Here is a 57,671-nt window from a genome sequence, read left to right on the forward strand (position 1 = left end):
CCAGTCGCCCGGATAAATAATTGTATTCAACTTACAGTAAGAAAACGCACAGTCATCTACTCGTGTCAACGTTTCCGGCAAAGTGATTTCTTTCAGGCCGCTATGTTCAAATGCGCCTTCTTCAATTTGTATCACGCCCTCGCCAAGCTGCACACTTTGCAGAGCTTTACACCGGGCAAATATGCGCTGACCTGTCATTGGTGTATTTTCAATTGTTGCAGTCGTAAGTGAATAACAGTCCGCAAATATATCATTTTTCAATTCCTTAACACTGGCTGGTATGTAAATCTGTTTTAGTCCGGATTCTTGAAATGCAGACTGCTGAATTTCAATCACATCTCCTGGAATTGTTATCCCAGTTAGTTTCCAATTTTGCATAAAGCAATTCGCACCGATACTGTACGGCTTTCCCGTCGGAAGGATCACATTTGTCCCATTCGTAAACTCATAGTTGACCAATACCAGCTTGCCTTGCTCTATTTTCCACTCTGCCTTACAGCCTTCCGGGACGACCATGCCATCCCACGGTTTGGGCGGTTCCGGTTTCGGAAGCGGCTCCGGTTCACTGGAAGAAGCCGATTCCGAGGGGGCGGGCACTTCCTCCGGCTGAGAGGGAGCCGATACCTCACTGGAAGCGGGCGGTTCCGCAGGCGCGGGCATTTCTCCCCCGCCGCAGGCAGAAAGCAGCACGGTACCGCACAAAAACAGTGCTGTGCACAGAACGGTCCTCCATTTCATAGCGAGCCTCCTATTCTGTCCCGCAGGGGCCATCTTCTTTTTTCAGAACACCTTGCGGCACTCCACCACAAGGCCGACCACCCGTACCTGCACCCGTTTCAGATCATAGATCTGGGGCTGGTGCACAGGGTTGAAGCTTTTGGGGGTCAGGACCACAAGGCTACCCTCCTGACGGAAATATTTCACGGTGGCTTCATCGCCGTTGACCATCACCACAGCAAGCTGGCCGTTTTCCACCTCCGGCTGCTCCCGCACCAGGATCTCATCGTTTTCCGAAATGCCCACGGCGTTCATGCTGTCGCCCCGGACACGGAGCCAGAAGTACCGTGCCCCGTCCTTCCGGGTGATGGGGATGTAGCCCTCAATGTTTTCTTCCGCATACATGGGCAGGCCTGCACGCACCGTGCCCAGCAGCGGAGCCGTGAGGGCGGGATCGAACGGGACAGCCCCTTCGGGCAGCTTCCGCTCCTCCTGCACCGACGGGAAGGCTTCGCCCAGCAGTTCCCCCACCGGCACGCCAAAATAGGCGGACACCCTGGCCAGCGTCTCGCCCGAGGGGGTCGCCCCGGTGTTTTTCCATTTGGTCACTGTGGAGTTGCTCAAGCCCATCTCCTGCGCTGCCCGGCTGCGGCTGATTCCTCTGGCCTGACACAGGGCCGTGTAGCAGTCATAAAACACAAATTTTGCACTCCTTCTTGTGCAGAACGCCGGTTTTCTAACCGGATTCAGATTTTTCCTTGACTTTCTGAATTTAATCAGATATTATAGCCTCACAAGCTGATTTTGGTTAGATTTTATCCACCAAACCATCTACGGTCTTTTCACAATCTTACCGGAAACTCTAACCAAAGTCAAGCTTTTTGAACGCAAAAAACACGACAAAAGGAGTGAAACTGTATGATCGAACGTCAGATCCATTTATCCTCAGGCGGCGGGGCTGCTTTGCAGGGGTACGATGGCCTGCTCCGCTTCGGCTACACCAAAAACCGGGGCATCTACGCCCTGCGGGTGGAAGCCGACGGCGAGTGGCAGGGCATGACCCTGCGGGCCTTCTGGCACCTGCCGGATGGGAACGCTGCCCCCTCCACACTGGTGGCAGACGGCCTTGTGGAGGTGCCCGCCCTCATCACGGCTGTGCCCGGGGAGGGGCGCATCACCTTTGAGGGCACCGATGGCACCCGTACCCTGACCAGCGCGGACGTGTACTACTGCGTGGCCGAAAACTCCGGCACTGAGGACAGCACCCTGCCCCAGCCCGGCACGCCCGCCTGGCAGGCCCTGCTCGACCGGCTGAAAGCAGCTGTGGAAAGCGGTGCATTCCGGGGCGAAAAGGGTGAACCCGGACCGCAGGGAGAACCCGGTGCCGCAGGACCCACCGGCCCCAAAGGAGAGCCCGGCCCGCAAGGCCCGCAGGGAGAACCCGGCCCCCAGGGCCCAAAGGGTGACCCCAGCGATCCCGGCCAGTGGGAACTGCTGGAAAAGGTGTCCCTGAACGCCGCCGCTGCCAGCTTTGAGCGCACCTTTCCCACCGAACTGCAGGCGCTGAAGGTGCTGTTTCAGGCAGGCAGCAGCCAATCCAAGGGCACGCTGCACTGGGTGTGCAGCACCAGCGATGGTGCCCAGCTGCTCAGTGCTTCTGCCCCCTGTGCTGCCAGCAGCTCGATGTCCAGCCCGCCCACCCGCACCTTTGCCAGCTTTCAGGCACTTCCCTGCTTCGGGCAGTATCTCTGTTTTGCCGCATCCGGTACCACGGGTGCACCGCCCGCGGTCGTTCTGCCTGCCGGAAGCAGCGGCCAGAATGTGGATGCCAGCCAGAAGCTCGGCAGGCTGACCCTGACCGTGGACACCAACGTCCGGCTTGCCGCCGGTGCCACGCTCGAGCTGTGGGGCGTTCCGGCCTGAGCGGGAGCACCGAAACCGTTTCCGACAGAGCTTTCGGTAAAATTTCTTTCGCTTTCCATGAAATTTTTGTGTTTTGCCTTGATGCATCTTCCATATTTTGTTATACTGGTTAAAAAGCGGAAAGTGGGGAATCGGCCATGGATGTCCCTGTTCAGTTTATCGATTCGATCATCAACAATCCCCTGCTGATGCAGTTTCTTGTGCATCGGTGGTTTTTCCTGCTGGAATATGACCCCCGTCTGGATCAGCTGCGGGCCTACGATACCCAGAGCCGCACGCTGGAGACACTGGATGCCTACCTTGGCTCCGAGAAGCCGGAGCACGCCACGATCTTCGCGGAGGATCGCTGGAAGATGCGTGCTCTGCTTACCGGTGAGCTGTACGGCCCGCTGGAGATGCGCTTTGTCTCGCCGGAGGGGGTGTATTATTCCCGGGAGGTGGATGCCCGCCCGGTCGAGGACCCCGCCCGCGGCACGCTCTATGTGGGCTACGCTAAGGACATCACCGACCAGAAGAATCAGACCCAGGAGCTGCTGGAGCAGGCCCGCCACGATTCCCTGACCCAGCTGTATAACAACCGCACCGGCAAGGAGCTCATTGACCGCTATCTGCAGGCCAAAGATCCCTATGCCTCCTGCGGAATGCTGGTCATCGACCTGGATTTTTTCAAGAACGTCAACGACTGCTACGGCCATCTGTTCGGCGACAAGGTCCTGCAGGAGTTTGCCCGGCTGCTGCGCACCCTGTTCCGCTCCAGCGACATTCTGGTGCGGTTCGGCGGTGATGAGTTCGTGGTGTTTTTGAAGGATATCCCCAACACCACCCTGCTCCAGAAGACCCGCCAGCTTTCGGAATCCGTGCAACAGGTGAAGTTCTGGGAAAATGATTACCGGATGACCTGCAGCATTGGTGCCTGCTTCCTGCCTGAAAACACAGCGGGCTATTCCTTTGACCAGCTGTTCGAAAACGCGGACTGGGCCCTGTATCAGGCCAAGCAGAACGGCCGCAACCAGTATGTGTTCTGCGATAATCTGCGACGCTATGCCCAGGCGGTTCCTGCCGCCCCGGAAACGGCCGATATCGATGCACGCTACCTGCACAACGACCTGATCTCCACCGCCTTTGAACTGTTTGAGAAGAACAACAGCTTTGAGACCGCCATTCCCCTCTTCCTGAAGATCGTCGGCATCCGGCTGCAGCTGGACCGCATCACCATTGTGGACACCCACATCCGGGAACGCAGCATCTCCCGGCAGTTCCAGTGGACCTCTCCCCGCGCGGAGCCGGTGCCTCTGAACGGTGAATCCTATACCAAGGAGGACTTCCTGACCCTGTTCCACAGCTACGATGAATACGGCACCACCGTGCTGCAGGCCGACAACATGGGGATGTACTCGCCGCAGGGGCGTGCGCTGCTGATGCAGGGCGGAGCCCAGACAGTGGTCTACGCTGCCATGTACGGCGAGGGCGAGTATCAGGGTGCCATTGCCTATGTGGTGTGCGGCAGCAAGCGGTACTGGACACCCCAGAACCGCCGGGAGCTGGGCGAGATCACCAAGATCATCAACGCCTACCTGAGCAAGCATCTGGCCGTGAACGCCGTGAGCCGCGGCATGACCTCTGCCCCCGAGTTCGACCGACTGACCGGCCTGCTGGCCTTTTCCCGTTTCAAGGAGGAGGTCTTCCACAAGATCATCGGCGGCTACGCCGAGGGCTTTCAGATCTTCTACTGTGACTTCGAGAACTTCAAATACTTCAACGAAAAATACAGCTACGCCACCGGTGATCAGCTGCTGAAGGAATTCAGCGATTTCCTCATCGAGGCGGCCCGCCACTGGGGCGAGTGCTTCCTGTGCCGGGTGGTGGGCGACCAGTTCGTACTCTACCTCTCCTGCCGCGACGAGAAAGGCCCGCTCCACTATGCAGACACGCTCTGCCACCAGTTTGAGCAGTATCAGGCCCAGCATTACCCGGAGGTACGCCTGCGGGTGCGGATGGGTGTGTATGCCATTGAGCCCGGCTGCCTGAGTGCATCGGCCGCCATCGACAAGGCAAACTTTGCCCGCAAGCAGGTGCACAGCAATACCCGCGTGTCTGCTGTCCAATTTGACAAAAAGCTGGAGGTCAAGCAGACCCTGACCGGTGAGCTACTGAGCGGCCTGCCGCAGGCGCTTGAGAACGGCGAATTCAAACTGTACCTCCAGCCCAAGTTCTCGCCCAAGGATCTCTCGGTCATCGGAGCTGAGGCGCTGACCCGCTGGATCAAGCCGGACGGCACCGTGGTCTACCCCGACCAGTTCATTCCCATTCTGGAATCCACAGGCCGCATCGTTGAGCTGGATCTGTACATCTTCGAGCAGGTGGCCCAGTTCCTGCAGCGCAATGCACAGGCCGGGCACCGGCTGCTGCCCATTGCGGTGAATGCCTCGGCGGTGCTGGCCCGGGAGGATGCCCCCACCCAGGAGTACAGCGAAATTCTGGAAAAGCACAGCATCAACGCCCGGATGCTGGAGATCGAACTGACCGAGACAGCGGTGGTCTCGGAGTACGACCGGGTGAAGCGCCTGCTTTCCTCCTTCCAGAGCGATGGAATGCAGACCTCACTGGACGATTTCGGCGCGGGCGGTTCCCTGCTGAACAACATGGTGGATATCCCCGTGAACACCATCAAGCTGGACAAGCTCTTTCTGACCCGGTGCAGCTCCAACGCGCGGGGCACCGATTTTCTGCGTGAGATCGTGCATCTGGTCAAACGGCTGGGCTACAACGTCATCTGCGAGGGCATCGAGACCGAGGAGCAGGTGCAGCTCCTCCGCTCGCTGGACTGCGACGGCGCGCAGGGCTTCTGGTTTTCCAAGGCCATCCCGGCTGAGGAGTTCGAGCGGCGGTATCTCTGCGACTGAGACAAAAAACACTCCCCTTCGGGTGGAGCCGTGTGCCGCACGGTCCTGCCCGAAGGGGAGTGTTGCTGTTTAGAAAGAATTATACCGTGGTCTCGACCCGGGGAGCCCCACCGGCGATTTCTTCTGCCGTCAAGGGGGCGGCCTGCGCCGGGGCGTTCAGGCGCTCCTTAGCGACTGCCAGCATCAGCTTGATGCGGTTTTCCTGGTTGACCCGGGTGGCGCTGGGGTCATAATCAATGGGGGTGATATTGGCGCTGGGATACAGGGCACGGATCTTGTTCACCATGCCCTTGCCCACGATATGGTTGGGCAGGCAGCCGAAGGGCTGGGCACAGACGATGTTGCCGTAGCCGCCCTGCACCAGCTCGATCATCTCGGCGGTCAGCAGCCAGCCCTCGCCCATCTTGGCCCCCAGCGAAATGATGCCGTGGGGCTTTTCCACCAGCTCCTTGAAGGGCCCGGGGGCATAGAACCCGGCATCGGCTGTGGCCTTGAGCATGGCACGCTCCACGCTGTCCAGCCAGTTGAGCAATTGATCCGTGCCCATCTTGACGGCCAGCTTGCCGCCGTAGAGGACATGATCCTCGCCCATATTGAAGATGCAGTACTGCACAAAGCCCATCAGGCCCGGGAAGTTCACCTCACAGTCCTGGCTCTCCAGGAACTTCTGCAGGTCGTTGTTGCCCAGGGGGCTGTATTTGACGTAGATCTCGCCGACTACGCCCACCTTGACCTTGGGCACCCGGGTCACGGGGATGGCCGCAAAATCTTTTGCAATGAGCGGGAAGGTGTGCTTCATTTCCCGGGCAGTAAAGCCCTTGCCGGCCAGCAGAACGCGGCCCAGACGCTCGACCCACAGATCGACCATCCGGTCAGCGGCACCCTTTTCGTTCTCGTAGGGGGCCACCTGATTGCGCAGGGCACAGAGCATATCGCCGTAGAAAATGCAGGCCAGCGCGCGGCGGGCCAGCGGCAGGGTCATCTGGAAGCCGCTGTCTTTTTCCAGACCGGAGAAGTTCAGGCTGGCAACGGGGATCTGGGGATAGCCCGCCTTGACCAGAGCCTTGCGGAGCAGGTGGATGTAGTTAGAAGCACGGCAGCCGCCGCCGGTCTGGGTGATGAGCAGGGCCGTATGATCCAGGTCATACTTGCCGCTGTTCAGGGCATCCAGAAACTGGCCGATGACCAGCAGGGCCGGATAGCAGGTGTCGTTGTGGACGTATTTCAGGCCCAGCTGTGCCACGGCGCTGCCGCAGTTGCCCAGGATCTCGCACTTGTAGCCGTCGTAGCGCAGGGCGTATTCCAGCAGCCGGAACTGGGTAATGGCCATGTTGGGGATGAGGATGGTGTGGGTCTGCTTCATCTCCGGGGTAAATTTAGGATAATTGTATTCCATAGGTTCCTCCTATGTATCAGGCTTCTGCCTTGGGGGCGGCCTTTTCCTCTGCCGCCTCGTCGCGCTCCTCCAGAGCGGCGAACAGGCTGCGCAGACGGATGTTGACCGCACCCAGATTGGTGATCTCATCGATCTTGAGCTGAGTGTAGAGCTTGCTGCCTGCCTGCAGGATCTCGCGGGTCTCATCGGTGGTAATGGCATCCACGCCGCAGCCAAAGGAGACCAGCTGCACCAGATCCATATCCTTCTGGGTGGTGCAGTACTTGGCCGCCGCATACAGGCGGCTGTGATAGGTCCACTGGTTCAGCACACTGGTGGGGAACTTTTCCACCCGGTTGGAGATGCTGTCCTCGGTGACAACAGCCGCGCCGTGGCGGGTGATGAGGTGGTCGATGCCATGGTTGATCTCAGGGTCAACGTGGTAGGGGCGGCCAGCCAGCACGATGATGCGCTTGCCCTGACGGCGTGCCTCATCAATGATCTCGCTGCCCTTGACCCGGATCTGGGCCATGTGGGCCTCGTGCTCGGCGTAGGCAGCATCGGCAGCGGCCTGCACTTCCTTTTCGGAAATGCCGCCGAAGTATTTGGGCAGTACTTCCTTTGCCATCTTGCGGACAAAGTCCTTGGGGCGGTGGATGCCCACATAGTCATAGATAAACTTCTGGCCCTCCAGCTCGGGGCAGTTGCCTGCCAGAACTTCAGGGTAATAGGCCACCACAGGGCAGTTATAGTGGTTGTCGCCCAGTCCTTCGTCAAAGTTGTAGGTCAGGCAGGGGTAGAAGATGGCATCCAGGTGCATCTGGCTCAGGGCCTTGATGTGGCCGTGGCTCAGCTTGGCCGGGAAGCAGGCGGTATCGCTGGGGATGGTGGCCTGACCGGCCAGATACAGTCCCCGGCTGGACACCGGGCTGGTGTGCACGGTAAAGCCCAGCCTGGTCCAGAAGGTGTACCAGAAGGGCAGCAGCTCGTACATATTCAGGCAGAGCGGAATGCCAATGGAACCGCGCTTGCCGGGCACAGGCTTGTAACCGGCCAGCAGCTGCTGCTTGTAGGCGTACAGATTCAGGCTGTCGTCCTCGCTCTTACCGGTCACGGGCTTATCGCAGCGGTTGCCGGAGATGAACTTGCGGCCATCGGCAAAGGTGTTGATGGTGAGCTGGCAGTGGTTGCCACAGCCGCCGCACTTGACACTGACCACCTTCTGGTCGAAGGCTTCCAGCTCGGCCAGATTCATCATCCTGGAAGTTTTCTGATGGTTCTTATGGCTCTGGCGCAGGCCGAACAGGGCCGCACCGTAGGCACCCATCAGGCCCGCGATGTCGGGGCGGATGACCTCCACGCCCATCTCTTTTTCAAAGGCGCGGAGAACAGCTTCATTGTAGAAAGTACCGCCCTGCACCACGATCCTGCGGCCCAGCTCCTCAGGGCTGGATGCGCGGATAACCTTATACAGCGCGTTCTTGACCACACTGATGGACAGACCGGCGGAAATGTTCTCGATGGAAGCGCCGTCCTTCTGGGCCTGCTTGACCGAGCTGTTCATAAACACGGTGCAGCGGCTGCCCAGATCCACGGGGCGGTCTGCGAACAGGCCGAGAGCGGCGAACTTCTTGACATCATAGCCCAATGCCTGAGCAAAGGTCTGCAAAAAGCTGCCGCAGCCGGAGGAGCAGGCCTCGTTCAGGAAGATGTTGCTGATGGCACCATCCTCGATCTTGAAGCACTTCATGTCCTGACCGCCGATATCGATGATGAAATCTACATCGGGCATAAAGTATTTGGCGGCGGTAAAATGAGCCACCGTTTCCACCAGACCATAATCACAGCGGAAGGCGTTCTTGACCAGCTCCTCACCGTAGCCGGTGGTGGTCACGCTGGCCACATGCAGGCCGGGGTGTTCCCGGTAGATCTTGATCAGCTGTTCCCGGATCAGGGGCAGCGGATTGCCAAGGTTGGGCTGGTAATTGGTGTACAGGATCTGGCTCTTCTCGTCCACCACCACCAGCTTGACGGTGGTGGAGCCGGAGTCGATGCCGATATGCACCGGGCCACACTGGGCGCTGAAAGGCACATGAGGCACGCTGTGGGACATGTGCCGGGCATGGAATTCCTCGTACTCCTGCTTGTTGGCAAAGAGCGGAGGCTCACTGGCATAAGTAGCGGTGGCGGCGTACTGGTCCAGCGCGTCGGCCACTGCGGAGAGTTCGAACTCCTTATCCGCATAGAGGGCGGCACCCAGCGCCACATAGAGCAGGCTGTTCTCGGGGCAGGTGCCGGTGACCCCCAGCGCCTCATCAAAGCTCTTGCGCAGCACGCTGCTGAAGGTCAGCGGCCCGCCCAGATACAGGATATTGCCCTTGATGGGGCGGCCCTGTGCCAGACCGGCAATGGTCTGGTTGACCACCGCCTTGTAGATGCTGGCGGCGATATCCTCCGTGCGCGCGCCTTGATTGATGAGGGGCTGCACGTCACTTTTGGCAAACACGCCGCAGCGGGACGCGATGGTATAGGTGCGCTCGGCCTTTTCCGCGGCCTTGTTCATCTCGTCGGCACTCATCTTCAGCAGGGTGGCCATCTGGTCAATAAAGGCACCGGTGCCGCCGGCACAGCTGCCGTTCATGCGGACCTCGGTGCCGTTGGTCAGGAACAGGATCTTTGCGTCCTCGCCGCCCAGCTCGATCACACAGTCGGTGGCGGGCACAAACCGCTTGACTGCCACACGGGTGGAGAACACCTCCTGCACAAAGGGCACACCGCAGCTGTCGGCCAGACCCATACCAGCAGAACCGGAGATGCTCAGCAGAGCCTTGTTTCCGTGCAGGTGCTCTGCATCAATGCGGCGCAGCAACTCCTGCGCCTTTTCCAGAATATGGCTGTAATGACGCTCGTATGTTGAATAAATCAGCGCATCATGTTCGTCCAGCACCGCGCACTTGATGGTGGTGCTTCCGATGTCAAGACCTACTCTCACTTGCTTTTCCTCCTGAGGAACAATATAAAAATACAGTTGTATTATACTCAAAAACCGGGATACAATCAATCCAGTCACCATATTTTACACGCAAAAAATAGTATTTTCCGCTCAAAAAGTTAAACATTTTGTTAAATTCACGAATACAGCCCCCCTGTTTTTCTACATTCCGGTTAAGATTCTTTACTCAGAGTGATTTTTACACAAAAACGCCCTGCCCCGGAAAAGCCCGGAGCAGGGCGCTGAATATCATATCATTCCATTTTATCGGACAGCAGGGCAAGCTCCCGCAGGATCTGCCAGCGCAGGCCGTCGGCAGTGGTGAGCGCCGGATGGATGGTGTGCAGTTCCACGCTGCCCTCAATGGGAAACATCGTTCCGGCCAGCGGGATGCGCACCTCCGCCCGGGTGCCGCTTCCGGCACCGCGCGGCGTGAGGGAAAGCACCCACCCCATGTGGGCGCAGTAGCGGCGGCAGAGCAGCAGCCCTGCCTGCACACCGCCCAGGAAGCGGCGGCGGTTCTCCATCCAGTTTTCACCGGTGGGCAGGCCGCAGCCATCGTCCTCCACGATCAAGTACAGATCCTCGTCGTCCCGGGTGAGCCGGATCTTGATCTGCCCGCCGGGGCTTACGGCCCGCAGGGCGTTGGAAAGCAGATGAAACAGCAGCTGCTCGGCCTCCTGAGCATCCGCCTTGACATAGCAGCGCCGGAACGGGCTGTGATCCACGATCAGTCGGATGCCCAGCTGCTTCTCGATCTCCGGGGCTATCTGGGCGGCCTCCATCAGGATCCAGCACAGGTCTACCGGCTTCATGGGCGGCTTGTCGTTCATCTCCACTTCCAGCAGGCCCATCATCTCCCGCAGGGTGCGCTCCAGGCGGATGCTCTCCTGCCCCATATCCTCCAGCGCCTGCCGGGTCCTTTCGTCTCCGGTCCGGGCCAGATGCATCTGCAGGTATTCCCGGTTCTGGTCCATGATGCGCAGGGAGTGCAGCAGCACGCTCTCAAATTGTTTGCGGGGGAAATCCCCCATCCCGCTCTCTTTTGCCATTCCGTTCTCTCTCTTTTTTCTCATCGTCCGGCCTTCCGTCCCTGCGTTCCGCTGTCGATCAATTTCTGGCGGCCCGCATAGATCAGCTTGCCCAGGGTAACGCTATGCCCCATCAGGCCGTAATCCTGCTTGAATTTCTGCCAGGCTTCGGTGTTGTATTTTTCCACCCCGTCGATCAGGCGGCGCATCCCGCAGTCCACAGCGGCCACCGTGGTGTGGTGTTCCTCGGCCACAGTCTGCAGGATCTCCTTGCGCACGGCCAGCTTCCGCTCCGTGCCGCATACGACCTGCAGCGCGGTGGTCAGATATTCACAGTTCACATCCGGCTGCTGGATGCCCCACTCCGCATAAAGCTGCTTGCAGAACGGCAGCACCCAGAAGATGCCGATGTCCGTGGAGCTGCGCAGATCCAGCAGCAGATCCAGCAGGCTGCTGCGCTCCGGCAGGTACTGCCTGCCGTCCGGCCGCAGGAACGATGCCGTGGCATCGCTGTACCAGTCATCCCCCTGCAACAGCAGCAGCGGGCGGTTATGCAGGCTGTTGAGCCGCTTGAGGAACTCATACCCATCCATATCCTCCAGCTGGCTCGAAAGCACCACGATATCCACACTGCGCTGCTGGCGCAGCTCCCGCAGCAGCTCCTCGCCGCTGTGGAAACAGACACAGCAGATCGCAGGATTCTGCTCCTCCAGATAATTCTTCCGGACGCGGATCTCCCGCTCGTCGTAGCTCAAAAGCGCGACATGCAGCTTTGAAACGAGTCGTTCCGTCAATCCAACCTTCCCCTTTGCCTTAAATTTGCCGCACTTTTCTTCCGTGCGTACTGTACGATACTATTTTATAAGGCCCTGCGGAAAGATTCAATCCCCGAAAAAACGTCACTATGCGTCGAACCGTGCAGGAATAGATGTTTTTTGCGTCTTGATTTCTGGCAATTTACGTCATAAAGTGTCGATTTTTGTTTCTTTCACCTTCTTCAGCATAACACCATCTTTCCAGAAAAGCAACGGTTTGTTCACATTCATCTGATACCATATCTACGTTATTTTGTTTTTTGTCCGGCATTTCCCACACGCCGCCGGGCACGCATAAGAAAGGCCTGCCTATGCTACAACTGAAAAAGATCCGCAAGGAATACAAAACCGGTGACCTTGTACAGACCGCACTGAATGATGTCAGCCTGAACCTGCGCGACAGCGAATTCGTCGCCATCCTGGGCCCCTCCGGCTCCGGTAAGACCACCCTGCTGAACATCATCGGCGGCCTGGATCGGTACGACAGCGGTGACCTTGTCATCAACGGGATCTCCACCAAAAAGTACACCGACCGCGATTGGGACTCCTACCGCAACCACACCATCGGCTTTGTGTTCCAGAGCTACAACCTGATCCCCCATCAGACTGTTCTGGCCAACGTGGAGCTGGCCCTGACCATTTCCGGCATCTCGGGCGCAGAGCGCAAGCGCCGCGCCACCGAGGCGCTGCAGAAGGTGGGGCTGGGCAATCAGCTGCACAAGCACCCCAGCGAGATGTCCGGCGGCCAGATGCAGCGCGTTGCCATTGCCCGTGCGCTGGTCAACAACCCGGACATCCTGCTGGCGGACGAACCCACCGGCGCGCTGGACAGCGAGACCAGCATCCAGGTCATGGAGCTGCTCAAGGAGGTGGCAAAGGACCGGCTGGTGGTCATGGTCACCCACAACCCGGAGCTGGCCCAACAGTACGCCACCCGCATCGTGAACCTGAAGGATGGTGTCATCCGCTCCGACACCGCCCCCTACAAACCTGACACCGCTCAGCTTGCCCCTGCCGTTCACAAGAACATGGGCCACTCCTCCATGTCGTGGTGGACCTCGCTGACCCTGAGCTTCAACAACCTCTGGACCAAAAAGACCCGCACCCTGCTCACGGCCTTTGCCGGCTCTATCGGCATCATCGGCATTGCGCTGATCATCTCCCTGTCCACCGGTGTCAACCAGTATATCGCTGATATGGAGCGGGACACCCTTTCCGAGTACCCGGTGCAGATCCTGCGCAGCGGCATGGATCTGACCAGCCTGCTGTCCGCCGACCTGCCCGGCCAGCCCGCCGCCCCCGACCTCGGCGAAGGGATGGTGCCGGTGCGCCAGCTCGTGACCCAGATGGTTTCCGGCATCACCTCCAACGACCTGAAGAGCCTGAAAGCCTACCTCGAGAGCGATGCCTGCAGCATCGGGGAGAGCGTTTCCTCGGTGGAGTATTCCTATAATGTCCAGCCTCAGATCTACCGCCAGGACCCGGACGGCAGCATCCGGCAGGTGAACCCAGATTCCTCCCTTTCCGCTCTGGGCATCAGCTCCACCAGCTCGACCAACAACATGATGGCCAGCATGATGAACACCAGCGTGTTCTACCAGCTGCCCGCCAGCGATGCCCTGTATCATTCCCAGTACGAGGTCAAGGCAGGCCGCTGGCCCGAAAACTACAATGAGTGCGTTGCCGTGCTGGGTGCGGATGGTTCCATCACCGATTATGCCCTCTACGCGCTGGGCCTGCGGGACAACGCCGAGCTGGACAAGATGATCCAGCAGTTCGCCCAGAACCAGAATGTGGATGTGCCCGAAGATTTCAAGACCTACCGGTACAGCGATTTTCTGGGCCGCACCTTCAAGCTGGTCAACGCGGCCGACCGCTACCAGTACGATGATGCCCACAGCACCTGGGTGGATAAATCGGACGACAAGGCCTTCCTGCAGGAGCTTGTGGCCAACAGCGAGACCATGACCATCGTGGGCGTGGTGCAGCCCAGGGAGAACGCCTCCGCCGCCATGCTGTCCTCCGGCATCGCCTATCCCGCCTCCCTGACCCGGCACGTCATGGACACCGCCGCCCAGAGCAGGCTGGTGCAGGACCAGCTCGCCGACCCGCAGACCAATGTGCTGAACGGTGAGCCCTTTGGAGCCGAGCAGACCACTGCCGTGGACATGGCTTCCCTCTTCTCCATTGACACCGACCAGCTCGAGAGCGCCTTCCAGTTCGACCCCGGAAAGCTGGATCTTGACCTGAGCGGCGCGTTCGACCTGAGTGACGGTTCCGTAGATTTTTCCTCCCTCATTGACCCGGACAGCTTCCAATTTGATCTGGCCGAAACGCCCGGCATCGACATGAGCGCCCTGACGGACGTGTTCGCCAACATGGACATTTCCATCCCCGCCGACAAAATGCAGCAGCTGGCCCAGAAGGTGATGACCGGCTACAAGGATTACATCATCGGCAACGGCATTCTGGGGCTGGACAAGATCGGTTTTGACCAGTATCTTGCCAGTGACCAGTTCCAGCAGCTGATGAAGGATTCCATGGGCAGCCTCATCGATACCGCTGCCCTGCAGGAGCAGTTTACTGCCGCCATGCAGCAGGTCATGGGCAGCGTGATGTCAAACTTCTCAGAACAGATCGCCGCCGAATTACAGACCCAGCTGGGCACTGCCATGGAGCAGGCCATGGGCCAGATCAGCACGAACCTGCAGAGCCAGATGACCGAGCGCTTCTCCTCTCTGGGCAGCCAGATGGAAAGTGCGCTGAAGATCGACGCAGATGCGTTCCGGAATGCCATCCGGTTCAACATGACCGAGGACGATCTGGCGGAGCTGATGAAGTCGAAAATGATGTCCACCAGCGCCACCTATGAAAGCAACCTGCAGACCTTTGGTTATGCCAGCGAGGACGACCCCAGCCAGATCAACATCTATCCGCTGGACTTCGAGCAAAAGGCGAAGGTCCTCAATGTGCTGGACAGCTACAATGCCGCCATGCGTGAGCAGGGCGCGGAAGACAAGGTGATCCAGTACACCGATGTAGTGGGCACCCTGATGACCTCCGTGACCAGGATCATCAACATGATCTCCAACATGCTGGTGGCCTTTGTCTCCATCTCGCTGGTGGTCTCCTCCATTATGATCGGCATCATCACCTATATCAGCGTGCTGGAGCGCCGCAAGGAGATCGGCATCCTGCGTGCCATCGGTGCTTCCAAGCGGAACATCTCCGAGGTGTTCAACGCCGAGACCTTCATCATCGGCCTGTGCTCGGGCCTCATGGGCATCGGCCTCAGCAGACTGCTGCTCATTCCGGGCAACATGCTCATCCAGAAGATCGCCGTCGGCACCAGCGTAGTGGCCGTTCTGCCCTGGAAGGCCGCTGTGGTGCTGGTTGCATTGGCAACTGTGCTGACCATTCTGGGCGGCTTCATCCCCGCCAAAACCGCTTCCCGCTCTGACCCTGTCAAGGCTCTGAGAGCAGAATAAGATCACTTTTTCAAAGAGGCTGTTGCACAAGCCCCAGCAAAAAAGACCAGAGTTGTTTCGCCAAAAGGCGTTACAACTCTGGTCTTTTGCGTTCTTTCATGTGAACAGTGCGGCGGCTTCTTTACCACTCTTCTTCGTCAGCGCCCACCCTTGTGCGGCGGAACATGCTCTCCACAATGGCGCAGTATTTATCCGCCAGACAGACGATGACCGCCTCCCGGCAGGTCGGGATATGGCGGAAGGTCAGGGGCCACATGTGGCTGGCAATGATGTTCTGCTCCTTTTTGGTAATGCCGAACACCCGCTGTGCGTTCACACAGGCAGACCCCGGGTGGGAAAAGCCGTGCATCTCAAACAGATGCCGCAGGCCGTGGAAAGAGCCCTGCTTGTGCCAGTCATAGAGATAGAAATCGTGGAGGAAAGCCCCCACGGCCAGCGTGGTCTCATCGGCTCCCAGATGGAAGCGGTGGTTGATCCAGCAGCTGACCACGACCACATTCTTGCAGTGCTGGTAGGTGGTCACATCACCGTGCTGGATAAACTCACGCATTTCCTGCACCTTGGGGTGATGGTCGTACTGTTCCAGAATAGCGGACAGGCGCTCCCGTTCCGTTTGTGAAAGCTGCATGGAAAATTCCCTTTCTTTTTGTCAGAAACGCTCAGCTCAGCTCCGCAGCTGAACCGGGTTGGAGCTGCCAAAGTTCTCAGCGGCCGAAGGAGTTTCGCGGGTCAGGCTCAGGTCCACCAGATACTGCTTGCCGTCGCCCAGTGCTTCCAGCTCGGCCAGCTTGGCCTCGGCAGAAGCCTTGTCCGGGTACCACTGGATGAGGAAGAAGTTTTCCTCCTCCACGCCGTAATACAGCCACTGGCCGTCCGCCCGCAGCAGGTCGTCCAGATGGTCCACCTCGTCGCCGTCGGTCAGGCCCAGGCCTTCCTCGGCGTAGACATTTTCAGGTTCCACCTGCAGCACCTCGATGACCTGAATGGCGCTCTGTAAGTATTCATCCTGCGAAATGCTCTTGTCCGAGCGTTCCCAGCCCGTCAGGAATGCCTGCATCAGCAGGTTCTTCACGGAGATCTCCGGCTTCATTGCCATAACATATTCCTCTTTCCTCGTTTGTTTCCGCTGACCAGTATACGCTAAAAATTGTGAAAGGTCAACTATTTCTTTATGAATTTTTTGTAGCAACGCACAAAAGGCATTTTGTTCCAGTTCATTTCTGAACTTTTTATGAAACCCCTTGATTTTTGACCCGCATCGGTGTATATTAGCACTCGAAAGATATGAGTGCTAAGAAGATGCAGCATCGGCTGCTTCTTTTGCATTGCCGCTCCTTTTGCAAGGGGCCGGATCTGAATACTGTACAAAAGAGGTTTTGTATTATGGCGAAGAAAGAATTTCAGGCTGAAAGCAAAAAGCTGATGGACATGATGATCAACTCCATCTACACCAACAAGGAGATCTTCCTCCGTGAGCTGATCTCCAACGCTTCGGATGCCATCGACAAACTTTATTATAAGAGCCTGACCGATCCCTCCGTGGGCATGAACAAGGGCGATTTCCGCATCCTGCTCACCCGCGATAAGGACAATCGCCTGCTGACTGTCTCCGATAACGGCATCGGCATGACCAAAGAAGAGCTGGAGCAGAACCTGGGCACCATCGCCCACTCCGGTTCTCTGGACTTCAAGAAGGACAATAAGGACGAGAACATCGACATCATCGGTCAGTTCGGCGTGGGCTTCTACTCCGCCTTCATGGTCGCCGACAAGGTCACCGTCATCTCCAAGGCATACGGTGCGGATGAGGCTTGGCAGTGGGAGTCCAGCGGTGCTGACGGCTACGAGCTGACCCCCGCTGAGAAGGAAACCGCCGGTACCGACATCATCCTGCACATCAAGGACAGCACCGATACCGACAATTACGAGAACTTCCTCGATGAATACGGCATCGTGGCCATCGTCAAAAAGTACAGCGACTATGTGCGCTATCCCATCCAGATGGAGCGGGAGAAGAGCCGCCAGAAACCCGAACCCGATCCCAAGCCCGAGGACTACAAGCCGGAGTGGGAGACCTACACCGAACTTGAAACCCTGAACAGCATGGTGCCCATCTGGAAGAAGCAGAAGAGCGAGGTCACCGATGAGGAATACGCCAGCTTCTACAAGGATAAATTCAACGATTATTCTGACCCCGCCCGCGTCATCGTGAGCCGCACCGAGGGCACCGCCAACTACAACGCCCTGCTGTTCGTGCCCAGCCACCGCCCCTATGATTTCTACACCAAGGAGTATGAGAAGGGTCTGGCTCTGTACGCATCCGGCGTGCTCATTATGGAAAAGTGCGCAGACCTGCTGCCCGATTACTTCAGCTTCGTCAAGGGCATTGTGGACAGCCAGGATCTGAGCCTGAACATCAGCCGCGAGATGCTGCAGAAGGACAACCAGCTCAAGCTGATCCACAATGCACTGGAAAAGAAGATCAAGAACGAGCTGCACTCCATGCTGGTCAACGACCGCGAAAAGTACGAGGCATTCTGGAAGGAGTTCGGCCGCCAGATCAAGTTCGGCGCTTACTCTGATTACGGGATGCACGCTGAGCTGCTGCGCGACCTGCTGCTGTTCTGGTCTGCCAAGGAGCAGAAGATGGTCACCCTGCAGGAGTATGTGGACAAGATGCCTGCCGAGCAGAAGTTCATCTACTTTGCCGCCGGTGACTCCACTGACCGTCTGGCCAAGCTCCCCGCCGCCGAGCTGGTTCTGGACAAGGGCTATGATGTCCTGCTGCTGACCGAGGACGTGGATGAGTTCTGCCTGCAGATCATGCGCAGCTACCCCCGCAAGGATGCCGAGGGCAAGGACGGCACCGTGGAGTTCAAGAACGTCAACAGCGGCGATCTGGGCCTTGAGACCGAGGACGAGAAAAAGGCCGCTGAAGATGCCACCGCCGAGAACAAGCCCCTGTTCGATGCCATGAAGGACGCTCTGGACGGCAAGGTCAAGGAGGTCAAGGTCTCCACCCGCCTGAAGGATCACCCTGTCTGCCTGAGCGCCGACGGCCCCCTGTCCATCGAGATGGAGAAGGTGCTCTCCAAGCAGCCCGGCAGCGAGGGCGTGAAGAGCGACAAGGTGCTGGAACTGAACATCAGCCACCCCGTGTTCGCCGTGCTGAAGGCCGCACAGGAGGCCGGTGATACCGACAAGGTCAAGAAATACAGCAGCCTGCTCTATGCACAGGCACAGCTGATCGAGGGCCTGCCCGTGGATGATCCCGCCGCTTACGCCGAGGCCGTTTGCAGCCTGATGAAGTAATTTCCTTTCCCACAAATAAATTACCCCCTTAACAAAAGGGCCGTGCTCCGCTATAATAAAGTGGAACACGGCTTTTTTGTTTTAGGAGGATTCTGCCCCATGGAGCCCAGACGCAGCAAACATTTTCTTGCCCACATCCCAACCATCGCGTTACTGGTGTTGTTCGCCATGTCGCCGTGGCTGGGCATCCTGTTCTTCATCCTGCGTGCCATTGACCGGGATGCCGAAAAAAAGGAGCAGGAGAACGCGGAATATTCCAGCGATTTCCGCCCCCAGGACACCGGTGCCGGTCAGCCGGCCCGGGACACTGAGCCGGTCTACGGCCACGATGTGCCCACTGCCGAGCAGCAGAACGCCAAAAAGTGGCACAAGACCCTGACCAGCCTCTGCACAGTGTTCGGCGGCATCTTTCTGGGGGTGGGCCTTGCAGGCCTTGCCGATATCATTGACATGTGGGGCTACTGGTTCGACTGGGGCGAGTTTCTGACCGCGCTGGCCCAGACCATTGGCGGCGGCGCTGCGCTGGCTATGGTCCTGCGGATGAAACAGGCCCGCCATCTGGAGCGCCAGCTGGACAAGATCGTTGGGACCCGGGATAATATCCCGCTGGACGAACTCTTTGCAGCCGCGGGCATTGATGCCGACAGGGGCCGCGCCGCCGTGGAGCGCGCCATCGACCACGGCTATTTCGGGGCCGATGCCTATATCGACAACCGCACCGGCACGCTGGTGGTGCGGGGCGCTGCGCCCCAGCCGCCCAGACCCGCCGAGCCCGCACCCGCACCGGCTCCCGAGGATCAGTATGCCGCCCTGCAGCGCCAGCTCCGGCAGGCCAACGATGCCATCCCCGACCTGGTGATGACGGCCAAGATCTCCCGGCTGGAGGATGTCAGCGCCCGCATCTTCGCACTGGCAAAAAAGGACCCGGACAAAAAAGCCCAGCTGCAGAAATTTATGGATTACTACCTGCCCACCGCGCTGAAGCTGCTGAACACCTACGCCCAGCTTTCGGCACAGGATGTGCAGGGCACCAACATCACTGAGGCAAAGCAGAGCATTGAGCGGAGCATGGATCTGCTCATCACCGCCTTTGAAAACCAGCTGGACAAGCTGTTTGCCTCCGATGCGCTGGATGTTTCCACCGACATTGCCGCGCTGGAAGGGATGCTGAACCTCGACGGGCTCACCGGCGGCGATTTCGCGCCCCGGAGCTGACTGCCGGAACTGCGTTGACCTTTCATCCAGATGCAACAATAATACATGGTCTTTTCTCGACAGAACCGATATTATAGAATCAGAAGAACGGGCCCTGGCCCTTTGAAGAATCATTCACCTATACGAGGAGGAACGCGCCATGATGAAGCCTATTTCTGTCTGGAAGCAGGAGCTGGCGGGCGGCACCCATACCGCCCGGCTGGCCTCCCTCTACTGCTGTTCGCCGGAGCAGACCGCTGCCCACGCCGCACGCTATGCGGCAGTGCTGGACGGGCTGGAAGCTACCTTTGGTGCCCACACCGAGGCCGGACTGTACAGCGCCCCGGGCCGCACCGAGATCGGCGGCAACCACACCGACCACCAGCATGGCCGGGTGCTGGCCGGCAGCGTGAACATTGACATGATCGCTGCTGCTGCCCCCAACGGCCTGAACCAGCTGCGTGTGCAGAGCGAGGGCTATGACCTCTGTGTCATCGACCTTGGCGACCTTGCTGCCCGCAAGGAGGAAGAGAACACCACCATGGCCCTGCTGCGGGGCGAGTGTGAGGCCTTCAAGGAGCATGGCGCTGCCCTCTCCGGCCTGGACGTATATATCTCCTCCAACGTGCCCAAGGGCAGCGGCGTTTCGTCCTCTGCCGCCTTTGAGGTGCTGATCGGTGTCATCCTGAACGACCGCTTCATGGCCGAAAAGGTCTCCCCCATCGCCATTGCGCAGATCGGCCAGTGGGCAGAGAACGTCTACTTTGGCAAGCCCTGCGGCCTGATGGATCAGATGGCCTCCAGCGTGGGCAACATTATCACCATCGACTTTGCCGATCCTGCCCACCCCGATGTGGAGCCGGTGCAGGTGGATTTCTCTCAGGCAGGCCTTGCCCTCTGCATCCTGGATTCCGGTGCAGACCACGCCGACCTGACCGATGAGTACGCCGCCATCCCCAACGAGTGCCGCGCCGTGGCCGCTGTCTGCGGCGGCGAAGTCCTGCGGGATGTGCCCTTTGAGACCTTTATTGCAAATCTGCCCGCATGCCGCAAACAGTGCGGTGACCGGGCTGTGCTCCGGGCTTTCCACATCTACGCCGACAACCAGCGCGTTGCCCGGCAGGTAAACGCCCTGCGCGCCGGTGATTTTGTGACCTTCCTGCAGCTGGTCAACGAATCCGGCACCAGCAGCTGGGAATACCTGCAGAACGTCATCCCCGCCGGGTACAAGGAGCATCAGGAAGTGGCTGTGACCATTGCCGCCGCAAAGCATTTTCTGAACGGCGCGGGCGCTGTCCGCGTTCACGGCGGTGGCTTTGCCGGCACCGTGCAGGCCTTTGTGCCGCTGGAGAAGCTAGATGCCTTCAAGGCTGAGATGGAGACCATTCTGGGCGCAGGCAAGTGCCACATCCTCTCCATCCGTCCGGAAGGAGGTGCCGTGCTGTGATCTCTACTGCCATTCAACAGCTCGTCAACTATGGGCTGGACACCGGGCTCATCCTGCCCGATGACGAGATCTATATCCGCAATCAGCTGCTGATGACCATGCAGCTGGACAGCTTTGCCGAGCCCGAGGGAGATGTCTGCTACACCGACCTCGAGAGCATCCTGAAAACGCTGGTGGACGATGCCGTGGCCCGGGGCGTGTGCGAGGACAATTCCACCGCCCGCGACCTGTTTGACACCAAGCTGATGGGCGTGCTGACCCCGCGCCCCTCTATTGTCCGCGCCAACTTTGAGGAGCGGTACGAAAGCGAGGGTCCCCAGGCCGCCACCGACTGGTTCTATGAATTCAGCCAGGATACCGATTACATCCGCCGCTACCGCATCAAGCGGGACGTGAAGTGGGTCACCAAGACCCTCTACGGCGATCTGGATATCACCATCAACCTCTCGAAGCCCGAAAAGGACCCCAAGGCCATTGCCGCCGCCAAGCTGGCCCCCCAGAGCGCCTACCCCAAGTGCCAGCTCTGCGTGGAGAACGAGGGCTATGCAGGCCGGATGAACCATCCCGCCCGCGAAAACCACCGCATCATCCCGCTGACCATCAACGGCAGCGCATGGAATCTGCAGTACAGCCCCTATGTCTACTACAACGAGCACTGCATCGTGTTCAACAGCCAGCACACCCCCATGAAGATCGAGCGGGCCACCTTCCGCAAGCTGCTGGACTTCGTGGGCCTGTTCCCCCACTATTTCGTGGGCAGCAATGCAGACCTGCCCATTGTGGGCGGCAGCATCCTGAGCCACGACCACTTCCAGGGCGGTCACTATGAGTTCGCCATGGCCAAGGCTCCCATCGAGAAGAGCTGGGTGTTCCCCGGCTTTGAGGATGTGGAAGCCGGCATCGTCCACTGGCCCATGAGCTGCATCCGCCTGACCTGTGCGGATGACGAGCGTCTGGTGGAGCTGGCCGACAAGATCCTGACCGCATGGCGCGGCTATACCGATGAGGCAAGCTTCATCTTTGCCGAGACGGACGGCGAGCCCCACAACACCATCACCCCCATTGCCCGGGTGCGGGATGGCAGATATCAGCTGGATCTGGTCCTGCGCAACAACATCACCACCCCAGAGCACCCGCTGGGGGTCTACCATCCCCACGCAAAGCTCCATCACATCAAAAAGGAGAACATCGGCCTGATCGAGGTCATGGGTCTGGCAGTCCTTCCCAGCCGCCTGAAGCAGGAGTTGTTCGATCTGGCAGATATGCTGGTGGCCCGGGTGCCTGCCGAGCAGTACCCCGAAGCCCTGCAGAAGCACGCCGCATGGGCACAGGAGATCCTGGCCCGCCATCCTGAGCTGAACAGCGACAGCGTCCACCTGATCCTGCAGGATGAGGTAGGCCAGGTGTTCGCGCAGGTGCTGGCAGATGCCGGTGTCTACAAGCTGGATGAAGCTGGCCGCGCCGGTTTCGTGCGGTTCCTCGAAAGTGTAAAGTAATGGATTAAACCTCTCAGTCACGCTTCGCGTGCCAGCTCCCCTAGTAGGGGAGCCCTTGGCAGAATGGTTTAAGTTTATCAAGGCAACGAAAGGCCCGTCAGTAGAGATGCTGACGGGCCTTGGAGGTATTTATGACTTACACATTGGAAGTTTGTGTAGACAGTGTCGCAAGCGCCCTTGCGGCAAAGCGGGGCGGGGCCGACCGGCTGGAGCTGTGCGCCGACCTGATCATTGGCGGCACCACACCCAGCCTTGCGCTGGTGCGGCAGGTCAAGGCCGAGACCGGCCTGCCGGTGCGTGCCCTGCTGCGGCCCCGGTTCGGTGATTTCTGCTACGACCGCTATGAGCTTGCCCAGATGGCCGAGACCGCCGCCGCGCTGGTGCAGGCGGGTGCGGACGGCATTGTGACCGGTGTGCTGACCCCGGAGGGGGAGCTGGACGTGGACGCACTACGCCCCATCTACGCGGCCGTCCGGGCCGCTGCAAAGGCCGCTGGCCGTCCGGTCGTCTGCACCCTGCACCGTGCCTTTGATGTCTGCAAAGACCCCTTTGCGGCGCTGGAAGCGGCCAAAGCGCTGAACCTTGGCACCATCCTGACCAGCGGGCAGGCCGCCAGCGCCCCGGTAGGCGCTTCCCTGCTCCGTCGGCTGGTGGAGGCCGCCGGGCCTGACCTTGAGATCCTGGTGGGTGCGGGCGTGACCCCGGCCAATCTTCCGGCTCTGGCAGCTGAGACAGGCGCGCACGCCTTCCACATGTCCGGCAAGCAGGTGCTGGACAGCCGGATGACCTTCCGGCGGGAAGGTGTTCCCATGGGCCTGCCTGGCTTCTCCGAGTTTGAGGTCTGGCAGACCAGCGAGGAGACCATCCGTGCCGCGCGGCGGGTCCTGAACGAATTATAATCATCCATAAAACGACCCCGGAAAGCGTGAGAACAGCTTTCCGGGGTCGTTTGTTGATCATCGCTTTTTTCTGGCAGCCGGTCTCCTGCGTTTCCGGGGCAGCATGGCATACACATACCCAAAGGCTGTGCCGCACACACCGCCCACAATGTGCATGAAGTTCGCCACATTATCGTGCGCAAAGATGATATCATACACCTGCTGGCCCAGATACAGTGCCGCCACCAGCAGCATGGTCACCGGGATGCCGCCGGAGAAGCCCGACAGCGATGCCAGCATGATGAGCATGAACACGATGCCCGAAGCCCCCAGCAGGGCGGTATGGGGGAAGAGCACACACTGCAGAACACCCGAGATGAGCGCCGTGAGCAGGATGCCCTTGAGCAGGGGACCGCTGCCGTATTTTTCTTCCATCGGCGGGCCGATGACCAGCAGCAGAAGCATATTGTTCAGGAAATGATCCCAGCTGGCATGGCCCAGCACATGGCCGAAGAGCCGGATGTAAAACAGTGGATCTTTCAGAGAACCGCGATAGACGCAGAACAGGTGCTTTGTGGTCCAGCCGCCTGTCCACTGCCCCAGGAACAAAGCCCCCAGGGAGAGCAGAAAAAAGGTCAGGATCACCGGCGAATTGTATTGCAGCTGCAATGTAAGCTTGGGACGTTTCGTAAGCGTTTCATCCTTTCAGCGCCCGCTCTGGCACGGACGGAATTTAAGGATATTATAGCATTTATGCCAGATACGGGTCAAGCAGGGCATCCACCGTTTTGTTCCGCTTGGGAGCGGGCTTGTGCACGGCACGGCCGCGGCAGACCACCAGTTCCAGCATTGTTGTGCGCCACCGGCTCCATCTGTTCGGTGCCGTCCAGCAGGATGCAGTTGAAATAGGCTCGTTTCATCCGTATTCTTCCCTTTCCGTTCCGGCGCAGGCCGTTTTCTTTCAGTATATCACGTTTGCGGAAGCGATAAAAGACATCTGTCGTTTTTTCTTCTGCCTCCTGCATTGACATTTCCCGCCCCGGTGGGTACACTTATAAGGTATTCTTTTCTGAAAGGGGGCCCCGCCATGGCAACGGAAGCCAAACTGCGCCAGCTGGCAGACCGCGGCTGTCCGGTCTACTATTTCTATTCCAGCGAGCGGTATCTTGTCCGGCAGGCAGTGTCTGCCGCCGTCCGGATCCTGAGCGCTGACACGGATGAGGAGACCACCGTGCTGGACGGTGCCGCGCCCGAGATTGAGCAGCTCATCATGGCAGCGGGCACCATCTCCTTCTTTGGCACCCGCCGCGTGGTGGTGCTGCCCGAGCTTGACCCCGCCGCCTACGGCGACAAGGATCTGGAGGAACTGTGCAGCACCCTAGCCAGCCTGGAAAATGCCGTGGTGGTGCTGGGCAGCGTGTTCGAGCTGGAGCGCAGCAAGCTCAAGACCGGCAAGCGGGCACAAAAGCTGATCGCCGAATGCAAGAAGCTGGGCTTTGCCGAAGAGCTCTCCAAACCCAAGCCCTACGAGCTGAAGATGATGCTGATTGAGCGGGCCAAGGCGCAGGATACCACCCTGCCCGAGGGCGCTGCCGCAGCCCTGCTGGAGCGCTGCGGCGAGGATCCCTTTCTGCTGGAAAACGAGGTAGACAAGCTCTGTGCCCTTTCCGGCTACCAGACCGTTACCTCCGCTATGGTGGCTGAGATGGGCACCGTGAGCCTGGAAGCGGATGTGTTTGAGATGATCCGGATGATCACCGCCAAGAACGCCACCGGTGCCTGCAAAAAGCTGCAGACCCTGCTGCGCTTACAGCAGGAGCCCATTGCCATCACCGGCGCAATGATTGGCAGCTATGTAGACCTGTACCGGGTCAAGCTGGGAGCTTCCAAACGGAAGAGCTACGCCGCCGTGTTCAAGGATTTTGGCTACAAGGGCAGCGACTACCGGCTCAAGCGCTCAGCCGAAACGGCATCGCATTACACGCTGGGCCAGCTGGAGACCTGCCTGCAGGTGCTGCTGGACCTCGATAAAAGTTTGAAGAGCCAGCCCGTGGATGTGCAGACCCTGCTGGAAGCAGCACTCTGCCGTCTGGCGCTGGCGGGGAGCGGACGATGAGCGAACGAGAACTGCTGCACACCGACCGGGTGCTGGTGGTGGAGGGCAAATACGATGCCGCCCGCCTTTCCCACCTGACCGATGCCATGATCCTGCTGACAGACGGCTTTGGCATCTACAAGGACAAAAAACGCCAGCGGCTGCTGAAAGCCCTGGCGAAGAAAAACGGCCTGATCCTCTTCACCGATTCCGATGCCGCCGGGTTCCGCATCCGCACCTACATCACCGGTCTGGTGGGGGCAGAAAACGTAGTGCAGGCCTATGTGCCCGCCATCCATGGCAAGGAAAAACGGAAGCCCCAGCCTGGCAAGGAAGGCCTGCTGGGCGTGGAAGGCGTGGACGATGCCATCGTCCTGCAATGCCTGCGGGATGCACTGGGCACAGAAGCCGGGGCCGCGCCTGCCCGCCCGGAGGGTCGGCAGATCACCTACACCGACCTGTACAACTGGGGGCTTTCCGGTACCCCGGGCAGTGCCGAGCGGAAATACCAGCTGCTCAACGCGCTGGGCCTGCCGCCCCGGCTCTCCAAAAAGGAGCTGATAGAGGCGCTGAACCGGCTGTACAGCTTTGAGCAGCTGGATACCCTGCAGGCCGAAATACTAGAAGCACACTGACAGACAAAAAAAGGAGACCGCACCGCGCGGTCTCCTTTTTGCGTTACAGGGCAACATCCAGCGCCATCATCAGGGCAAACCCTGCTACCACGCTGATGACCCCCGCCGGTTCGTCTGCCTCCACGGCTTCCGGGATCATCTCCTGTGCCGTCACACAGACCATACACCCGGCGGCAAGGCTCATCAGCCAGGGCAGGGCTGCACTGACCCACCCGGCCAGTGCAAGGGCCAGCAGGCCCCCCAGCGGCTCTACAAGACCGGAGGCAGCCCCCGCCGCAAAGGCGCGGCGCTTAGACCTGCCCTCCTGCGCCAGCGGCAGACTGACCGCAGCTCCCTCGGGAATGTTCTGCAGCCCGATGCCCAGCGCAAGGGCCAGCGCCCCGCTGATGGCATCCGGTTCTCCCCGCAGGGCCAGCGCGGCAGCAAGGCCCACCACCATGCCCTCGGGCAGGTTGTGCAGGGTGACTGCCAGCACCATCCGCCCACAACGGCCCGGCCCGGCATTCAATAGGCGGCCCGCCAGCGTTTCCAGCCGCAAAAGCCCTACCGCACCCAGCAGCAGGCCCACGGCAGGCGGGACCCATGCAGGCAGCGGCCCCTGCTCTGCCCGCTCAATGGCCGGCAAAAGCAGGCTCCATACGCTGGCCGCCAGCATGATGCCCGCCGCCATGCCGCAGAGCATCCGCCGGGTGGCAGGCTCCCCGGTCTTCCGCAGCAGGAACACACCAGCCGCACCGGCTGTGGTGCAGAGCATCGGCAGCAGCAATACCGCCGCCGTCAGGAAAATCTGTTCCAAATCGCACTCCCCCTTTTCCCGGTCTATGCCGGAGCGGCAGGAGGTGTGCAGAGAGCGACCCTAAACAGGATCTTCAAAACGATTTCTGCAAAATTTCCTTGATCTGCTCCAGATCCTCTACAAAATAGATCCCCTGCTGGCGTTCCGGGGAGGAGAGCCCCTTTTCGATCATCCGGGCAAGCAGGACTTTCAGGCCATCGTAGTAGCCGTTCAGGTTATAGAGGATGCAGGGCGCATCCAGATGCCTGAGCGACACCTTGGACATCACCTCGGCGATTTCCTCCAGTGTGCCGGTGCCGCCGGGAAATGCAATAAACGCATCCCCCAGCGCGATCATCTTTGTTTTGCGCTCAGTCATATCCTTTGTCACGATCAGCTCCGTCAGCCCCTCGTGCTGCAGCTCTCCCTGCACAAAAAACTCCGGTTCCACGCCGGTCACTTCGCCCCCGGCGTTCAGGGTGCTTTCAGCGATTTCTCCCATCAGGCCGCAGCGGGAGCCGCCGTACACCAGCGCGTTCCCGCTCTCCCCGATCCACCTTCCCAGCTCCTGCACCGCCTGCTTCAGGGCCGGATCATTGCCCTCGTTTGCGCCCAGATATACCGTGATGTTCATTGTATTCTCCCCCAGTTTCGTTTTTGCCTTATTTTATCACGCTTTTCTCCGGCAGAAAAGAGGGCGGGCCTGTTTTCCTTGCAAATGCCGCCGGACTGTGCTATGCTGAGAGGAAAAAGGGGGATTTTCCTTATGAAAACAGCATTGACCATTGCCGGAAGCGATTCCAGCGGCGGCGCAGGCATTCAGGCCGACATCAAGACCATGACCGCCAACGGTGTGTTTGCCCTGAGCGCTATCACTGCTCTGACGGCCCAGAACACCACCGGTGTGACCGGAATCTTTGAGACCACACCCGAATTTCTGGCCCAGCAGCTGGATGCGGTGTTCACCGATATCTACCCGGATGCCATCAAGATCGGCATGGTGTCGTCGTCTGCGCTCATTGAGACCATTGCCAAAAAGCTGCGCCAGTACGATGCCAAGCACATCGTGGTCGATCCCGTGATGGTGGCCACCTCCGGCTCCAAGCTGCTGCAGGACAGCGCCATCCAGATCCTGACCGGGCAGCTTCTGCCCATGGCCGAGGTGGTCACGCCCAACATTCCGGAGGCCGAGATCCTGTCCGGCATGACCATCACCGATGCCGCCGGGATGGAGGCCGCTGCAAAGTGCATCAGCGAAAAATACGGCTGTGCCGTGCTCTGCAAGGGCGGCCACAAGGTGAATGATGCCGACGATCTGCTCTGGCGCAACGGCAGCGGCAAATGGTTCCACGGCGAGCGCATCGCCAACCCCAACACCCACGGCACCGGCTGCACCCTGTCCAGCGCCATTGCCTCCAATCTGGCAAAGGGCTATCCCCTGGATGCCGCCGTAGAGCGGGCCAAGGCATATATTTCAGGCTGCCTGTCCGCCATGCTCGATCTGGGCAAAGGCTCCGGCCCCATGGACCACATGTTCGCCCTGCGCGGCGAATTCGTGGAGCACTGAGCCACAAAAAAAGGGCGATGATCTCTCATACGCCCCAGAACAGGATTCCCAGTCCCGCCGCCAGCAGGATCATTCCGATGGGCGACGGGGCTTTTTGCGTCCGCTTCTTCCAGACAAAATGCACCGCCCATAAAACAGCGAACACAAGGATCGATCTCGCATCCGGTGCAAATCCATCCGCCAGCGTCTTGATGCCGCCCAGTGTGGAGAGCATCATATTCAGCGCGGTCGCCAGGATCATGGCCACCACACAGGGCCGCACACCGGAAAGAAAGGCTTCCACGCCCGCATACTTCATCAGGTTTTTCAGCACCGCCGCGATCAGCAGGATGATGAAGAACGAGGGCAGCACCACCCCCAGCGTAGCGATCAGCGCCCCCGGAAAGCCGCCCTGTGATGACCCGATAAAGGTTGCCATATTGATTGCCAGCGGGCCCGGGGTGGACTCTGAAACGGCGACAAAGCTCAGGAATTCTGCTTCGGTCAGCCAGCCATAACGCAGCACGGTCTCCCGCACCAGCGAGATCATCCCGTAGCCGCCGCCAAAGGAGAGCGCTCCGATCATCAGAAAATTGAGGAACAGCTGGAGGTAGATCATGCTTTCTCCTCCTTCCGCAGCTTTCTTAACAGGTAGAGCAGCACCCCTGCCGCCCCGCAGAGCAGGATGTAGTAGAGGGACGAGAAGGACACCGCCGCCACCGAGCAGCCCACCATGGCCACCACAACACCGGCAACGATGATCCTGTTGAAGGCCGTGCCGGACAGGCTTTTCAGCATCTTCATCCCCGCCGAAAGGATCAGATAGATGACGCAGACCTGAATGCCCCGGAACGCGCTTGCCACTGCCGACAGTTGCAAGAACCGGTCAAACACCAGTGAGATCAGGTAGATGACCACAAACGAGGGCAGGCAGACCGCCAGCGTGGATGCCGCAGCCCCTTCTGCCCCTTCGATCTTATACCCCACATAGGTGGCGCTGTTCACCGCCACAGGGCCCGGCGTGGACTCCGCAATGGCGACCATATCGAGAAATTCCTCCCGGCTCAGCCACTGCTTGTCCTCCACAAATTCCCGTTCCAGCAGGGCCACCATTGCGTAGCCGCCGCCAAATGTGAACGCACCAATCTTCAAAAAAGTCCAGAACAGATCTCTTGTTTTTTTCATACACTTCACCTCGCTGCCTGCCTATTATAGCATAAAGCAACGCGGAGTGCTATAATTGCGCATGCATTGATAAAAACAAATGCCGAAAACCCGCATGAATACAGGCTTTCGGCATTTTGGTCCATTACTCGAGCTCGATGGTGGCAGGCGGCTTACCGGTGCAATCGTAGAACACACGGTTGACGTGCTTGACCTCATTGACGATGCGGCTGGTCACGGTGCCCAGAACATCCCAGGGCACATTGTAGCTCTCAGCCGTCATAAAGTCGGTGGTGGTCACGGCACGCAGGGCCACAGCGTAGTCATAGGTACGCTCGTCACCCATCACGCCGACGCTGCGCATATTGGTCAGGGCGGCATAATACTGGTTAATCTCCTTATCCAGACCAGCCTTGGCGATCTCCTCACGCCAGATTGCGTCTGCATCCTGCACGATGGCAACCTTTTCGGGGGTCACCTCACCGATGATGCGGATGCCCAGACCGGGGCCGGGGAACGGCTGACGGCTGACCAGATACTCAGGCAGGCCCAGCTCACGGCCAACCTGACGCACCTCATCCTTGAACAGGTTGCGCAGAGGCTCCACCAGCTCCTTGAAGTCCACGGTATCGGGCAGGCCGCCGACATTGTGGTGGCTCTTGATGACAGTGGATTCGCCGCCCAGGCCGCTCTCCACAACGTCAGGATAGATGGTGCCCTGTGCCAGGAAATCCACCTTGCCGATCAGCTTTGCCTGCTCCTCAAAGACGCGGATGAACTCCTCGCCAATGATCTTGCGCTTGCGCTCGGGCTCGGTAACACCGGCCAGCTTGCTGAAATAGCGGTCGCGGGCATCCACACAGATGAAATTGATATCAAAGCCGTTGGCATTGCCCGGGCCAAAGACAGAGCAGACCTCTTCCTTTTCGTTCTTGCGGAGCAGGCCGTGGTCCACAAACACGCAGGTCAGCTGCTTCCCGATGGCCTTTGCCAGCATCGCAGCCAGCACAGAGGAATCCACGCCGCCGGACAGAGCGCACAGCACCTTGCCGTCGCCAATGCGCTCCCGCAGAGCCTTGACATTGTTCTCCACGAAGGAGTCCATCTTCCAGTCACCGGAGCAGCCACAGACGTTATACACGAAGTTGCGGAGCATCTTCTTGCCCTCAGCGGTGTGGAGCACTTCCGGGTGGAACTGAACAGCATACAGGCCCTTCTCGGCGTTCTCTGCAGCAGCCACAGGGCAGTTCACGGTGTGTGCGGTGATCTTGAAGCCGGGGGCTGCCTGCTCGATGTAGTCGTTGTGGCTCATCCAGCAGATGGTGGAGGGCTGAACATCCTCGAACATCTTGCTGCTGTTGTCCACAAAGACCTCGGTCTTGCCGTACTCACGCTCAGGGGCGCGGCAGACATGACCGCCCAGCAGGTGCATCATCAGCTGGCTGCCGTAGCAGATTCCCAGCACAGGGATGCCCCAGTTGAAGATCTCGGGGTCGATGGTGGGCGAATCTTCCAGATAGACGCTGTTGGGGCCGCCGGTGAAGATGATGCCCTTGGGGTTCTTCGCCTTGATGACCGACAGGTCAGTTTTGTAGGAATAGATTTCACAGTAGACATTGTTCTCGCGGACACGGCGCGCGATCAGCTGATTGTACTGGCCGCCAAAGTCCAGCACGATGACAGTTTCATGCTGCATGATGTTCTCCTCCCTTTTTCGAGATGTTTCTATAGGTAGATTTAGTATAGCACATCTCACAACGAAAATCGACAGTCTTTGTGAACTTTCCCGATTTTATTTTACGCGAACAGGATGCCGCAGCACTGTTTTCAGTTTTTCCGGTGCTGTCCGACGCGGATCGCTGAGGTAAATTTCGTGGTGGCGGCGGTGCCCGGTGAAATCAGTCTCATAGCCCTGTTCCCGCGCAAAAGCATCCATCTGCTCCAGCGTCTCCGGTTCGGCATCATAAGAACCAACATGCATACACTGCACACAAAGTCCCTCATCATAGTGGAAGAACTGCACTTTGGAGAAATCCTTCTTCTTTTTTGCAGTCGCTTCCTGAACGGCCCAATCGAACACTTCCCGGGTCACGAAATCCGGCAGGCGGATCATACTTGTCCACTCAAAGCATTCTTTGTGGGCATAGTCCACACCGTCCACTTCCTCCTGATGCCACAGGCCCTCCAGCGGTGGGACAACATATTCAAAGTAACCGTCAATCTTATGGCTTCCCTTGTAGCTCATCTTGATGGTAAAGGCAATGCCATACAGCAACTCCATTGCCGCCTGATATTCCCCACCTGGTTCATTGGGGTCTCCCCTGCCCTGTACAGACACAAAATTCATCGGCGGAACAGTCACAATACCCGGCTTCCTGGGTGGAAGATAAAACTCCTTGTACTCCTTCTTATAGTCAAACGCCATCGTGCCGTCCTCCATTCTCCGACATCTTTGCTCTTTAATGTCAGCATATCATAACAACCTTTATTTGTAAACAGATCTACAACAAAAATTCCTCCAACTTTTGTCCGCCTTTATATCATCAGTGAATTTACTGCGATTTCTATTGCTATTTTTACAGATAACTGCTATACTATAACCATAGAAAGGAGCTGACAGACATGGCATCTGTTGTAAGCGCTATTACCAATACGATCCCGATCACTCAATTCAACCGCGGCCTGGCGGGAAAGATCTTCGACGATGTCAAACGGAACGGTGCAAAAGTTGTGATGAAGAACAACACCGCCGAATGCGTGCTTCTCTCACCTGAGGAATACGTTCGTCTGATGGATGAAGTGAACGATGCACGCCTGTTGACCATTGCCACCGAACGGATGGTGCACTATGACCCCGCCACAGTCATATCCGAGACAGAAATGAACCGCCGCTTGGGCATCACGGCAGAGGACCTCGCAGATTTTGACGAGGTAGACATCGAATGAGCTGGACACTGGAATACCTTCCCGAGGCCGAAAAAGATCTGAAGGCACTGGATGGCAGCCAACGGCTCCTTGTCCTGAAAGCCATCAAAAAAGTGCAGCAAAATCCCCTGCCTGCTGAAGAAAACGGTTACGGAAAAGCTTTGGGCAACCACAGCCGCACCAATCTGGCTGGATTTCTAAAAATCAAGCTTCGTGCTTCCGGCCTGCGGGTCGTCTATCAGCTGCGCCGCACCGAAACGGAAATGCTGGTGATCGTCATCGGTGTCCGTGCTGACGAGGAAGTGTATGAAATTGCTCAGAAACGATCCAATCAATATAATCTGCTCGGCTGATTCCCCGGCAGCATAAAAAGCCTCCTGCTCTGCGGAATGCAGAACAAGAGGCTTTTCCCTTTGATTCGCCGATAGCGCAAAAAGAGCCTTCCCACTCTCCGGAATGGGAAGGCTCTTTGTAAGTTTAACCTTTTGCCTTAGAACAGGCGCAGAGGGTCAAAATCACTCAATGATCTTGCCAACAACGCCGGAACCAACGGTACGGCCACCCTCACGGATAGCGAAACGCAGGCCCTCTTCCATAGCAACGGGGGTCAGCAGCTCAACGTGCATCTGAACGTTATCGCCGGGCATGCACATCTCGGTGCCTTCGGGCAGGGTGATGATGCCGGTCACGTCAGTGGTACGGAAGTAGAACTGAGGACGATAGTTAGAGAAGAAGGGGGTGTGACGGCCGCCTTCGTCCTTGGTCAGAACATAGACCTGAGACTCGAAGACCTTGTGGGGATGGACAGTGCCGGGCTTAGCCAGAACCTGGCCACGCTCGATCTGGGTACGGTCAACACCACGCAGCAGAGCGCCGATGTTATCGCCAGCCTCAGCGAAGTCCAGAGACTTACGGAACATCTCCAGGCCAGTGATGGTGGTGCTCAGACGATCGGGCTTAATGCCAACGATCTCCATTGCATCGCCAACCTTAGCAATGCCACGCTCAACACGACCGGTAGCAACAGTACCACGGCCGGAAATGGTCATGACATCCTCGATGGGCATCAGGAAGGGCTTGTCTTCCTCACGATCGGGGTTGGGGATATAGCTGTCAACAGCGTCCATCAGCTCCTTGATGCAAGCATACTCGGGTGCATCAGGATCCTTGGAGGTGGACTCCAGAGCCTTCAGAGCGGAGCCACGGATGATGGGGGTGTCGTCGCCGGGGAAGTCATACTCGCTCAGCAGCTCACGGATCTCCATCTCGACCAGATCCAGCAGCTCCTCGTCGTCGACCATATCGCACTTGTTCATGAACACGACGATATAAGGCACGCCGACCTGACGAGCCAGCAGGATGTGCTCACGGGTCTGGGGCATGGGACCATCGGTAGCAGCAACGACCAGGATAGCGCCGTCCATCTGAGCAGCACCGGTGATCATGTTCTTAACGTAGTCAGCATGGCCCGGGCAGTCAACGTGAGCGTAGTGACGAGCATCGGTCTGGTACTCGACGTGAGCGGAGTTGATCGTAATACCACGAGCGCGCTCCTCGGGAGCCTTATCGATGTTGGCATAGTCCATGAAGTCTGCGTCGCCCTTCAGTGCCAGATACTTGGTGATAGCGGCGGTCAGAGTGGTCTTGCCGTGGTCAACGTGACCGATGGTGCCGATGTTAACATGCGGCTTAGAACGGTCAAATTTTGCCTTTTCAGCCATTGGAATATCCTCCCTTAAACGGATTGAATTTGGTTACAACAGTCCTGCAAACACAGAATTGCATTGCAAAACTATTCTACTAAATTTGTCCTGTAAAATCAAGTGCTTTTACAGGAAATTTTGCCGGAGCTACACTACCCCGGCAAAATTTTACTTTGTTTCAGGCAATCAAGCCTTGGTGCGGCCAGCAATGATCTGGTCGGCAATGTTCTTGGGAACCGGCTCGTAGTGAGAAGGCTCCATAACATACTGGCCACGGCCCTGGGTCTTGGAACGCAGGTCGGTGGCGTAGCCGAACATCTGAGCCAGAGGAACGAAAGCGTTGACACGCTGAGTGCCTGCCATTGCCTCCATGCCCTGGATCTGGCCACGGCGAGAGTTCAGGTCGCCGATGACATCGCCCAGATACTCATCAGGAACGATGACAGCAACCTTCATGATGGGCTCAGTGATGATGGGGTCAGCCTTGCGCATAGCATCCTTGAATGCCATAGAACCAGCAATGGAGAAGGCCATTTCAGAGGAGTCGACCTCGTGATAAGAACCATCCCACAGGGTGACCTTGACATCAACGACAGGATAGCCAGCCAGAACGCCGGACTTCATAGCACCCTGGATACCATTGTCGATAGCCGGGATGTATTCCTTCGGGATGGCACCGCCAACGATGGCGTTGACGAACTCGTAACCCTTGCCGGGCTCGTTGGGCTCGATCTTGATCTTAACATGACCGTACTGGCCCTTACCACCAGACTGACGTGCGTACTTGGTCTCCTGATTGGCCTCCTTGCGGATGGTCTCACGGTAAGCGACCTGAGGTGCGCCAACGTTGGCCTCGACCTTGAACTCACGCAGCAGGCGGTCGACGATGATCTCCAGATGGAGCTCGCCCATGCCTGCGATGATGGTCTGACCAGTCTCTTCGTCAGTATAGGTCTTGAAGGTCGGATCCTCTTCGGCCAGCTTTGCCAGCGCGATGCCCATCTTCTCGTTGCCGGCCTTGGTCTTAGGCTCGATGGCAACGCGGATAACAGGCTCGGGGAACTTCATGGACTCCAGAATGATGGGATGATCCTCATCACACAGAGTGTCACCGGTGGTGGTGTTCTTCAGACCGACAACAGCAGCGATATCACCTGCATAGCAGCAGTCGATATCCTTGCGGTGGTTGGAGTGCATCTGCAGGATGCGGCCCATACGCTCTTTGGTGTCCTTCACGGAGTTGTAGACAGTGGTACCTGCCTCGACCTTACCGGAGTAGACACGGAAGTAAGCCAGCTTACCAACGAACGGATCGGTTGCGATCTTGAAGGCCAGAGCTGCGAAGGGAGCGTCGTCGGAAGACGGACGGGTCTCCTGCTCTTCGGTCTCAGGATTCACACCCTTGATGTCCTCGACATCGGTAGGTGCGGGCATATAGTCCACGATAGCGTCCAGCAGCTTCTGGACGCCACGGTTCTTGTAGGAAGAACCGCAGGTAACGGGAACCAGAGTATTTGCAATGGTCTCCTTGCGGATAGCAGCCTTCAGTTCCTCACGAGTGATCTCCTCACCCTCGAGGTACTTTTCCATCAGGACTTCGTCGTTCTCGGCAACAGCCTCGACCAGGATGTTACGGTACTCTTCAGCCTGCTCGACCATATCCTCGGGGATAGGCTCAGTGCGCATGTCGTTGCCCATATCGTCGTAGTAGACCTCAGCGTTCATATCGACCAGGTCAACGATACCGCGGAAGGTATCCTCCTGACCGATAGGCAGCTGGATTGCCACGCCGTTTGCGTGCAGACGATCGTGCAGCATCTTGATGCAGCGGAAGAAGTCAGCACCCATGGTATCCATCTTATTGACGTACACCATGCGGGGGACCTTGTACTCGTCAGCCTGACGCCAGACGGTCTCAGACTGAGGTTCGACACCGCCCTTAGCAGCCAGAACGGTCACAGAACCGTCCAGGACGCGCAGGGAACGCTGAACCTCAACAGTGAAGTCCACGTGGCCCGGAGTGTCGATGATGTTGATGCGGTGACGGTTCTTCTTGAATGCAACCGGATCCTTCTGGGTCTCAGAGTGGCTCCAGTAGCAGGTGGTAGCAGCGGAAGTGATGGTGATACCACGCTCCTGCTCCTGAACCATCCAGTCCATGGTAGCGCCGCCATCATGAACTTCGCCGATCTTGTGATTGATGCCGGTGTAGTACAGAATACGCTCGGTAGTCGTAGTCTTACCAGCATCGATATGGGCCATAATGCCGATATTTCTCGTCATCTGAAGAGAAACTTCTCTGGGTGTAGCCATGAAATTAACCTCCTACAGAACAGATCAATAACGGAAATGAGCGAAAGCCTTGTTGGCCTCGGCCATCTTGTGGGTATCCTCGCGCTTCTTCACGGCGTTACCAGTGTTGTTGGCAGCATCCATGATCTCGGCGGCCAGACGCTGGGCCATGGTCTTCTCACCACGGCTGCGGCTGTAAGCGGTCAGCCAGCGCAGACCCAGGGTCTCGCGGCGGGCAGGGCTGACTTCCAGAGGAACCTGGTAGTTAGCACCACCAACACGGCGGGTCTTGCACTCGAGGCTGGGCATGATGTTCTCCATCGCCTTCTCGAAAGTTTCCAGAGGATCGTTGCCGGTCTTTTCCTGAATCATGGAGAAAGCCTCGTAAACGATCTTCTGAGCGACGCCCTTCTTGCCATCCAGCATCACGCTGTTGACCAGACGGGTGACCATCTTGGAATTGTAAATAGGATCAGCTAAGACATCGCGCTTAGCAATGTTACCTCTTCTAGGCATCTTTCTTCCCTCCTTCACAGAATGATATCATCGGTACTCGAAAGTAATAAAACTCCCGTTGTGTCACAAAGAGCTGACCTTACATAAACCGTTACCCTCCGCACAATGCGGACTTGTTATTTATATAATGGAAAGCCGTTTATGGCGGTTGTCCTCAATTACTTCTTTGCAGCACCGGCCTTAGGACGCTTTGCGCCGTACTTGGAGCGGGCCTGGTTACGGCCTGCCACACCCTGAGTATCCAGGGTACCACGGATGATGTGGTAACGCACACCGGGCAGGTCCTTAACACGGCCGCCACGGATCAGCACGACGGAGTGCTCCTGCAGGTTATGGCCGATACCGGGAATGTAAGAGGTGACCTCGATACCATTCGTGAGGCGGACACGAGCAACCTTACGCAGAGCAGAGTTAGGCTTCTTGGGGGTCATGGTACGAACTGCAGTGCAGACACCACGCTTCTGGGGGCTGCTCAGATCAGAGTACTGCTTCTTCTGAGAGTTATAAGTCTTCTGCAGGGCGGGAGCGGTGCTCTTGGTAACCAGGACCTCACGGCCTTTGCGTACAAGCTGGTTAAAAGTAGGCATTTTGTTTCTCCTTTCTTAATAGTGAACATCGGATATTTTCCGACTTTTTAGCCGCACTTCCCCTATTGGGACGCGCAACAGTTATATAATACTCGTTTTGATTAGGAATGTCAACAGTTTTTCCAATATTTTTTTGTTTTATTCGCCGAAGGACTCAACCGCCGATTTTTCCTTTACTCCCTCAGTCTGCTGCGCAGACAGCCCCCTCTCAGAGGGGGCCTTTCCCCTGCTTCGGGCCCAAGCAGGCCTCCCTCCCAGAGGGGGGTGGCATTGCGAAGCAATGACGAAGGGAGTTTCAAATCAAAAAAGCCGCCCTCCCCTGCATTCAGGGAAAGGCGGCTCATGGATTGATTCAGTTCCGAGCAGATAGAGTTTTACTGCTGGTTTGCTGCAGCCAGCTCAGCGGCAACAGCCTCGTCGCGCTCCTGCTCACGGCGCTTCAGATCCTCACGCACCTCCGGCAGACCGGTACCGGCGGGGATCAGCTTACCGATGATGACGTTCTCCTTCAGGCCGGCCAGCGGGTCAACCTTGCCCTTGATGGCGGCTTCGGTCAGGACACGGGTGGTCTCCTGGAAGGATGCGGCAGACAGGAAGGACTCGTTTGCCAGGGCAGCCTTGGTGATGCCCAGCAGCACCTGCTGATACTCGACCAGCTTGATGCCCTCTTCACCGTCATCAATGCGCTTCTGCAGCTCGGCGTTGATGTTCTCAACTTCCAGACGGTTTGCCAGTGCACCGCCGATCAGGTCGGAGGAGCCGGAGTCGGTCACGCGGACCTTGCGGCACATCTGACGGACGATGACCTCGATATGCTTATCGTTGATCTCAACGCCCTGCAGACGGTAGACCTTCTGGACTTCGCTGATCAGGTAGTTCTGCACATCGCTCAGACCCTTGATGGCCAGGATATCCTGGGGATACAGAACACCTTCGCGGGTGATGATGTCGCCCTTCTCCACACGATCGCCGGGCATGACACGTGCATGCTGGGTGAAGGGGATGGAGTAGCTCTTCACCACCTCGGCACCGTTCTCGTCCTTGCCGGTGACCTTGATGACGACGTTCTTCTTGGTGTCATCCTGAGAGACAACACCGGAGATCTCGCTCATAATGGCCATGCTCTTGGGACGGCGGCTCTCGAACAGCTCCTCAACACGGGGAAGACCCTGGGTAATATCCTCAGCAGATGCAATACCGCCGGTATGGAAGGTACGCATGGTCAGCTGGGTACCGGGCTCGCCGATGGACTCTGCTGCGATGACACCGATGGACTCGCCCAGCTGGACGGGCTCACCGTTTGCCATATCGCTGCCGTAGCAGTGTGCGCAGACACCCACCTTGGCGCGGCAGGTCAGCAGGCTGCGGATCTTCAGCTTGGTGATGCCTGCAGCCTCGATGTCGTTGGCATCGTACAGGTCGATCATCTTGCCCTCGGGCACGATGACCTCGCCGGTGACGGGGTTGATGACATCGCCCACAGCGTAACGACCGATGATACGCTCACGGAAGCTCTCGATCTTCTCCTTGCCCTCGTGGATCTCAGAGACCCACAGGCCGTCGGTGGTGCCGCAGTCGATCTCACGGACGATGACCTCCTGAGAGACATCGACCATGCGGCGGGTCAGGTAGCCGGAGTCAGCGGTACGCAGAGCGGTATCAGCCAGACCCTTACGAGCGCCACGGGCGGAAACGAAATATTCCAGGATGTTCAGACCTTCGCGGTAGTTTGCACGAATGGGCATCTCGATGGTCTTACCTGCGGTGTTGGCCAGCAGGCCGCGCATGCCGGCCAGCTGCTTGATCTGGTTCATAGAACCACGCGCACCGGAATCAGCCATCATAAAGATCTCGTTGTCCTTGGGCAGGTTGGCTGCCAAAGCCTTGGAGACCTTATCGGTGGTTGCCTGCCAGATGTTGATGGTCTGGGTGTAACGCTCGTTCTCAGAGATCAGGCCGCGGTTGAACAGCTTGTTGACCTGAGAGACCTGCTTATCCGCGTCAGCGATCAGCTCGTCCTTCTGCGGAGGAATGACAGCGTCACACACAGCAACAGAGATTGCAGACAGGGTGGAGTACTTATAGCCCTGAGCCTTGATGGAGTCCAGCATCTTTGCGCAGGCACGGGTGCCATTGCGGGTCATGCAGCGGGAAATGATGTCGGGCAGGGTCTTTTTGGTCACGCGGAAGCTGACCTCATACTCCAGCCAATGCTCCGGGTCGGTGCGGTCGATATAACCCAGGTTCTGAGGAACGGGATTATTGAAGATGATCCGGCCGACGGTGGCATCCACCAGACCGGTGCGCTCCACACCGTCAATGACCATGGTGCGGCGGACCTTGATGGGAGCGTGCAGGGTCACAACGTGCTCTGCATAGGCCATCAGGGCCTCATTCTCATCACGGAAGATCTTGCCTGCACCCTCTTCGTTCTCACGAACAGTGGTCAGGTAGTAGCTGCCCAGGATCATATCCTGAGTAGGAACGGTAACAGGTGCGCCGTCAGAGGGCTTCAGCAGGTTGCCGGAAGCCAGCATCAGCATCTTGGCCTCGCGGCAGGCATCCTCGCCCAGGGGCAGATGAACTGCCATCTGGTCACCGTCGAAGTCGGCGTTGAACGCGGTACATGCCAGGGGGTGCAGCTTGATGGCACGGCCCTCGACCAGCACGGGGTTGAAGGCCTGAATGCCCAGACGGTGCAGGGTAGGTGCACGGTTCAGCAGGACCGGGTGGCCCTTGATCACAGTCTCCAGGCTGTCCCAGACCTCGGGCTTTGCACGCTCGACCATCTTACGGGCAGACTTGATGTTGTTGGCAACACCCTTCTCGACCAGATCCTTCATCACGAAGGGCTTGAACAGCTCCAGAGCCATCTCCTTGGGCAGACCGCACTGATCCATCTTCAGCTCAGGGCCGACGACGATAACAGAACGGCCGGAGTAGTCAACACGCTTGCCCAGCAGGTTCTGGCGGAAGCGGCCCTGCTTGCCCTTCAGCAGATCGGACAGACTCTTCAAGGCACGGTTGTTGGGGCCGGTGACCGGGCGGCCGCGGCGGCCGTTGTCGATCAGGCTGTCAACTGCTTCCTGCAGCATCCGCTTCTCGTTGCGCACGATGATGTCGGGAGCACCCAGCTCCAGCAGGCGGCGCAGACGGTTGTTGCGGTTGATCACGCGGCGGTACAGGTCGTTCAGGTCGGAGGTGGCAAAACGGCCGCCGTCCAGCTGGACCATGGGGCGCAGATCGGGGGGCAGCACGGGCAGCACGTCCATGACCATCCACTCGGGGCGGTTGCCGGAAATGCGGAATGCCTCAACGACCTCCAGACGCTTCAGGATGCGGACCTTCTTCTGGCCGGAGGACTTTTCCACCTCAGCGGTCAGCTCAGCGCTCAGCTGATCCAGATTGATCTCCTTCAGCAGCTCCTGGATGGCCTCAGCACCCATGGATGCCTCAAACTCATCGCCGTAGCGCTCACGCATCTCACGGTATTCCTTCTCGGTCAGCAGCTGCTTCTTTTCCAGCGGGGTCAGACCGGGATCGGTAACGATATAGCTTGCAAAGTACAGGACCTTCTCCAGCAGGCGGGGGCTGATGTCCAGCATCAGGCCAATGCGGCTGGGGATGCCCTTGAAGTACCAGATGTGGCTGACGGGCGCGGCCAGCTCAATGTGGCCCATGCGCTCACGGCGAACCTTTGCCTTAGTGACCTCGACACCGCAGCGATCGCAGATCTTGCCCTTGTAGCGGATGCGCTTGTACTTGCCGCAGTGGCACTCCCAGTCCTTGGTAGGTCCAAAAATGCGCTCGCAGTACAGGCCGTCGCGCTCCGGCTTCAGGGTGCGGTAGTTGATGGTCTCAGGCTTCTTGACCTCGCCGTAGCTCCAGTTGCGGATCTGCTCCGGAGAAGCCAGGCCGATTTTAATGGAATCGAAAACGTTGTTTTCCATGAAACGAACCCTTTCTTAATCTCTAGTTAAAAATCCACTTCGTCGGAAGCGGGAGCCGCACTGCCGGAGTTGTCATCTTCCAGCACAGAAGGATCATCGAAGCCTGCGTCAGCATCCTTGATGGTGTAATCGTTCAGCAGCTCATTCTCGTTGGTAACAGTCTCGGAACCTGCAACATCACGCATATCAAAGCCGGTCTCTTCGTCGTCGAAGTTCTGGCGCATATCGATCTCGTTGCCGTCCTTGTCCTGGACCACAACGTCCATACCCAGAGACTGCAGCTCCTTCAGCATAACGCGGAAGGACTCGGGGATGCCGGGCTGCGGGATGGGTTCGCCCTTGACAATGGCCTCGTAGGTCTTGACACGGCCCTCAACGTCATCGGACTTGACGGTCAGGATCTCCTGCAGGGTGTAAGCGGCACCGTAAGCTTCCAGAGCCCAGACTTCCATCTCGCCGAAGCGCTGACCGCCGAACTGAGCCTTGCCGCCCAGAGGCTGCTGGGTGACCAGAGAGTAGGGGCCGGTGGAACGGGCATGGATCTTATCATCGACCAGGTGATGCAGCTTGAGGTAGTACATATAACCAACGGTAACGCGGTTATCGAACTTCTCACCGGTACGGCCATCGTAAACGGTGGTCTTGCCATCACGGTCCAGCTCGATCTTGGAGAAGTCGATGATGTGGCCCTTCTCACCCATGATCTTGGGCAGCTTGGTGGGATATGCGGGAGCATTCTCACCGTGCCACAGCTCACGGGCGGTATCGAAGGTATCGCCGATGTCGTTCTCGCGAGCAGAATCGAACACGGGGGTCATAACCTTGATGCCGCATGCCTTGGCAGCGTAGCCCAGGTTGACTTCCAGCACCTGACCGATGTTCATACGGGAAGGAACGCCCAGGGGGTTCAGCACGATGTCCAGCGGGGTGCCGTCGGGCAGGTAAGGCATATCCTCCTGCGGCAGGATGCGGGAAACGACACCCTTGTTGCCGTGACGGCCTGCCATCTTATCGCCGACGCTGATCTTACGCTTCTGAGCGATGTAGCAGCGGACGACCTCGCGGACACCGGGCTGCAGCTCATCGCTGTTCTCAGGAGTAAAGACCTTGACATCCACGATGATGCCGTACTCGCCGTGGGGCACGCGCAGAGAGGTATCACGGACTTCGCGGGCCTTCTCGCCGAAGATGGCGCGGAGCAGGCGCTCCTCAGCGGTCAGCTCGGTCTCACCCTTCGGGGTGACCTTGCCGACCAGGATGTCGCCGCTCTTGACCTCGGCACCGATGCGGATGATGCCGCGCTCGTCCAGATCCTTCAGGGCATCCTCGGAGACGTTGGGGATATCACGGGTGATCTCCTCAGGTCCGAGCTTGGTGTCACGGGACTCGGTCTCGTACTCTTCAATATGGATCGAGGTGTACACATCCTCGCGGACGATCTTCTCGTTCAGCAGGACAGCGTCCTCGTAGTTGTAGCCCTCCCAGGTCATAAAGCCGATCAGGGCGTTCTTACCCAGAGAGATCTCACCGTTGCGCATTGCGGGACCGTCGGCCAGCACCTGACCGGCCTTGACGCTCTCGCCCACCTCAACGATGGGACGCTGGTTGATGCAGGTGCCTGCGTTGGAGCGGGCAAACTTGACCAACGGGTAGTTGTCCACGCCGCCCTGTGCATTGCGGACGGTGACGTGGTCGGCATCCATCTTCTCAACGATACCGTCGTTCTTTGCCAGAACAGCGGTGCCAGAGTCGGTGGCAGCCTTGTATTCCATACCGGTAGCCACGATGGGCTGCTGGGTGACCATCAGAGGCACTGCCTGACGCTGCATGTTGGAGCCCATCAGAGCACGGTTACAGTCATCGTTCTCCAGGAAGGGGATGCAGGCGGTCGCAACAGAGACCATCATTCGGGGCGAAACGTCCATATAATCGACCTTATCGGCATCGATTTCCAGGATGTCATCGCGGCGGCGGGCAGAAACGCGGGGACGGATGAAGTGCTTGGTCTCATCCAGAGGCTCGTTGGCCTGAGCAACAACGTACTCGTCCTCAACGTCAGCGGTCATATACTCCACTTCATCGGTAACGACCTGATCGATCAGCTTGCCGTTTTCGTCGTAAGTCTTTTTGACCTTGCGGTAGGGAGCCTCAACGAAGCCGTACTCGTTGATCTTGGCGTAGGATGCCAGATAGGAGATCAGACCGATGTTGGGGCCTTCAGGGGTCTCAATGGGGCACATACGGCCATAGTGGCTGTAGTGAACGTCACGAACCTCGAAACCTGCGCGGTCACGGCTCAGACCGCCGGGGCCCAGAGCAGACAGACGGCGCTTGTGGGTCAGCTCGGCCAGAGGGTTGTTCTGGTCCATGAACTGAGACAGCGGAGAGGAGCCGAAGAACTCCTTGATGGCGGCGACCACAGGACGGATGTTGATCAGTGCCTGCGGGGTGATAACGCTCTGATCCTGGCTCTGCAGGGTCATGCGCTCACGGATGACGCGCTCCATGCGAGAGAAGCCGATGCGGAACTGGTTCTGCAGCAGCTCACCAACGCTGCGGATGCGACGGTTGCCCAGATGGTCGATATCATCGGTGGTGCCAACGCCGTGGCCCAGACCGTTCAGGTAGTTGATGGAGGACAGGATGTCCTTCACGGTGACGGTGCGGCCGATCAGCTGGTCATGGTTGCGGCGGAGCATTTCCTTCTGCTCCTCCACATCGGAGGTGGTGTCGAGGATCTTCTTGATCTCATCAAAGGAGCAGCGCTCGTTGATGCCGCACTCCTTGACATCAAAGGAGAAGAAGCCCTGTGCGTCCACACAGCCGTTGGTGATGACCTTGACCTTCTTGCCCTCGATGCTCAGAATAACGGTATCCACACCGGCGGCATCTGCCTTCTCGGCCAGCTCACGGGTGATCTTGCCATTGGCCTCAACGATGATCTCGCCGGTCAGGGGAGCAACAATGTTCTCAGCGGCAACAAAGCCGGTGATGCGGCGGGCCAGAGACAGCTTCTTGTTCATCTTGTAGCGGCCGAAACGAGACAGGTCGTAGCGGCGCGGATCGAAGAACAGCATGTTGATCTGGTTGGTAGCGGACTCCACCGTGGGGGGCTCGCCGGGACGCAGCTTGCGGTAGACCTCCAGCAGGCCCTCGTCCTGGTTCTTGGTGGTGTCCTTCTCCAGAGTGGCCAGGATGCGCTCATCCTCGCCAAAGAAGTTCAGGATTTCCTCATCAGAGGAAAGGCCCAGCGCACGGCACAGCACGGTGACGGGCAGCTTACGGTTCTTATCGATACGGACATAGAACACGTTGGAGGCATCGGTCTCGTACTCCAGCCATGCACCGCGGTTGGGGTTCATGGTTGCGCTGTACAGGTCGTTGCCTACCTTATCTTTGGCATCTCCGTAGAATACGCCGGGAGAACGGACCAGCTGGCTGACGATAGCACGCTCAGCACCGTTGATCACAAAGGTGCCCGCATCGGTCATCAGCGGGAAGTCGCCCATGAAAATTTCCTGGTCCTTGACCTCGCCGGTCTCCTTGTTCAGCAGACGGGCAGTCACGCGCAGGGGGGCAGCGTAGGTCACGTCGCGCTCCTTGCACTCCTTGATGCTGTACTTGGGCTCTTTATCCAGACGGAAGTCCACGAAGCTCAGCGCCAGGTTACCGGTGTAGTCCTCAATGGTGCCGATGTCATGGAAGACCTCTTTCAGGCCCTCGTCCAGGAACCACTGATAAGAGTTCTTCTGGACCTCGATCAGGTTCGGCATACTGATGACTTCGTCGATGTGGGAGAAGCTCATGCGCTCGGTTTTGCCGAGCTTTACGGGCTTGACTTTCATCATAAAATCAACCACTCCTTACTTTTATACTCTACGGATATTGCGTTATACGGGTCAGATTTGAGCACACACACATAAATCGACCCGTATCCTCCAAGGAAGTTCGTCGCTTTTCACAAACTTTTCGGTCAACACCGTCCAGCCGCTTTCAGCGCAGCTCCCTTTTTGGCGCACTAGGCCATTATGTGATACTAATGCAGTATACACCTCAAAAGCCTTGCTGTCAAGCCATTTTTCGCATTTTGGCCCAATATTTTTGTCAAGCCCGCGATTTCATGGTACGCACGGGTGCGTGTAAGCTTTGCGCATTTTGGCTCTTGATTTTTGAGTTTTGCACGTTCTCACCAAAAACACCCTTGTGCATTTTGTACACCTTGGCTCTTGATGCGTGCTCTCCCCTGCCCATGCAAAAAGCACCGCAGCTGCCTGCGGTGCCCTTATGTGCTCATTCTTCCAGATAATCCCGCAGACGCTTTGCGCGGCTGGGATGGCGCAGCTTGCGCAGAGCCTTGGCCTCGATCTGCCGGATGCGTTCCCGGGTCACGTTGAATTCCTTTCCCAGCTCTTCCAGGGTGCGGGCCTGCCCGTCCTCCAGCCCGAAGCGCAGAGTCAGCACCCGCTCCTCCCGGGGTGTCAGGCTCTTGAGGACGTTTGCCAGCTCCCGCCGCAGCAGTTCCCGCCCGGCCTCGTCCACCGGAACGCCTGCTTCCTCATCCTGAATAAAATCCTCCAGGTGGGCATCCTCTTCCTCACCCACCGGTGTTTCCAGGCTGATGGGGTCCTGCGCCAGCTGCAGCAGCTCCCGCACCCGGTCAGGCTCCATGTCCAGCCGGACGGCGATCTCTTCGGCTGTGGGTTCCCTGCCGTTTTTGCGCAAAAGCTCCCCTGTCGTCTTTTTCACCCGGTTGATGCTCTCCACCAGATGCACCGGGATGCGGATGACCCGCCCCTGATCGGCAATAGCCCGGGTGATGGACTGCCGGATCCACCATGTCGCGTAGGTCGAGAACCGGAACCCCCGGTCAGGTTCAAACTTCTCCGCCGCCTTCATCAGGCCGAGGTTCCCTTCCTGAATGAGGTCAAGGAAGGGCAGCCCCCGCCCGGCATAGCGCTTGGCCACCGAGACCACCAGCCGCAGGTTTGCTTCGCTCAGTTTCCGCCGGGCATCCGCGTCCCCGGCCTGCGCGGCCCGGGCAAGCTCCAGCTCCTGTTCCATTGTCAGCAGCGGCACCCGGCCGATCTCCTTCAGATATGCCTTCACCGGGTCATCCAGCGCTACGCCCTCGGCTGAGAGCTCGTGCTCCAGTTCCCCGATCTGTGTTTCATCCAGCCTGGGCATGTCCGCTTCTTCTTCGGTTACACGGATGCCCCGGGCTTCCAGCGCCGCATACAGCGCATCCAGCCCGGATACATCGTATTCCTGCTCATCCATGGCCCGGCTGATCTGCTCGGGTGTCAGGGTATGGCGGCGGGCCCGGCCTGCCAGGATCTTTACCAGTTCTTCCGTCTGCGACAATTTCCGCATGATTCTTTCTCCTTCCAGCTCCAGCCGGAGGAGAGGAACGGTCAGTCGTCCGCAGGGTCTGTGCCCTGCTTCTTTTCTCGCATCGACTGGAGATACCGTATCAAATCATCATTGGACATTTCGGCCGCCTTGCCTGCCACAGGGGTACCCCGGGCAATGCGGTCCAGATAGAGCCGGATATCGTCCGGCGTACAGTTCACATCGCTGTATTGTGCCGCAAGGCGGCTCAGCTCATTCAGCGCCTCTTCGCTCACAAAGGGGCGCAGGGTGGAAAGGCTGATTTCGATTCCCTGCTCCTGGCACTGCAGAAACGCTTCGTACAGCTCCTTCTGCTGGGGCAGAACGAACTTTTCCGGGCTGAGCTGGGCCCGCACCTGCGGGATATAGCTTGGCTCCCGGAGCATGGCGGCCAGCAGCCGCTGTTCTGCCGAGGCAACCCCCAGCGCCTGAGAGCCGCCCGCACTGTAAGGCACGCTGATCTGGTGCATCTCACCGGACTGCAGCCGTGCCTGATTCTGCGCCCACCGGCGTTTGCTGTTGGAGCGCTTTACTGCATCGGCAAGCTGGGTCATAATGGCGTTCTTGGAGATGTTCGTTTCCTCAGCCAGCCGCCCGGCGTAGACCTCCTGCTCGGTGGGGTTGGAGCGCTCCGCCAGCATATTCACGGCTTCTTTGACATATTCCAGCCGCTGGGCATCCTGCTTGAGGTCGTATTTGTTCTTGAGCCGCCCCAGCCGGAAGTCCAGCGCGTTGCCCACGCCGTCCAGCAGTGCCTTGAACCGCTCGGAGCCATACTTTTTGATGTACTCATCCGGATCTTTTGCACCCGGGATCTGCAGCACGCCCACCTTGACCGGGCTGTTGCGGAACAGTTCCAGCGAGCGCAGGGTGGCCTTCTGGCCGGCCTCATCCGAGTCGTAGCTCAGAATGACTTCCTCCGCGTACTGGCTGATGAGCTTTACCTGATCCGGAGTCAGGGCCGTGCCGCAGGCGCAGACCGCCGTGTCGATCCCCGCCTGATGCATGGAAATAACGTCCATGTAACCCTCGCAGAGAACGAACCGCCGGGAAGCGCTCTTCTTGGCGATCTGCAGTGCGAACACGGTATCCGACTTGTGGTAGACCAGTGTCTCGGGGCTGTTGACGTACTTGGGTTTGGAATCGTCCAGCACACGCCCGCCAAAGGCAATGATGTTGCCCCGCAGGTCAAAGATGGGGGTCATCACCCGCTTCCAGAACAGGCAGTAGATCCGGCCCGACTGGCTGCGCTTGAACAACCCGCTGGCATCCAGCTCCTGCTGGTTGTACCCCTTATCGCGCAGATACTGGTACAGCCCCTGCCCGTCATCCGGTGCATAGCCCAGCCCGAACCGGACGATGGTCTTGTCGTCCAGACCGCGCCGCCGCCAGTAAGCCCGGGCCTGCCGGGCTTCCTCGACCGTGGAATTCAGGCAGGCGTGGAAGTACCGCGCGGCTTCCTTGTTCATAGAAAGGATGCGGCTGCGCAGACGGCCCGTCTTGTCGTCCTCCTGCGGCTCCGGCATTCCCGCGCGGGCAGCCAGCATCTTGACCGCCTCGGTGTAGTCGATGCTGTTGATGCGGCGGACGAAGTGGATGACATCGCCGCCCACGCCGCAGCCAAAGCAGTAAAAGCTCTGGGTATCCGGGTAGACGTAGAACGAGGGGGTCTTTTCGCTGTGGAAGGGGCACAGGCCGCCGTACAGCCGCCCCTTCCGCTTGAGCTGGACATAGTTGCCCACCACATCCACGATATCGGTGCGGCGGGTCAGTTCCTCAATATATTCGTGTGGGATCATTTTGGTATTCCGATGCTCCTTTTATAACACATGCCACTTGCGGGGCACAAAGACATCCTCAAAGGTACGGATGGCGAATTCATCGCTCATGCCGCTGATATAGTCCGTCACTGCGCGGTCGCGTCCTTCCTGATAGGCCAGCTGCAGGTAGAAGTTGGACATCTGTTCGATGTGGGTCAGGTAATACTCATACAGCTCGGTGAGCACCTTTTCCACCTTCTGTTCTTCCTTTTTGGCGCTGCGATCCACATAGACGGTGCGGTACATGAAATCCTTGAGGGCCAGGAAGGCTTCGTTTTCCTCTGCGCCCACCTGCACATCCCCCTCGCTGCTGCGCAGGATGCTGTTGATCATGGTGGTAATGCGCTGAGACTTCGTCTCACCCAGCACGGCGGTGCATTCTCTGGGCAGGGTGGCCGGGTCCAGCACACCGGCACGCACGGCATCCTCGATATCGTGGTTCACAAAGGCGATCTGATCCGCCATGCGGACGATGCGTCCCTCCGGGGTAGCCGCCCAGGTGCCCTTGGTATGGGTCACGATGCCGTTGCGCACCTCCCAGGTCAGGTTCAGGCCCCTGCCGTCCTTTTCCAGCTTGTCCACCACACGCAGGCTCTGCATATAATGCCGGAATCCCTCCGGGCAGAGCTTGTCCAATGCGCTCTCCCCTGCGTGGCCAAAGGGCGTGTGCCCCAGGTCATGGGCCAGGCTGATGGCCTCGGTCAGATCCTCGTTGAGGCGCAGGGCGCGGGCGATGGTGCGGGCGATCTGCGCTACCTCCAGCGTGTGGGTGAGCCGGGTGCGGTAGAGGTCGCCCTCCGGCGAGAGGAACACCTGCGTTTTCTGCTTGAGCCGCCGGAACGCCTTGCAGTGGATGATCCGGTCACGGTCCCGCTGGAACACCGGACGGATAGGGTCCTGCTCTTCGGGTCTCACCCGGCCCCGGCTGGCATCGCTGAATGTTGCCCAGGAGGCCAAGGTCAGCCGCTCGATCTCTTCGGTGCGCTGTCGTACATCCATCAGGAACCCTCACTTTCTGTTTTCTCCCCCTCCTCTCGCACGGCGCAGCCGATCCCCATGCCGCGTCTGCGGCAAGTATAGCACACCCGCCCTGTCGAAGGGGGAAAGTATTTGTCTTAGAACGAATAAAACTTCTCGATCTTGCTGCCGCTCCCCAGCCTTCCCCGCAGGGAAGTCTGTGTCATAACGGCAGGCAGTCAGTTTGTAGGTCAGAACGGAGCGTAGAACGGCTGTGACACACTTACCTGTGCACCGCCCCGGGTCAACTCCCGGAGCTGCTCCAGCAAGGGCGGCTCCGTACCCTCGGGCATCTGCCAGCGCAGGGTGACACGATCGGTGAACTGGGGGTCTGCAAGCTTTGCCCCCGCCGCCTGGATGAGCAGCGCCGCCCGCTCATAGAGCGAGTAGTCCACCGTCACTTCCAACTCCACCACACTGCGTACCGTGACCACCTCGGCAGCTTCCAACGCGCGGGCGGTGGCGGTGGTATAGGCCCGCACCAGGCCGCCGGTGCCCAGCAGCACGCCGCCAAAGTACCGGGTGATGACCACGACAAGGTCGGTCAATCCGCTGTGCTGCAGTACTTCCAGCGCCGGGGTTCCCGCCGTCTTGGCCGGTTCACCGTCATCGGAGTAGCGCTCCCGGTTGCCCTCCCGCAGGCGGTAGGCATAGACATTGTGCCGGGCCGTGCGGTTGGCTGCCCGCACCTGCTCCAAAAAGGCCACCGCCTTTTCCTCGCTGTCCGCAAAGGAGAGCTGCGCAATAAAGCGGCTCTTCTTTTCCTCATATTCGCCGGTGGCCGTGCCCCGGATGGTGCGGTAATCCTCCACGCTGGTTCCTCCTGCCCATTGATTTGATTTAATAAGTATAGCATAAATCCCGGCAAAGAAAAAGCCTGCTTGCTGGCACTGCGTACCGTAAAACTCCCGTTTCAATCTTCACGAGTGATTTTTCTTGGAAGAAGCCCCGCCGAAGAACATCTGCCCGACATTATACAAGCGAAAGAATGTATGAAAAAGAAGAAACACATCTCAGAAGAGCAGCATTATCTCTGTGAAATCGGTCTGGAAAAGATGCCATATGGATCTTCCTGGCTCTACAAATCTTATACAGAGGAAAGCCTCACGCACATCACGATTACGGCCTATTATAATGTGGGCGAGACGTTTCTTCAAACTCCCACTGCAGCATGGGGAAATCTATGGGATTGCCGTGCCGCGCTTCGCAAGTTGGTATCCTCCGTCTATCTGGAAAGCGATTTGAACCTTCTATTCGGAAAAAACGGAAAATTCTTATTCCAACTTGGGTATACTCCTGTTGTGTCCGACATGAAGAAAATCGTTCAGAAAACTGCCGCATTGTCTTTCCCCAAATGGGCGTTAGCCGTATGGGATATGGATACTGCCAACATTATATATGGTCAAATACGACAGAAGTCATTGATTTTCTTTGTTTATCTGTGATACCATTCGTTACGAGACCAACGGCGTTGCTCTCTTCGCTTATGGTTGAGACTCCGGCACTCAAAGAAACTTTCCAAAAAACACAACGAGGTGACCATTTTTGAAACGTCGAACTTTTCTTGTCTGCACCGCTGCACTTTTTTGCGGTGCGCTTCTGGCAGGAGGCTGCACTCAAAAAACTTCTCAGCCCGTCCTTCAGCAAATTGAATACTCCAATTTGGCAGATTCGGATACACAAGCTCTTCTTTCCAAGCTTTTGCAGGATGCCGGCGTATCCGACCTACGGATACAGACCTTCTTTGATCATGTGCAAAAGTTCAACAATGCTGTGGACCCGGCATGGCTCACCACAGGGTTTGAAAATGCCAAGCCTTCGGATCTGAAATACGATCCTTACTCCATGCAGGACGCATGGACAGAAAAATACGATACCTTCCCCGGCTGGAACTGTCGGATTACCGCTTGTGGGCTGTTCGGTGATTTTATCACTGTCACGGGCAAGGCAGACCTTGACTCAGCCGAGGACACCCTGTTTATGGACTATGAAACACTGGATTCTGACCCAGAATCCCTTTGCGGCGATGAACGGCAAAAATTTGATGCGCTGTTCGCCCCAGTTAAAACCACTAATACGACCGATATTCCTACCCATTTGAAAACGATTCAGCAGGAATGGAAGAAACGCGGTCTCTCCTTCGTGGACGATGATAAGATTCGTCTTGTCTCCGTAGTCCTGCACGACCAATTCTCTGAAACGGACAATTCTCTTATGATCGGTCATGTCGGCGTTATGCTTCCCACATCGGATGCAGTATATTTCGTTGAAAAGGTCGCTTTTCAGGAGCCGTATCGCTTGTTGAAGTTCAAAAATCGAACCGAGTTGAGCGATTATCTGATGCTGAAATACGACAACTCGTGGGGACAGGATACCGCCCACACCTTTATTATGGAAAATTCAGACCTGATGGACGGCTGGCGCATTCTTGACGAACAGGAAAACGCAAGCTAAAAGCATCGCATTCATTGGGAACCGTTCGGTCTGACAGATCATTCGCCCTCTGATGTCAAAAGGACGCTGCAACCTCTCACCCAGAGGCGGCAGCGTCCTTTTTATATCGGAATGTTTGGTTCGCAGGGGAACTCCGTGCTTATGACAGCGTGTTGATGAACTCCACAAAGGAGGACATATTTGCATTGAGCCAACCGATTGTATGAGGCTCTTCATAGGAGCATTGCATTATCCAGTATGAGGCTAGAAGAACTGACACTGCTCCCTAAAGTAAAAAATGGTAGATACCACTTTTTCAATAAGCATACAGCCGCTCCATGCAAAGTTCCCGCTCTGCCATGATGGATTCATCCGTTGGGTCGTAGACTTGTTGGCTGTGGATCGCATTTTTTATCGGCACGGTTCTACTCTCCTTATTTATAAGGAATCTTTCTCATTTTTCAGTAGATTCCTCCAGATTCTTTCGGTACTGTGCCGGACTGACACCATACTCTTTCTTGAATACCCGGCTAAAATAGAGTGGGTTATCATACCCTACGATCTCTGCAATTTCTCCAATATTGTATTCGGTGTTCTCCAATAAGCTTTGTGCATTTACCATCCGAAGGGACAGGATGTATTGTGCAGGGCTTATTTTCATGTACTGCTTAAAATTACGGATAAACCAGTTCGTACTGATATGCAGCGATTCTGCGTAATCGTCCACACTGACCTTTGTATTATAATTCTCGTTAAAGTAGGCAACGGCGGCTTCGATTTCTTCGGGGATGCTTGTAGTTGTTTTCTCGCTTTCCTGCTGTTGCCTGCTTACTAAAAACAGAATGATGTTGAAGAGAGAAGCAATATAGTCTTCATAGCCATATTCACATTGTTGCAGTTCCCGGATGATCTTTCGGAACAGCATTTTGTAATCCGGCAGTGTGCCGCTGTAAAAAACGTGCTTATCCAAGGGTATTCCGTGATAGTTCAGGATGTTTTTGACATCATATCCTGTAAAGTGAATCCAGAACACCTCTGGATGATCTTCTACATAGTAGACATACTTCTGGATTTCTTTCGGCTGATAAAGCACCATGTGTCCAGAAGTCACCACTTCCTCAACACCATCGAACCAGAAGTGTGCTTTACCAGATGCCACATAGAGGATTTGATAGTCTCTGCGACCCTTTGCCCAAAAAGTAGGCAGCTTAGGGCGTTTTTTCAAGCGATAAGTGCCGCAGCTGCCTACGACCAGCGGCTTTGAGTAGTCTTTGAAATCCAAACGGGAGTTGTGCAAATATCCTGAGTTGAAATACATCCCTGCGTCCTCCTCATCTTCAGAGATTTTACAGTGATTTGGGAAATGTTCTATCAAAAAATCACAAACTCTTTGATTTTGTGCATATTTTGTTTCATCTTGTCTATATCTTTTCGTTCCATTAGATTCTATAATATTTTCAGACGAAACGCAAGAGATTTGGGCAACTTGCGTAATGAGAATTCCAGTCTGAAGTGCGCAGCAGATTGGTCGCGCCCACACAAAACATGCAAGATGGGAGAAAGCACAATGACTGGGAAACGTTATCTAAAGTGGTATAATAAAGTCGGCTATGGTTCAGGCGATATTGCAGGCAACGTGGTGTATGCATTCCTGTCCTCCTTCGTCATGATCTATCTGACCAACACCATTGGCCTGAACCCCGGTATTGTCGGCACTCTGATTGCAGTTTCCAAGCTGCTGGATGGTGTGACGGACATTTTCTTTGGTTCTTTGATTGACAAAACGCATTCTAAGATGGGCAAAGCCCGTCCTTGGATGCTGTACGGCTACATTGGCTGTGCCATTACGCTGGTGGCAATTTTCGCCATCCCGACCAATCTGGGACAGTTTGCACAGTACGCATGGTTCCTGATCGCATATACTCTGCTGAACGCTGTATTCTACACTGCCAACAACATTGCTTACTCTGCACTGACTGCTCTCGTCACGAAGAACAGTGCCGAACAGGTCGAGATGGGTTCTTGGCGTTTCATGTTCGCCTTTGCCACCAGCCTGCTCATCCAGTCCATCACGCTGGGTGCTGTTACGGCATTGGGCGGTGGTGCTGCCGGTTGGCGCACTGTTGCAATCATCTACGCCATCATCGGTCTGCTTGTCAACACCCTCTCCGTTTTCTCCGTGAAGGAACTGCCGGAAGGCGAATTGGTGGATACCACCAACAAAAAGGAAATCGAGCAGGACGAAAAGTACAATCTGGTTCAGGCTGCAAAGCTGCTTGCTGGTAACAAATTTTATATGATGATTTGCGTCACCTACATTTTGCAGCAGATCTACGGTGCCATGATCAGCATGGGCACCTACTATGCAACCTACATCCTTGGCAACCAGAATCTGTTCGGTGTATTCTCTTGGGCAATCAACATTCCTCTGATCATCGCACTGGTGTTCACCCCGACCCTGGTTGCAAAGTGGAATGGAATGTATAAGCTGAATGTAATGAGCTATACTCTGGCAACGATTTCTCGTGCACTGGTTGCTGTGGCTGGTTACATGGGCAGCGGCAATGTGACCTTGATGCTGCTCTTTACTGCAATCGCAGCTCTTGGTCAGGGTCCTTGGCAGGGCGATATGAACGCTGCGATTGCTGCTTGCTCTGAATATACTTGGCTGACGAAGCATAAGCGCGTGGATGGCACGATGTACTCCTGCACTTCTCTCGGTGTGAAGCTGGGCGGCGGTCTGGGTACTGCCATCACCGGCTGGCTGCTGGCTGCAAGCCATTTTGACAGCGCTCTGACCGTTCAGCCGGATTCCTGTATCTCGATGCTGAAAATCATGTATCTGGTGATTCCGTTTGCTCTGGATGCCATCATCACCTTCATTCTCTCTCGTATGAAGGTCGAAGAAGCAAATGAAAAACTGCGTGCAGCAGTCTGATCACAAGCCATTATCATTTCTCCTTCATCTGCTGTTCCCCGGAGGAATCCAACGATTCCTCCGGGGGAGGCTGGAGAAATATTATAAAATTATAAAAGGTAAATGAGGAAATACTATGGCTGCATTTGATTTTACAAAAGTAAAAGACCCCACCTTTTTCAAGGAAAACGTGCTGAATGCTCATGCAAGTTTCCGTACTTACGCTTCCCGCGAAGAATATCTGGCAGGAGAATCTTCGCTTGCGCTGAAGCTGGACGGTATCTGGAAATTCGCCTACGCAAAGAACTACACCAGTGCCATCCCCGGCTTTGAAGAGACGGATTACGATTGCAGCGGCTGGGATGACATTCATGTTCCGGCACACATCCAGATGGAGGGCTACGACATTCCCCAGTACGCGAATGTTCAGTATCCGTGGGATGGCCGTGAAGAAGTACAGCCGGGTGAGATCCCGCAGCGGTTCAATCCGGTGGCAAGCTATGTAAAATACTTCGAGCTGCCGGAATCCATGCAGGGCAAGCCCGTCCACATCGAGTTCGAGGGTGTGGAAAGCGGCATGGCTCTTTGGCTGAACGGGTCTTATGTGGGTTACACCGAGGACAGCTTCTCCGCACACGCATTCGATCTGACTCCCTATCTCCAGCCGGGCGTGAACAAACTTGCTGTGCAGGTGTTCAAGTGGACTTCCTCCAGCTGGTGCGAAGATCAGGACTTCTTCCGCTTCTCCGGCATCTTCCGCAGCGTGTGGCTGTACGCCATCCCCACCGTGCATCTGGAAGATGTATCCGTCAAAACGCTGTTTGCCGGGGATGATTTTACGCATTCCACGCTGGAAGTTGCACTGCAGGTAGAGGGAAATGGCGCGGCCCGTCTGACCCTGCGCCGCAGTGAGCTGGAAGTGTTCTCCGAAAAAATCCCGCTGAACGGCGGCTCTGTTCTGTTCAGCCATGCGGTGGAGAACCCCCACCTGTGGAGTGCAGAGGACCCGGCTCTGTATGAACTGGAAATCGAGCTGCTGGACGATGCAGGCCATCTGGTAGAGGTGACTGGGCAGAAAGTCGGTTTCCGCAAGTTCGAGTTGAAGAACAATCGGATGCTGCTCAACGGCAAGCGCATCGTGTTCAAGGGTGCCAACCGTCATGAGTTCAGCTCCATTACGGGTCGTGCTGTGGGCGTACACACCCATGAGGAGCTGCTTCGGGATATCATCACCATGAAGCAGAACAACATCAATGCCATCCGCACCAGCCATTACCAGAATCAGGATGCGCTGTACGACCTGTGCGACGAGTATGGTCTGTATCTGATCGCAGAGAACAATCTGGAATCCCATGGCACATGGGATATTCATCAGGCTGGCATTCGCGGCATCGAGGGCGTTTTGCCCAACGATAAGCCGGAGTGGAAAGCTGTCTTGTTTGACCGCATGAATTCCACTTACCAGCGTGACAAAAATCATCCTGCTGTTCTGATCTGGTCTCTGGGCAACGAATCGTTTGGTGGTGAGACCCTGCTCCAGATGGCAGAGATGGTCCGCCGCTTTGATGACACCCGTCTGGTGCATTACGAAGGTGTGGTCAATGATCCCCGCTTCCTCGAAACCACCGATATCGAGAGCCATATGTACAGCACTGTGAAGGACATTAAAGAGTATCTGGCACAGGGCGATAAGCGGCCTTATATCGAGTGCGAATATTCTCATGCTATGGGCAACTCCAACGGTGCTTTGCACAAGTACACGGAACTTGCCGACCAGAAGGACTGCGGCTATCAGGGCGGCTTCATCTGGGATTACATCGACCAGTCCATCTGGAAAAAAGACCGCTACGGCAAGTGGTTCCAAGCCTACGGCGGCGACTTCGGTGAGCGTCCTACCGACTATAATTTCAGCGGAAACGGCATTGCCTACGGTGGTGATCGTGCTCCTTCTCCCAAGATGCAGGAGGTCAAGTTCTGCTATCAGAACATCGCCATTTCCATCGACAACTCTGGCTTCGAAGTCTGGAACAAGAACCTGTTCACCTCTACGGATGCTTTCGACTGCGTTGCACTGCTGCATCGTGATGGAAAGTTGTATCAGCAGCAGGAACTGACCAATATTGATGTTGCTCCCGAAGAGCGTTCCAGCTTCCCGCTGCCGTTTATGGTTCCTGCGCTCCCCGGTGAATATGCAGTGACCATCAGCTTCCGTTTGAAGGAGGACACCAGCTGGGCAAAGAAGGGCCATGAAGTCACCTTTGGACAGGGTGTGATCGCTGTGGTCCGTTCCACTCCCAGCAAGAAGGTCACGCCGTTTACCGTTACGCACGGTACACA

The 57,671-nt window shown here is 57.4% G+C and carries 44 protein-coding genes (2 of these 44 running past the window's edge); 17 read left to right on the forward strand and 27 right to left on the reverse strand.

Annotation, left to right across the window (positions count from 1 at the left end; genetic code table 11):
• Both P0G09_RS04180 and P0G09_RS04185 read right to left on the reverse strand, forming a co-directional pair.
• A protein-coding gene (locus P0G09_RS04180) for a leucine-rich repeat domain-containing protein (protein WP_275252015.1) crosses the window boundary here: on the reverse strand, positions 1-738 show its 5' portion. It extends 69 nt beyond the left edge of the window; the window shows 738 of its 807 coding nt (coding positions 1-738); it begins with the start codon at positions 736-738; the stop codon falls past the left edge of the window.
• Between the two features lie 42 nt (positions 739-780).
• Complete coding sequence (locus tag P0G09_RS04185; protein WP_097773676.1) at positions 781-1,416, reverse strand: LexA family transcriptional regulator; 636 nt, start codon at positions 1,414-1,416, stop codon at positions 781-783.
• Between the two features lie 219 nt (positions 1,417-1,635).
• Here P0G09_RS04185 and P0G09_RS04190 point away from each other — a divergent pair, with 219 nt between their 5' ends.
• Positions 1,636-2,640, forward strand: a complete 1,005-nt coding sequence (locus tag P0G09_RS04190; protein ID WP_275252016.1) for a collagen-like protein — start codon at positions 1,636-1,638, stop codon at positions 2,638-2,640.
• 137 nt (positions 2,641-2,777) lie between these two features.
• Entirely contained in the window at positions 2,778-5,543 is a 2,766-nt protein-coding gene (locus P0G09_RS04195; protein WP_275252017.1) for a bifunctional diguanylate cyclase/phosphodiesterase, read from the forward strand.
• Between the two features lie 79 nt (positions 5,544-5,622).
• Here P0G09_RS04195 and P0G09_RS04200 read toward each other — a convergent pair whose 3' ends face one another.
• The 4 genes from P0G09_RS04200 to P0G09_RS04215 all read right to left on the reverse strand — a co-directional run bounded on the left by P0G09_RS04200 (position 5,623) and on the right by P0G09_RS04215 (position 11,735).
• Positions 5,623-6,939 carry a 2-hydroxyacyl-CoA dehydratase gene (locus tag P0G09_RS04200; RefSeq protein ID WP_005930465.1) on the reverse strand — a complete coding sequence of 439 codons (1,317 nt, stop codon included), beginning with the start codon at positions 6,937-6,939 and terminating at the stop codon, positions 5,623-5,625.
• Positions 6,940-6,955: 16 nt separating this feature from the next.
• Entirely contained in the window at positions 6,956-9,910 is a 2,955-nt protein-coding gene (locus P0G09_RS04205; protein WP_275252018.1) for an acyl-CoA dehydratase activase, read from the reverse strand.
• Positions 9,911-10,164: 254 nt separating this feature from the next.
• Positions 10,165-10,962: a HAMP domain-containing sensor histidine kinase gene (locus tag P0G09_RS04210; protein ID WP_275252019.1), complete on the reverse strand. Its 798-nt coding sequence runs from the start codon at positions 10,960-10,962 to the stop codon at positions 10,165-10,167.
• A 20-nt stretch (positions 10,963-10,982) separates the two neighbouring features.
• On the reverse strand, positions 10,983-11,735 hold the full coding sequence (locus P0G09_RS04215; RefSeq protein WP_005930473.1) for a response regulator: 753 nt from the start codon (positions 11,733-11,735) through the stop codon (positions 10,983-10,985).
• A gap of 332 nt (positions 11,736-12,067) precedes the next feature.
• Here P0G09_RS04215 and P0G09_RS04220 point away from each other — a divergent pair, with 332 nt between their 5' ends.
• A complete protein-coding gene (locus P0G09_RS04220) occupies positions 12,068-15,244 on the forward strand; it encodes an ABC transporter ATP-binding protein/permease (RefSeq protein ID WP_275252020.1) in 3,177 nt (1,058 codons plus the stop codon).
• 121 nt (positions 15,245-15,365) lie between these two features.
• On the opposite strand, the gene P0G09_RS04225 is transcribed toward P0G09_RS04220, so the two are convergent.
• Positions 15,366-15,872: an HD domain-containing protein gene (locus P0G09_RS04225; protein ID WP_156064250.1), complete on the reverse strand. Its 507-nt coding sequence runs from the start codon at positions 15,870-15,872 to the stop codon at positions 15,366-15,368.
• A gap of 36 nt (positions 15,873-15,908) precedes the next feature.
• Entirely contained in the window at positions 15,909-16,340 is a 432-nt protein-coding gene (locus tag P0G09_RS04230) for a hypothetical protein (RefSeq protein WP_243135931.1), read from the reverse strand.
• A 287-nt stretch (positions 16,341-16,627) separates the two neighbouring features.
• Between P0G09_RS04230 and htpG the strand changes: the two genes are divergently transcribed.
• The 5 genes from htpG to P0G09_RS04255 all read left to right on the forward strand — a co-directional run bounded on the left by htpG (position 16,628) and on the right by P0G09_RS04255 (position 23,592).
• Positions 16,628-18,556 (forward strand): molecular chaperone HtpG, encoded by a 1,929-nt coding sequence (gene htpG / locus P0G09_RS04235; RefSeq protein ID WP_275252021.1) that lies wholly within the window; start codon positions 16,628-16,630, stop codon positions 18,554-18,556.
• A 99-nt stretch (positions 18,557-18,655) separates the two neighbouring features.
• On the forward strand, positions 18,656-19,771 hold the full coding sequence (locus P0G09_RS04240; RefSeq protein WP_275252022.1) for a 5-bromo-4-chloroindolyl phosphate hydrolysis family protein: 1,116 nt from the start codon (positions 18,656-18,658) through the stop codon (positions 19,769-19,771).
• A 139-nt stretch (positions 19,772-19,910) separates the two neighbouring features.
• Positions 19,911-21,197 (forward strand): galactokinase family protein, encoded by a 1,287-nt coding sequence (locus P0G09_RS04245; RefSeq protein ID WP_275252023.1) that lies wholly within the window; start codon positions 19,911-19,913, stop codon positions 21,195-21,197.
• Complete coding sequence (gene galT, locus P0G09_RS04250) at positions 21,194-22,693, forward strand: UDP-glucose--hexose-1-phosphate uridylyltransferase (protein ID WP_275252024.1); 1,500 nt, start codon at positions 21,194-21,196, stop codon at positions 22,691-22,693. The genes P0G09_RS04245 and galT overlap by 4 nt, the downstream gene beginning before the upstream one ends.
• Positions 22,694-22,824: 131 nt before the next feature.
• Positions 22,825-23,592, forward strand: coding sequence for a copper homeostasis protein CutC (locus P0G09_RS04255; RefSeq protein ID WP_275252025.1), 768 nt, complete (start codon positions 22,825-22,827; stop codon positions 23,590-23,592).
• A gap of 57 nt (positions 23,593-23,649) precedes the next feature.
• Here P0G09_RS04255 and P0G09_RS04260 read toward each other — a convergent pair whose 3' ends face one another.
• Both P0G09_RS04260 and P0G09_RS04265 read right to left on the reverse strand, forming a co-directional pair.
• On the reverse strand, positions 23,650-24,240 hold the full coding sequence (locus tag P0G09_RS04260; protein ID WP_005930504.1) for a rhomboid family intramembrane serine protease: 591 nt from the start codon (positions 24,238-24,240) through the stop codon (positions 23,650-23,652).
• 98 nt (positions 24,241-24,338) lie between these two features.
• Positions 24,339-24,596 (reverse strand): hypothetical protein, encoded by a 258-nt coding sequence (locus P0G09_RS04265; protein ID WP_275252026.1) that lies wholly within the window; start codon positions 24,594-24,596, stop codon positions 24,339-24,341.
• Positions 24,597-24,658: 62 nt separating this feature from the next.
• Between P0G09_RS04265 and holA the strand changes: the two genes are divergently transcribed.
• Positions 24,659-25,687, forward strand: coding sequence for a DNA polymerase III subunit delta (holA, locus tag P0G09_RS04270; protein ID WP_275252027.1), 1,029 nt, complete (start codon positions 24,659-24,661; stop codon positions 25,685-25,687).
• Entirely contained in the window at positions 25,684-26,301 is a 618-nt protein-coding gene (locus P0G09_RS04275) for a DUF4093 domain-containing protein (RefSeq protein WP_275252028.1), read from the forward strand. The genes holA and P0G09_RS04275 overlap by 4 nt, the downstream gene beginning before the upstream one ends.
• A gap of 43 nt (positions 26,302-26,344) precedes the next feature.
• Here the strand turns inward: P0G09_RS04275 and P0G09_RS04280 are convergent, their stop codons facing one another.
• Positions 26,345-27,097, reverse strand: a complete 753-nt coding sequence (locus tag P0G09_RS04280) for a ZIP family metal transporter (protein WP_242700944.1) — start codon at positions 27,095-27,097, stop codon at positions 26,345-26,347.
• A gap of 73 nt (positions 27,098-27,170) precedes the next feature.
• Complete coding sequence (locus P0G09_RS04285) at positions 27,171-27,710, reverse strand: TIGR00730 family Rossman fold protein (RefSeq protein ID WP_275252029.1); 540 nt, start codon at positions 27,708-27,710, stop codon at positions 27,171-27,173.
• Between the two features lie 132 nt (positions 27,711-27,842).
• On the opposite strand from P0G09_RS04285, the gene thiD reads away from it, so the two are divergent.
• Positions 27,843-28,643 carry a bifunctional hydroxymethylpyrimidine kinase/phosphomethylpyrimidine kinase gene (gene thiD, locus P0G09_RS04290; RefSeq protein WP_117476894.1) on the forward strand — a complete coding sequence of 267 codons (801 nt, stop codon included), beginning with the start codon at positions 27,843-27,845 and terminating at the stop codon, positions 28,641-28,643.
• 25 nt (positions 28,644-28,668) lie between these two features.
• Here the strand turns inward: thiD and P0G09_RS04295 are convergent, their stop codons facing one another.
• The 4 genes from P0G09_RS04295 to P0G09_RS04310 form a co-directional block, all read right to left on the reverse strand.
• Positions 28,669-29,241 carry a chromate transporter gene (locus tag P0G09_RS04295; RefSeq protein WP_097770285.1) on the reverse strand — a complete coding sequence of 191 codons (573 nt, stop codon included), beginning with the start codon at positions 29,239-29,241 and terminating at the stop codon, positions 28,669-28,671.
• On the reverse strand, positions 29,238-29,807 hold the full coding sequence (locus P0G09_RS04300; RefSeq protein WP_275252030.1) for a chromate transporter: 570 nt from the start codon (positions 29,805-29,807) through the stop codon (positions 29,238-29,240). Before P0G09_RS04300 ends, P0G09_RS04295 begins: the two co-directional genes overlap by 4 nt.
• Before the next feature lie 124 nt (positions 29,808-29,931).
• Positions 29,932-31,482, reverse strand: coding sequence for a glutamine-hydrolyzing GMP synthase (guaA, locus tag P0G09_RS04305; protein WP_005930542.1), 1,551 nt, complete (start codon positions 31,480-31,482; stop codon positions 29,932-29,934).
• 96 nt (positions 31,483-31,578) lie between these two features.
• On the reverse strand, positions 31,579-32,211 hold the full coding sequence (locus tag P0G09_RS04310) for a GyrI-like domain-containing protein (protein WP_275252031.1): 633 nt from the start codon (positions 32,209-32,211) through the stop codon (positions 31,579-31,581).
• Between the two features lie 197 nt (positions 32,212-32,408).
• Here P0G09_RS04310 and P0G09_RS04315 point away from each other — a divergent pair, with 197 nt between their 5' ends.
• On the forward strand, positions 32,409-32,732 hold the full coding sequence (locus P0G09_RS04315) for a type II toxin-antitoxin system Phd/YefM family antitoxin (protein WP_156058320.1): 324 nt from the start codon (positions 32,409-32,411) through the stop codon (positions 32,730-32,732).
• Entirely contained in the window at positions 32,729-33,064 is a 336-nt protein-coding gene (locus P0G09_RS04320; protein WP_156058321.1) for a type II toxin-antitoxin system RelE/ParE family toxin, read from the forward strand. The genes P0G09_RS04315 and P0G09_RS04320 overlap by 4 nt, the downstream gene beginning before the upstream one ends.
• A gap of 162 nt (positions 33,065-33,226) precedes the next feature.
• Here P0G09_RS04320 and tuf read toward each other — a convergent pair whose 3' ends face one another.
• The 10 genes from tuf to P0G09_RS04370 form a co-directional block, all read right to left on the reverse strand.
• Positions 33,227-34,432 (reverse strand): elongation factor Tu, encoded by a 1,206-nt coding sequence (tuf, locus tag P0G09_RS04325; protein WP_005930548.1) that lies wholly within the window; start codon positions 34,430-34,432, stop codon positions 33,227-33,229.
• A 168-nt stretch (positions 34,433-34,600) separates the two neighbouring features.
• Complete coding sequence (fusA, locus tag P0G09_RS04330) at positions 34,601-36,727, reverse strand: elongation factor G (protein WP_275252032.1); 2,127 nt, start codon at positions 36,725-36,727, stop codon at positions 34,601-34,603.
• 24 nt (positions 36,728-36,751) lie between these two features.
• Complete coding sequence (rpsG, locus tag P0G09_RS04335; RefSeq protein ID WP_005930552.1) at positions 36,752-37,222, reverse strand: 30S ribosomal protein S7; 471 nt, start codon at positions 37,220-37,222, stop codon at positions 36,752-36,754.
• 158 nt (positions 37,223-37,380) lie between these two features.
• Positions 37,381-37,809 carry a 30S ribosomal protein S12 gene (gene rpsL / locus P0G09_RS04340; protein ID WP_005930554.1) on the reverse strand — a complete coding sequence of 143 codons (429 nt, stop codon included), beginning with the start codon at positions 37,807-37,809 and terminating at the stop codon, positions 37,381-37,383.
• A 374-nt stretch (positions 37,810-38,183) separates the two neighbouring features.
• A complete protein-coding gene (gene rpoC / locus P0G09_RS04345; protein ID WP_275252033.1) occupies positions 38,184-41,759 on the reverse strand; it encodes a DNA-directed RNA polymerase subunit beta' in 3,576 nt (1,191 codons plus the stop codon).
• Positions 41,760-41,785: 26 nt separating this feature from the next.
• A complete protein-coding gene (locus tag P0G09_RS04350; RefSeq protein ID WP_207684849.1) occupies positions 41,786-45,607 on the reverse strand; it encodes a DNA-directed RNA polymerase subunit beta in 3,822 nt (1,273 codons plus the stop codon).
• Positions 45,608-46,049: 442 nt separating this feature from the next.
• Positions 46,050-47,129: an RNA polymerase sigma factor RpoD gene (gene rpoD, locus P0G09_RS04355; protein ID WP_275252034.1), complete on the reverse strand. Its 1,080-nt coding sequence runs from the start codon at positions 47,127-47,129 to the stop codon at positions 46,050-46,052.
• A 41-nt stretch (positions 47,130-47,170) separates the two neighbouring features.
• On the reverse strand, positions 47,171-48,946 hold the full coding sequence (dnaG, locus tag P0G09_RS04360) for a DNA primase (RefSeq protein WP_005930570.1): 1,776 nt from the start codon (positions 48,944-48,946) through the stop codon (positions 47,171-47,173).
• Between the two features lie 21 nt (positions 48,947-48,967).
• On the reverse strand, positions 48,968-49,966 hold the full coding sequence (locus P0G09_RS04365; RefSeq protein ID WP_156060749.1) for a deoxyguanosinetriphosphate triphosphohydrolase: 999 nt from the start codon (positions 49,964-49,966) through the stop codon (positions 48,968-48,970).
• A gap of 209 nt (positions 49,967-50,175) precedes the next feature.
• Complete coding sequence (locus P0G09_RS04370) at positions 50,176-50,796, reverse strand: YigZ family protein (protein ID WP_117504766.1); 621 nt, start codon at positions 50,794-50,796, stop codon at positions 50,176-50,178.
• 69 nt (positions 50,797-50,865) lie between these two features.
• Between P0G09_RS04370 and P0G09_RS04375 the strand changes: the two genes are divergently transcribed.
• Positions 50,866-51,429: a hypothetical protein gene (locus tag P0G09_RS04375; RefSeq protein WP_275252035.1), complete on the forward strand. Its 564-nt coding sequence runs from the start codon at positions 50,866-50,868 to the stop codon at positions 51,427-51,429.
• A 100-nt stretch (positions 51,430-51,529) separates the two neighbouring features.
• The gene (locus P0G09_RS04380; RefSeq protein WP_242699270.1) at positions 51,530-52,438 is read left to right on the forward strand and encodes a DUF4300 family protein; all 909 of its coding nucleotides are present in this window, start codon (positions 51,530-51,532) and stop codon (positions 52,436-52,438) included.
• 433 nt (positions 52,439-52,871) lie between these two features.
• On the opposite strand, the gene P0G09_RS04385 is transcribed toward P0G09_RS04380, so the two are convergent.
• Entirely contained in the window at positions 52,872-53,735 is an 864-nt protein-coding gene (locus tag P0G09_RS04385; RefSeq protein WP_156065494.1) for an AraC family transcriptional regulator, read from the reverse strand.
• Between the two features lie 249 nt (positions 53,736-53,984).
• On the opposite strand from P0G09_RS04385, the gene P0G09_RS04390 reads away from it, so the two are divergent.
• Entirely contained in the window at positions 53,985-55,355 is a 1,371-nt protein-coding gene (locus P0G09_RS04390; protein ID WP_275252036.1) for a glycoside-pentoside-hexuronide (GPH):cation symporter, read from the forward strand.
• A gap of 115 nt (positions 55,356-55,470) precedes the next feature.
• On the forward strand, positions 55,471-57,671 hold the 5' portion of the coding sequence (locus P0G09_RS04395; protein WP_275252037.1) for a glycoside hydrolase family 2 TIM barrel-domain containing protein. It continues 883 nt past the right edge of the window; only the first 2,201 of its 3,084 coding nucleotides appear in the window; the start codon lies at positions 55,471-55,473; the stop codon falls past the right edge of the window.

The organism is Faecalibacterium sp. DFI.5.82, from assembly GCF_029076575.1.
Taxonomy (GTDB): domain Bacteria; phylum Bacillota; class Clostridia; order Oscillospirales; family Ruminococcaceae; genus Faecalibacterium; species Faecalibacterium duncaniae.

Coding starts and splice junctions, on each gene's coding strand:
- P0G09_RS04190 (WP_275252016.1), top strand. CDS start 1,636: ATGATCGAACGTCAGATCCATTTATCCTCAGGCGGCGGGGCTGCTTTG.
- P0G09_RS04195 (WP_275252017.1), top strand. CDS start 2,778: ATGGATGTCCCTGTTCAGTTTATCGATTCGATCATCAACAATCCCCTG.
- P0G09_RS04200 (WP_005930465.1), bottom strand. CDS start 6,939: ATGGAATACAATTATCCTAAATTTACCCCGGAGATGAAGCAGACCCAC.
- P0G09_RS04210 (WP_275252019.1), bottom strand. CDS start 10,962: ATGGCAAAAGAGAGCGGGATGGGGGATTTCCCCCGCAAACAATTTGAG.
- P0G09_RS04220 (WP_275252020.1), top strand. CDS start 12,068: ATGCTACAACTGAAAAAGATCCGCAAGGAATACAAAACCGGTGACCTT.
- P0G09_RS04225 (WP_156064250.1), bottom strand. CDS start 15,872: ATGCAGCTTTCACAAACGGAACGGGAGCGCCTGTCCGCTATTCTGGAA.
- P0G09_RS04230 (WP_243135931.1), bottom strand. CDS start 16,340: ATGGCAATGAAGCCGGAGATCTCCGTGAAGAACCTGCTGATGCAGGCA.
- htpG (WP_275252021.1), top strand. CDS start 16,628: ATGGCGAAGAAAGAATTTCAGGCTGAAAGCAAAAAGCTGATGGACATG.
- P0G09_RS04240 (WP_275252022.1), top strand. CDS start 18,656: ATGGAGCCCAGACGCAGCAAACATTTTCTTGCCCACATCCCAACCATC.
- P0G09_RS04245 (WP_275252023.1), top strand. CDS start 19,911: ATGATGAAGCCTATTTCTGTCTGGAAGCAGGAGCTGGCGGGCGGCACC.
- P0G09_RS04255 (WP_275252025.1), top strand. CDS start 22,825: ATGACTTACACATTGGAAGTTTGTGTAGACAGTGTCGCAAGCGCCCTT.
- P0G09_RS04265 (WP_275252026.1), bottom strand. CDS start 24,596: ATGCAGGAGGCAGAAGAAAAAACGACAGATGTCTTTTATCGCTTCCGC.
- holA (WP_275252027.1), top strand. CDS start 24,659: ATGGCAACGGAAGCCAAACTGCGCCAGCTGGCAGACCGCGGCTGTCCG.
- P0G09_RS04275 (WP_275252028.1), top strand. CDS start 25,684: ATGAGCGAACGAGAACTGCTGCACACCGACCGGGTGCTGGTGGTGGAG.
- P0G09_RS04285 (WP_275252029.1), bottom strand. CDS start 27,710: ATGAACATCACGGTATATCTGGGCGCAAACGAGGGCAATGATCCGGCC.
- thiD (WP_117476894.1), top strand. CDS start 27,843: ATGAAAACAGCATTGACCATTGCCGGAAGCGATTCCAGCGGCGGCGCA.
- P0G09_RS04295 (WP_097770285.1), bottom strand. CDS start 29,241: ATGATCTACCTCCAGCTGTTCCTCAATTTTCTGATGATCGGAGCGCTC.
- P0G09_RS04300 (WP_275252030.1), bottom strand. CDS start 29,807: ATGAAAAAAACAAGAGATCTGTTCTGGACTTTTTTGAAGATTGGTGCG.
- guaA (WP_005930542.1), bottom strand. CDS start 31,482: ATGCAGCATGAAACTGTCATCGTGCTGGACTTTGGCGGCCAGTACAAT.
- P0G09_RS04310 (WP_275252031.1), bottom strand. CDS start 32,211: ATGGCGTTTGACTATAAGAAGGAGTACAAGGAGTTTTATCTTCCACCC.
- P0G09_RS04315 (WP_156058320.1), top strand. CDS start 32,409: ATGGCATCTGTTGTAAGCGCTATTACCAATACGATCCCGATCACTCAA.
- P0G09_RS04320 (WP_156058321.1), top strand. CDS start 32,729: ATGAGCTGGACACTGGAATACCTTCCCGAGGCCGAAAAAGATCTGAAG.
- tuf (WP_005930548.1), bottom strand. CDS start 34,432: ATGGCTGAAAAGGCAAAATTTGACCGTTCTAAGCCGCATGTTAACATC.
- fusA (WP_275252032.1), bottom strand. CDS start 36,727: ATGGCTACACCCAGAGAAGTTTCTCTTCAGATGACGAGAAATATCGGC.
- rpsG (WP_005930552.1), bottom strand. CDS start 37,222: ATGCCTAGAAGAGGTAACATTGCTAAGCGCGATGTCTTAGCTGATCCT.
- rpsL (WP_005930554.1), bottom strand. CDS start 37,809: ATGCCTACTTTTAACCAGCTTGTACGCAAAGGCCGTGAGGTCCTGGTT.
- rpoC (WP_275252033.1), bottom strand. CDS start 41,759: ATGGAAAACAACGTTTTCGATTCCATTAAAATCGGCCTGGCTTCTCCG.
- P0G09_RS04350 (WP_207684849.1), bottom strand. CDS start 45,607: ATGATGAAAGTCAAGCCCGTAAAGCTCGGCAAAACCGAGCGCATGAGC.
- rpoD (WP_275252034.1), bottom strand. CDS start 47,129: ATGCGGAAATTGTCGCAGACGGAAGAACTGGTAAAGATCCTGGCAGGC.
- dnaG (WP_005930570.1), bottom strand. CDS start 48,946: ATGATCCCACACGAATATATTGAGGAACTGACCCGCCGCACCGATATC.
- P0G09_RS04365 (WP_156060749.1), bottom strand. CDS start 49,966: ATGGATGTACGACAGCGCACCGAAGAGATCGAGCGGCTGACCTTGGCC.
- P0G09_RS04385 (WP_156065494.1), bottom strand. CDS start 53,735: ATGTATTTCAACTCAGGATATTTGCACAACTCCCGTTTGGATTTCAAA.
- P0G09_RS04390 (WP_275252036.1), top strand. CDS start 53,985: ATGACTGGGAAACGTTATCTAAAGTGGTATAATAAAGTCGGCTATGGT.